At 71.7% G+C, this 54,608-nt stretch carries 56 protein-coding genes and 1 pseudogene; 31 read left to right on the top strand and 26 right to left on the bottom strand.

Features of this window, described 5'->3' with window-relative positions; translation table 11 throughout:
• Nucleotides 1-240 precede the first annotated feature (240 nt).
• The 5 genes from E1264_RS05110 to E1264_RS05090 all read left to right on the top strand — a co-directional run bounded on the left by E1264_RS05110 (nucleotide 241) and on the right by E1264_RS05090 (nucleotide 5,066).
• On the top strand, nucleotides 241-1,035 hold the full coding sequence (locus tag E1264_RS05110) for a trypsin-like peptidase domain-containing protein (RefSeq protein WP_243710754.1): 795 nt from the start codon (nucleotides 241-243) through the stop codon (nucleotides 1,033-1,035).
• Nucleotides 1,036-1,138: 103 nt separating this feature from the next.
• The gene (locus tag E1264_RS05105) at nucleotides 1,139-1,816 is read left to right on the top strand and encodes a TetR/AcrR family transcriptional regulator (RefSeq protein ID WP_132170051.1); all 678 of its coding nucleotides are present in this window, start codon (nucleotides 1,139-1,141) and stop codon (nucleotides 1,814-1,816) included.
• On the top strand, nucleotides 1,813-2,721 hold the full coding sequence (locus E1264_RS05100; RefSeq protein WP_132170049.1) for an ABC transporter ATP-binding protein: 909 nt from the start codon (nucleotides 1,813-1,815) through the stop codon (nucleotides 2,719-2,721). Before E1264_RS05105 ends, E1264_RS05100 begins: the two co-directional genes overlap by 4 nt.
• Entirely contained in the window at nucleotides 2,718-4,373 is a 1,656-nt protein-coding gene (locus E1264_RS05095) for an ABC transporter permease (protein WP_132170047.1), read from the top strand. The genes E1264_RS05100 and E1264_RS05095 overlap by 4 nt, the downstream gene beginning before the upstream one ends.
• Before the next feature lie 90 nt (nucleotides 4,374-4,463).
• A complete protein-coding gene (locus E1264_RS05090; RefSeq protein WP_243710753.1) occupies nucleotides 4,464-5,066 on the top strand; it encodes a TIGR00730 family Rossman fold protein in 603 nt (200 codons plus the stop codon).
• Nucleotides 5,067-5,084: 18 nt separating this feature from the next.
• Here the strand turns inward: E1264_RS05090 and E1264_RS05085 are convergent, their stop codons facing one another.
• Nucleotides 5,085-6,884, bottom strand: coding sequence for a thiamine pyrophosphate-requiring protein (locus tag E1264_RS05085; protein WP_132170043.1), 1,800 nt, complete (start codon nucleotides 6,882-6,884; stop codon nucleotides 5,085-5,087).
• A gap of 310 nt (nucleotides 6,885-7,194) precedes the next feature.
• Between E1264_RS05085 and E1264_RS05080 the strand changes: the two genes are divergently transcribed.
• Nucleotides 7,195-8,049 (top strand): inositol monophosphatase family protein, encoded by an 855-nt coding sequence (locus E1264_RS05080; protein WP_243710752.1) that lies wholly within the window; start codon nucleotides 7,195-7,197, stop codon nucleotides 8,047-8,049.
• Between the two features lie 123 nt (nucleotides 8,050-8,172).
• Nucleotides 8,173-9,555: an alkaline phosphatase PhoX gene (locus E1264_RS05075; RefSeq protein ID WP_132170041.1), complete on the top strand. Its 1,383-nt coding sequence runs from the start codon at nucleotides 8,173-8,175 to the stop codon at nucleotides 9,553-9,555.
• 20 nt (nucleotides 9,556-9,575) lie between these two features.
• On the opposite strand, the gene E1264_RS05070 is transcribed toward E1264_RS05075, so the two are convergent.
• Entirely contained in the window at nucleotides 9,576-9,893 is a 318-nt protein-coding gene (locus E1264_RS05070) for a hypothetical protein (protein ID WP_132170039.1), read from the bottom strand.
• A gap of 71 nt (nucleotides 9,894-9,964) precedes the next feature.
• Here E1264_RS05070 and E1264_RS45135 point away from each other — a divergent pair, with 71 nt between their 5' ends.
• The 3 genes from E1264_RS45135 to E1264_RS05055 are packed head-to-tail and all read left to right on the top strand — an operon-like array spanning nucleotide 9,965 to nucleotide 11,435.
• Complete coding sequence (locus tag E1264_RS45135) at nucleotides 9,965-10,408, top strand: hypothetical protein (protein WP_132170037.1); 444 nt, start codon at nucleotides 9,965-9,967, stop codon at nucleotides 10,406-10,408.
• Complete coding sequence (locus tag E1264_RS45130; RefSeq protein ID WP_132170035.1) at nucleotides 10,405-10,833, top strand: SRPBCC family protein; 429 nt, start codon at nucleotides 10,405-10,407, stop codon at nucleotides 10,831-10,833. Before E1264_RS45135 ends, E1264_RS45130 begins: the two co-directional genes overlap by 4 nt.
• Before the next feature lie 14 nt (nucleotides 10,834-10,847).
• Nucleotides 10,848-11,435 carry a DNA-3-methyladenine glycosylase I gene (locus tag E1264_RS05055; RefSeq protein WP_132170033.1) on the top strand — a complete coding sequence of 196 codons (588 nt, stop codon included), beginning with the start codon at nucleotides 10,848-10,850 and terminating at the stop codon, nucleotides 11,433-11,435.
• A gap of 168 nt (nucleotides 11,436-11,603) precedes the next feature.
• Here the strand turns inward: E1264_RS05055 and E1264_RS05050 are convergent, their stop codons facing one another.
• From E1264_RS05050 to E1264_RS05040, 3 genes are all read right to left on the bottom strand, one after another.
• Entirely contained in the window at nucleotides 11,604-14,192 is a 2,589-nt protein-coding gene (locus E1264_RS05050) for an FtsX family ABC transporter permease (RefSeq protein WP_132170031.1), read from the bottom strand.
• 7 nt (nucleotides 14,193-14,199) lie between these two features.
• On the bottom strand, nucleotides 14,200-14,964 hold the full coding sequence (locus tag E1264_RS05045; RefSeq protein ID WP_207935720.1) for an ABC transporter ATP-binding protein: 765 nt from the start codon (nucleotides 14,962-14,964) through the stop codon (nucleotides 14,200-14,202).
• 105 nt (nucleotides 14,965-15,069) lie between these two features.
• Nucleotides 15,070-15,855 carry an enoyl-CoA hydratase-related protein gene (locus E1264_RS05040; RefSeq protein ID WP_132170029.1) on the bottom strand — a complete coding sequence of 262 codons (786 nt, stop codon included), beginning with the start codon at nucleotides 15,853-15,855 and terminating at the stop codon, nucleotides 15,070-15,072.
• A gap of 179 nt (nucleotides 15,856-16,034) precedes the next feature.
• On the opposite strand from E1264_RS05040, the gene E1264_RS05035 reads away from it, so the two are divergent.
• Together E1264_RS05035 and E1264_RS05030 are read left to right on the top strand one after the other, a co-directional pair.
• Complete coding sequence (locus E1264_RS05035) at nucleotides 16,035-16,202, top strand: DUF3117 domain-containing protein (RefSeq protein ID WP_089314488.1); 168 nt, start codon at nucleotides 16,035-16,037, stop codon at nucleotides 16,200-16,202.
• Between the two features lie 112 nt (nucleotides 16,203-16,314).
• On the top strand, nucleotides 16,315-17,781 hold the full coding sequence (locus E1264_RS05030; protein WP_132170027.1) for a leucyl aminopeptidase: 1,467 nt from the start codon (nucleotides 16,315-16,317) through the stop codon (nucleotides 17,779-17,781).
• Nucleotides 17,782-17,790: 9 nt separating this feature from the next.
• Here E1264_RS05030 and E1264_RS05025 read toward each other — a convergent pair whose 3' ends face one another.
• Both E1264_RS05025 and E1264_RS05020 read right to left on the bottom strand, forming a co-directional pair.
• Complete coding sequence (locus E1264_RS05025) at nucleotides 17,791-18,402, bottom strand: hypothetical protein (RefSeq protein ID WP_243710751.1); 612 nt, start codon at nucleotides 18,400-18,402, stop codon at nucleotides 17,791-17,793.
• Nucleotides 18,403-18,405: 3 nt separating this feature from the next.
• The gene (locus E1264_RS05020) at nucleotides 18,406-19,008 is read right to left on the bottom strand and encodes an O-methyltransferase (RefSeq protein WP_132170025.1); all 603 of its coding nucleotides are present in this window, start codon (nucleotides 19,006-19,008) and stop codon (nucleotides 18,406-18,408) included.
• Between the two features lie 251 nt (nucleotides 19,009-19,259).
• Here E1264_RS05020 and sigE point away from each other — a divergent pair.
• From sigE to E1264_RS04995, 5 genes and pseudogenes are all read left to right on the top strand, one after another.
• A pseudogene (sigE, locus tag E1264_RS05015) lies at nucleotides 19,260-19,865 on the top strand (RNA polymerase sigma factor SigE); the annotation flags it as partial.
• A gap of 230 nt (nucleotides 19,866-20,095) precedes the next feature.
• Nucleotides 20,096-20,734, top strand: a complete 639-nt coding sequence (locus tag E1264_RS43100) for a zf-HC2 domain-containing protein (RefSeq protein WP_165964011.1) — start codon at nucleotides 20,096-20,098, stop codon at nucleotides 20,732-20,734.
• Nucleotides 20,731-21,837, top strand: coding sequence for a sigma-E factor regulatory protein RseB domain-containing protein (locus E1264_RS05005; RefSeq protein WP_132170023.1), 1,107 nt, complete (start codon nucleotides 20,731-20,733; stop codon nucleotides 21,835-21,837). Before E1264_RS43100 ends, E1264_RS05005 begins: the two co-directional genes overlap by 4 nt.
• A 110-nt stretch (nucleotides 21,838-21,947) precedes the next feature.
• Nucleotides 21,948-23,723: a trypsin-like peptidase domain-containing protein gene (locus tag E1264_RS05000; protein ID WP_132170021.1), complete on the top strand. Its 1,776-nt coding sequence runs from the start codon at nucleotides 21,948-21,950 to the stop codon at nucleotides 23,721-23,723.
• 102 nt (nucleotides 23,724-23,825) lie between these two features.
• On the top strand, nucleotides 23,826-24,176 hold the full coding sequence (locus E1264_RS04995) for a sec-independent translocase (protein WP_132170019.1): 351 nt from the start codon (nucleotides 23,826-23,828) through the stop codon (nucleotides 24,174-24,176).
• 193 nt (nucleotides 24,177-24,369) lie between these two features.
• Here E1264_RS04995 and E1264_RS04990 read toward each other — a convergent pair whose 3' ends face one another.
• A complete protein-coding gene (locus E1264_RS04990) occupies nucleotides 24,370-25,506 on the bottom strand; it encodes an Mrp/NBP35 family ATP-binding protein (protein ID WP_132170017.1) in 1,137 nt (378 codons plus the stop codon).
• An 87-nt stretch (nucleotides 25,507-25,593) separates the two neighbouring features.
• Between E1264_RS04990 and E1264_RS04985 the strand changes: the two genes are divergently transcribed.
• Nucleotides 25,594-26,049 carry a MarR family winged helix-turn-helix transcriptional regulator gene (locus E1264_RS04985; RefSeq protein ID WP_243710750.1) on the top strand — a complete coding sequence of 152 codons (456 nt, stop codon included), beginning with the start codon at nucleotides 25,594-25,596 and terminating at the stop codon, nucleotides 26,047-26,049.
• Between the two features lie 3 nt (nucleotides 26,050-26,052).
• Here E1264_RS04985 and E1264_RS04980 read toward each other — a convergent pair whose 3' ends face one another.
• Together E1264_RS04980 and E1264_RS04975 are read right to left on the bottom strand one after the other, a co-directional pair.
• On the bottom strand, nucleotides 26,053-26,547 hold the full coding sequence (locus tag E1264_RS04980; protein ID WP_207935719.1) for a DUF1003 domain-containing protein: 495 nt from the start codon (nucleotides 26,545-26,547) through the stop codon (nucleotides 26,053-26,055).
• Nucleotides 26,544-27,851, bottom strand: a complete 1,308-nt coding sequence (locus E1264_RS04975) for a CBS domain-containing protein (RefSeq protein WP_132170013.1) — start codon at nucleotides 27,849-27,851, stop codon at nucleotides 26,544-26,546. The genes E1264_RS04980 and E1264_RS04975 overlap by 4 nt, the downstream gene beginning before the upstream one ends.
• Nucleotides 27,852-27,938: 87 nt before the next feature.
• Here E1264_RS04975 and E1264_RS04970 point away from each other — a divergent pair, with 87 nt between their 5' ends.
• Nucleotides 27,939-28,844, top strand: coding sequence for an RNA polymerase sigma-70 factor (locus tag E1264_RS04970; protein ID WP_347813362.1), 906 nt, complete (start codon nucleotides 27,939-27,941; stop codon nucleotides 28,842-28,844).
• Nucleotides 28,845-28,856: 12 nt separating this feature from the next.
• Here E1264_RS04970 and E1264_RS04965 read toward each other — a convergent pair whose 3' ends face one another.
• Nucleotides 28,857-29,372 carry a hypothetical protein gene (locus E1264_RS04965; protein ID WP_132170011.1) on the bottom strand — a complete coding sequence of 172 codons (516 nt, stop codon included), beginning with the start codon at nucleotides 29,370-29,372 and terminating at the stop codon, nucleotides 28,857-28,859.
• 39 nt (nucleotides 29,373-29,411) lie between these two features.
• Here E1264_RS04965 and E1264_RS04960 point away from each other — a divergent pair, with 39 nt between their 5' ends.
• Together E1264_RS04960 and E1264_RS04955 are read left to right on the top strand one after the other, a co-directional pair.
• Nucleotides 29,412-30,389 carry a CoA ester lyase gene (locus E1264_RS04960; protein ID WP_132170009.1) on the top strand — a complete coding sequence of 326 codons (978 nt, stop codon included), beginning with the start codon at nucleotides 29,412-29,414 and terminating at the stop codon, nucleotides 30,387-30,389.
• A gap of 51 nt (nucleotides 30,390-30,440) precedes the next feature.
• Nucleotides 30,441-31,712: a type II CAAX endopeptidase family protein gene (locus E1264_RS04955; RefSeq protein ID WP_132170007.1), complete on the top strand. Its 1,272-nt coding sequence runs from the start codon at nucleotides 30,441-30,443 to the stop codon at nucleotides 31,710-31,712.
• On the opposite strand, the gene E1264_RS04950 is transcribed toward E1264_RS04955, so the two are convergent.
• A complete protein-coding gene (locus E1264_RS04950) occupies nucleotides 31,707-32,096 on the bottom strand; it encodes an NUDIX domain-containing protein (protein WP_165964010.1) in 390 nt (129 codons plus the stop codon). The genes E1264_RS04955 and E1264_RS04950 overlap by 6 nt on opposite strands.
• An 84-nt stretch (nucleotides 32,097-32,180) precedes the next feature.
• On the opposite strand from E1264_RS04950, the gene E1264_RS04945 reads away from it, so the two are divergent.
• The 4 genes from E1264_RS04945 to E1264_RS04930 are packed head-to-tail and all read left to right on the top strand — an operon-like array spanning nucleotide 32,181 to nucleotide 35,317.
• Nucleotides 32,181-32,828, top strand: coding sequence for a DUF6758 family protein (locus E1264_RS04945; RefSeq protein WP_132170003.1), 648 nt, complete (start codon nucleotides 32,181-32,183; stop codon nucleotides 32,826-32,828).
• A gap of 17 nt (nucleotides 32,829-32,845) precedes the next feature.
• Nucleotides 32,846-33,712, top strand: a complete 867-nt coding sequence (locus E1264_RS04940; RefSeq protein ID WP_132170001.1) for a PHP domain-containing protein — start codon at nucleotides 32,846-32,848, stop codon at nucleotides 33,710-33,712.
• A gap of 10 nt (nucleotides 33,713-33,722) precedes the next feature.
• Nucleotides 33,723-34,430: an MBL fold metallo-hydrolase gene (locus E1264_RS04935; RefSeq protein WP_132169999.1), complete on the top strand. Its 708-nt coding sequence runs from the start codon at nucleotides 33,723-33,725 to the stop codon at nucleotides 34,428-34,430.
• Between the two features lie 2 nt (nucleotides 34,431-34,432).
• Nucleotides 34,433-35,317, top strand: coding sequence for a PD-(D/E)XK nuclease family protein (locus E1264_RS04930; protein ID WP_132169997.1), 885 nt, complete (start codon nucleotides 34,433-34,435; stop codon nucleotides 35,315-35,317).
• On the opposite strand, the gene E1264_RS04925 is transcribed toward E1264_RS04930, so the two are convergent.
• The 3 genes from E1264_RS04925 to E1264_RS04915 form a co-directional block, all read right to left on the bottom strand.
• Nucleotides 35,314-36,231 carry an oxygenase MpaB family protein gene (locus E1264_RS04925; RefSeq protein WP_132169995.1) on the bottom strand — a complete coding sequence of 306 codons (918 nt, stop codon included), beginning with the start codon at nucleotides 36,229-36,231 and terminating at the stop codon, nucleotides 35,314-35,316. The two genes, E1264_RS04930 and E1264_RS04925, sit on opposite strands and share 4 nt — an antisense overlap.
• Before the next feature lie 78 nt (nucleotides 36,232-36,309).
• On the bottom strand, nucleotides 36,310-37,050 hold the full coding sequence (locus tag E1264_RS04920) for a sporulation protein (RefSeq protein ID WP_132169993.1): 741 nt from the start codon (nucleotides 37,048-37,050) through the stop codon (nucleotides 36,310-36,312).
• Nucleotides 37,051-37,231: 181 nt separating this feature from the next.
• Nucleotides 37,232-37,423 (bottom strand): DUF1059 domain-containing protein, encoded by a 192-nt coding sequence (locus E1264_RS04915; RefSeq protein WP_132169991.1) that lies wholly within the window; start codon nucleotides 37,421-37,423, stop codon nucleotides 37,232-37,234.
• A gap of 168 nt (nucleotides 37,424-37,591) precedes the next feature.
• On the opposite strand from E1264_RS04915, the gene E1264_RS04910 reads away from it, so the two are divergent.
• Complete coding sequence (locus E1264_RS04910) at nucleotides 37,592-38,089, top strand: Imm21 family immunity protein (RefSeq protein ID WP_132169989.1); 498 nt, start codon at nucleotides 37,592-37,594, stop codon at nucleotides 38,087-38,089.
• 43 nt (nucleotides 38,090-38,132) lie between these two features.
• Here E1264_RS04910 and E1264_RS04905 read toward each other — a convergent pair whose 3' ends face one another.
• The 8 genes from E1264_RS04905 to E1264_RS04865 all read right to left on the bottom strand — a co-directional run bounded on the left by E1264_RS04905 (nucleotide 38,133) and on the right by E1264_RS04865 (nucleotide 46,825).
• Entirely contained in the window at nucleotides 38,133-39,371 is a 1,239-nt protein-coding gene (locus E1264_RS04905; RefSeq protein ID WP_132169987.1) for an SGNH/GDSL hydrolase family protein, read from the bottom strand.
• A 126-nt stretch (nucleotides 39,372-39,497) separates the two neighbouring features.
• The gene (locus E1264_RS04900; protein ID WP_207935718.1) at nucleotides 39,498-40,991 is read right to left on the bottom strand and encodes an MFS transporter; all 1,494 of its coding nucleotides are present in this window, start codon (nucleotides 40,989-40,991) and stop codon (nucleotides 39,498-39,500) included.
• Nucleotides 40,992-41,228: 237 nt separating this feature from the next.
• Nucleotides 41,229-41,726, bottom strand: a complete 498-nt coding sequence (locus E1264_RS04895) for a carboxymuconolactone decarboxylase family protein (RefSeq protein ID WP_243710749.1) — start codon at nucleotides 41,724-41,726, stop codon at nucleotides 41,229-41,231.
• A 196-nt stretch (nucleotides 41,727-41,922) separates the two neighbouring features.
• Nucleotides 41,923-42,810 carry an RNA polymerase sigma factor SigJ gene (gene sigJ, locus E1264_RS04890; RefSeq protein WP_132169981.1) on the bottom strand — a complete coding sequence of 296 codons (888 nt, stop codon included), beginning with the start codon at nucleotides 42,808-42,810 and terminating at the stop codon, nucleotides 41,923-41,925.
• Between the two features lie 104 nt (nucleotides 42,811-42,914).
• Nucleotides 42,915-43,985 (bottom strand): Lsr2 family protein, encoded by a 1,071-nt coding sequence (locus E1264_RS43095; protein ID WP_165964009.1) that lies wholly within the window; start codon nucleotides 43,983-43,985, stop codon nucleotides 42,915-42,917.
• On the bottom strand, nucleotides 43,982-44,650 hold the full coding sequence (locus E1264_RS04875; protein WP_132169975.1) for a class I SAM-dependent methyltransferase: 669 nt from the start codon (nucleotides 44,648-44,650) through the stop codon (nucleotides 43,982-43,984). Before E1264_RS04875 ends, E1264_RS43095 begins: the two co-directional genes overlap by 4 nt.
• A gap of 156 nt (nucleotides 44,651-44,806) precedes the next feature.
• Entirely contained in the window at nucleotides 44,807-45,637 is an 831-nt protein-coding gene (locus E1264_RS04870; protein WP_132169973.1) for an SAM-dependent methyltransferase, read from the bottom strand.
• A gap of 93 nt (nucleotides 45,638-45,730) precedes the next feature.
• Entirely contained in the window at nucleotides 45,731-46,825 is a 1,095-nt protein-coding gene (locus E1264_RS04865) for a DUF5753 domain-containing protein (RefSeq protein ID WP_132169971.1), read from the bottom strand.
• Between the two features lie 424 nt (nucleotides 46,826-47,249).
• On the opposite strand from E1264_RS04865, the gene E1264_RS04860 reads away from it, so the two are divergent.
• A complete protein-coding gene (locus tag E1264_RS04860) occupies nucleotides 47,250-47,837 on the top strand; it encodes a hypothetical protein (protein ID WP_132169969.1) in 588 nt (195 codons plus the stop codon).
• Nucleotides 47,838-48,000: 163 nt separating this feature from the next.
• Here the strand turns inward: E1264_RS04860 and E1264_RS04855 are convergent, their stop codons facing one another.
• Nucleotides 48,001-48,654, bottom strand: a complete 654-nt coding sequence (locus E1264_RS04855) for a DUF4360 domain-containing protein (RefSeq protein WP_132169967.1) — start codon at nucleotides 48,652-48,654, stop codon at nucleotides 48,001-48,003.
• 736 nt (nucleotides 48,655-49,390) lie between these two features.
• Between E1264_RS04855 and E1264_RS04850 the strand changes: the two genes are divergently transcribed.
• On the top strand, nucleotides 49,391-49,810 hold the full coding sequence (locus E1264_RS04850; RefSeq protein ID WP_132169965.1) for a hypothetical protein: 420 nt from the start codon (nucleotides 49,391-49,393) through the stop codon (nucleotides 49,808-49,810).
• Nucleotides 49,811-49,899: 89 nt separating this feature from the next.
• Nucleotides 49,900-52,536 (top strand): tetratricopeptide repeat protein, encoded by a 2,637-nt coding sequence (locus tag E1264_RS04845; RefSeq protein ID WP_207935717.1) that lies wholly within the window; start codon nucleotides 49,900-49,902, stop codon nucleotides 52,534-52,536.
• Here the strand turns inward: E1264_RS04845 and E1264_RS04840 are convergent.
• Both E1264_RS04840 and E1264_RS04835 read right to left on the bottom strand, forming a co-directional pair.
• Nucleotides 52,478-52,735: a DUF397 domain-containing protein gene (locus E1264_RS04840; RefSeq protein ID WP_347813361.1), complete on the bottom strand. Its 258-nt coding sequence runs from the start codon at nucleotides 52,733-52,735 to the stop codon at nucleotides 52,478-52,480. The genes E1264_RS04845 and E1264_RS04840 overlap by 59 nt on opposite strands.
• A gap of 29 nt (nucleotides 52,736-52,764) precedes the next feature.
• Nucleotides 52,765-53,613 (bottom strand): helix-turn-helix transcriptional regulator, encoded by an 849-nt coding sequence (locus tag E1264_RS04835; protein ID WP_132169963.1) that lies wholly within the window; start codon nucleotides 53,611-53,613, stop codon nucleotides 52,765-52,767.
• 194 nt (nucleotides 53,614-53,807) lie between these two features.
• Between E1264_RS04835 and E1264_RS43090 the strand changes: the two genes are divergently transcribed.
• A complete protein-coding gene (locus E1264_RS43090) occupies nucleotides 53,808-53,978 on the top strand; it encodes a hypothetical protein (protein ID WP_165964008.1) in 171 nt (56 codons plus the stop codon).
• Complete coding sequence (locus tag E1264_RS04830) at nucleotides 53,975-54,499, top strand: ATP-binding protein (protein WP_165964007.1); 525 nt, start codon at nucleotides 53,975-53,977, stop codon at nucleotides 54,497-54,499. Before E1264_RS43090 ends, E1264_RS04830 begins: the two co-directional genes overlap by 4 nt.
• Nucleotides 54,500-54,608 lie beyond the last annotated feature (109 nt).

Here is a 54,608-nt window from a genome sequence, read left to right as displayed (position 1 = left end):
TGGCGGCGGTGGCGGGGACGCTGGCGCTCGCCGGATGCAGCGGCGACGAGGGCGAGGGGGCGACGGCCGCGCGGACGTCCGCCCCGGTCAGCGCCGGTCCGGCGGCGGATCTCCAGCGGCAGTACGAGAAGGTCGTGGACGCCGTGCTGCCGTCCGTCGTGAAGATCCAGACCGACAAGGGCGAGGGGTCGGGGGGTCGTCTACGACGGCCAGGGCCACATCGTCACGAACGCGCACGTCGTGGCCGGGGCGGACAGGATCGAGGTGACGGCGGCCAGCGGCGGCTCGCCGCTGGCCGCCGAACCCGTGGGCGCGTTCGCGGCCGATGACCTCGCCGTGGTCAAGGTGTCGGGCGGGTCGCTGCGCCCGGCGTCGTGGGGCGAGTCGAGGAGGGCGGAGGTCGGGCAGATCGTCCTGGCGATGGGCAACCCGCTCGGCCTCGCCGGGAGCGTCACGAACGGGATCGTGTCCGCGCTGCACCGGACGGTCTCGACCCGGGGCGAGGGCGCCTTCCAGGGCTCGACGATCGCCGACGCCATCCAGACCAGCGCCGCGATCAACCCGGGCAACAGCGGCGGCGCCCTGGTCACGCTGGACGGCCAGGTGATCGGCGTGCCGACCGCCGCCGCGTCGGACCCGTCCATCGGCGCCCCGGCGGCCGGGATCGGGTTCGCGACGCCGAGCGACACCGTGAAGCGGATCGTCCCGCAGCTCATCCGGTCCGGGAAGGTGTCCGACTCGGGGCGGGCGGCGCTCGGTGTGACGGTCCGGACGATCCTCGACCCGCAGAGCGGCCAGAGGTCGGCCGTCGCGGTCGTGGAGGTCCAGCGGGGCGGCGGCGCCGCGAAGGCGGGGATCGAGCCGGGCGACCTGATCCTGTCGGTGAACGGCACCGCCACGCCCGACCAGACGGCGCTGTCGTCGGTGCTCGCCACGCTCAAGCCGGGCGGCATCGCGGACGTCGAGATCCAGAAGCCGGACGGGACGAAGAAGCGCGTCCAGGTGACCCTCAGCGAACTCCCCGGAGGCGGCTGACCAGCTTCGACAACGGCCTCGGAACCGGCCTCGACAACCGCGCCTGTACAGAGGTACAGTGTACATCGGTACAGCCTACTGAACGTACGTACAGGCGGTGAGGATGGCAGCCGGCGACCGGGCCGAGGACCTGACCGGGCGGGCCCGCATCAGGGACGCCGCGCTCCTGGAGTTCGCGGAGCGCGGCGTGAAGGGCGCGACCATCCGCGGCATCGCCAAGGCCGCCGGCGTCTCGCCCGCCCTCGTCCAGCACCACTACGGGACCAAGGAAGCGCTGCGCGAGGCGTGCGACGAGTACGTCTCGAAGGCCATCCGCGAGGTCAAGGAGGAGTCGCTCCAGGGCGGGATGGCGAGCCCCGGGTTCATGGAGATCGCCATGCGGACGGCGCTGCCCATCCAGCGCTACATCGCCCGTGCGATGACCGACAGGTCGCCGGCCGCGGCGGCGCTGTTCGACGACCTGGTCCTCTACAGCAAGGAGGTCCTGGAGACCGGCAGGCCCGGGGTGGCCACGCCCAGCACCGACGACCTGCACGCCTACGCGGTCCTCATGACCGGGATGAGCCTGGGCGCGTTCGTCCTGCACGACCACCTGTCGAGGGCCCTGGGCGCCGACGTCCTGACGCAGGAGGGCTACCCCCGGATGGCGCTCGCGATGATCGACATCTACGACGACCGGCTCCTGTCGCCGGAGCTGGTCGCCCAGGCGCGCGCCGGCCTGAAGCACATGCTCGCCTCCGGCGGGCAGTCACCCCACGAGGTTCACGAGGAGAACCGGTGACCGAGAACACGCCCCCCGTCGAGATCCACGGCCTGGTCAAGACCTTCGGCCAGACCCGCGCGCTGGACGGCCTGGACCTGACCGTCCGGCCGGGAGAGGTGCACGGCTTCCTGGGCCCGAACGGCGCGGGCAAGTCGACCACGATCAGGGTCCTGCTCGGCCTGCTGCGCGCGGACGCGGGCACGGCCCGGCTGCTCGGCGGCGACCCCTGGCGGGACGCGACCGAGCTGCACCGCCGCCTCGCCTACGTCCCCGGCGACGTCACGCTGTGGCCGAACCTGTCCGGCGGCGAGGTGATCGACCTGCTCGGCCGGATGCGCGGCGGCATGAACCCGCGCCGCCGGGACGAGCTGCTGGACCGCTTCGAGCTCGACCCGCGCAAGAAGGGCCGCGCCTACTCCAAGGGCAACCGGCAGAAGGTCGGGCTGGTCGCGGCGCTGGCGTCCGACGCCGAGCTGCTGCTGCTTGACGAGCCCACCTCCGGCCTGGACCCGCTCATGGAGGAGGTCTTCCAGGAGTGCATCCGCGAGGAGCGGGGCGACGGGCGGACCGTCCTGCTGTCCAGCCACATCCTGTCCGAGGTCGAGGCGCTGTGCGACCGGGTGACGATCATCCGCAACGGCGCCGCCGTGGAGTCCGGCACCCTGGACGAGCTGCGGCACCTGACCCGCACCTCGATCCACGCCGAGCTGGCGGCGCCCCCGGACGGCCTCCCCCTGCCCGGCGCCCACGACGTCCACATCGACGGCACCACCATCAAGTTCGAGGTCGACACGCCCCGGCTCGACGAGGCGCTGCGCCAGCTCACCGAGATCGGCGTGCGGAGCCTCACCAGCCGCCCGCCGACGCTGGAGGAGCTGTTCCTGCGCCACTACAAGGACGAACTCGAAGAGGTCTCCAAATGAGCGGTGTGAACCGGGGGGCGCGGGGGGTCGTCCCCCCGCAAAGAGCACGGAGCGCGCTCGTCGGGACCGGCGGGCTGGTCCGGCTGATCCTGCGCCGCGACCGGTTCCTGCTCCCCGCCTGGGTGATCGTGCTCGCCCTCCTCCCGATGGGCTTCGTCGGCGCGACCGACAGCCTCTACCCGGAGGCCGCCGACCGGCTCCAGTACGCGCGGACGACCGGCACCAACCCGACGTTCCTCGCCCTCTACGGGCCGATGTACGACACGAGCCTCGGCAGCATCATCGCGCAGCGCTCCGGGTTCATCCCGGTCGTGGTCGCGATCATCAGCGCGCTGACGGTCGTCCGGCACACCCGCACCGAGGAGGAGGCCGGGCGCCGCGAGCTGCTCGGCGCCACCGTGACCGGGCGCGGCTCCGGCCTGGCCGCCGCGCTGATCGTGACGATGGCGGCGAACCTCGTCCTCGCCGTGCTGCTCGCCGCGGGACTCACGTCCCAGGGCCTCCCGTTCGCCGGGTCGCTGGCCCTCGGGCTGCAGCTCGCCGCGGCGGGCTGCCTGTTCGCGGCCGTCGCGGGCGTCACGGCGCAGCTCAGCGAGGGCGCGAGCGCCGCCCGTGGGATCGCGCTCGCCGCGCTCGGCGTCGCGTTCGCCGTCCGGATGGCCGCCGACGTCGGCGGCGCGGGCAACGGCCTGTCGTGGCTCGGCTGGGTGTCGCCGTTCGGCTGGATCAACCGGCTGCGCGCCTTCGGCGGGGAGCGCTGGTGGACGCTCGCGCTGGTCGCGGCGCTCATCGCCGTCCTGGTCGCCGCCGCTGCCGCGCTCCAGGCCCGCCGCGACGTGGGCGCCGGGATCCTGCCCCCGAGCCTCGGGCCCGCCGCCGCCTCGGAGCGGCTGTCCGGGCCGTTCGGGCTCGGGTGGCGGCTGCAGAGCCGTCCCCTGTACGGGTGGCTCGCCGGGTTCGCCGCGCTCGGCGTCGTCTACGGCGCGCTCGCCAAGGGCATCAGGGACATGGTCGAGGACAACCCCCAGCTGGAGGAGATCTTCACCAAGATCGGCGGCCAGTCCGGCATCACGGACGCCTACTTCGCCTCGGTGATGAGCATGCTCGGCCTCATCGTCGCCGCCTACGCGGTGTCCGCCGCGCTGCGGCTGCGGACCGAGGAGTCCGGGCAGCGCGCCGAGCCGCTGCTCGCCACCGCGACCGGGCGGCTGCGCTGGGCGTCGAGCCATCTGGTGTTCGCCCTGCTGGGGCCCGCCGTCGCGCTGGCCGTCGCGGGCGGCGCCGCCGGGCTGACGCACGGCCTGAACGCCGGCGACGTCGGCGGCGAGCTGCCCCGCGTGCTCGGCGCGGCGCTGGCGCAGCTCCCGGCCGTGTGGCTGGTGGCGGCGATCGCGCTCGCGCTGTTCGGCCTGGCGCCGCGGCTCGCCGCGGGCGGCGCCTGGGCGGCGGTCGGCCTGTTCGGGCTGCTCACCCTGTTCGGGGCGAGCCTCGACCTGGACCAGCGGGTGCTGGACGTCTCGCCCTTCGCCCACATCCCGAAGATCGGGCAGGACTTCGCCGTGATGCCGCTGGTCTGGCTGGCCGCCCTCGCCGCCGTCCTGGCCGTCCTCGGCCTGGCCGGCTTCCGCCGCAGGGACCTCGCCATGCACTGATCCCACCCCGTGCCGGGCCCGCCGCTCCGGGCCCGGCGCCGGGCGGGGCACACCCGGCCCGTCCCGAGGCGGGCCCGTAGGATGGGGCCGGTGAAGTCCCCGAAGCCCCTTGCCATCTGCGTGTTCTGCTCGTCCAGCGGGACGATCGACCGCGGCTACATCGACCTCGCGGCGCAGGCCGGAACCGAGCTCGCCCGGCGCGGGCACAGCCTCGTCAGCGGCGGCGCCAAGGTCTCGTGCATGGGCGCCGTCGCCCGCGCCGCGCGGGCGGGCGGCGCCCGCACCGTCGGGGTGATCCCCGAGGGCCTGGTCAGCGTCGAGATCGCCGACGAGGACAACGACGAGCTGATCGTCACCCCCGACATGCGCACCCGCAAGGGCGAGATGGACCGCCGCAGCGACGCGTTCCTCATCCTCCCCGGCGGCATCGGGACGCTGGAGGAGCTGTTCGAGGTGTGGACGGCCCGCGTCCTCGCCATGCACGCCAAGCCCGTCGTGATCCTCGACCCGACCGGCGTCTACGAACCGCTCCGCGAGCTGATGCGCGGCCTCACCGAGCAGGGCTTCGCCCGCGCGCGGATCTGGGACGCCATCGGCTGGACCGACTCCGTCCCCAAGGCGTTCGACCTGCTGGAACGCTCCCAGCCCCGGATCGAGTTCTCCCCCGAGGACTACGCCGAAGCGGAGCTGTGACCCGCGGTGGGATCCCGGTCAGTGCTTGCGGCCGGGCATGTTCTCGTACATCTCGGTGAGCTTCTGGCGGAAGCCGCGGGCCGCGATGCCGATCTTCTGCGGGTCCTTCAGGCCCGCCTTGACGGTCTTCTTGGCCTGGTCGGACATGATGTGCGGCGGGATCGGGGCGATCTGGTCGTCCACGACGAACTCCAGCACCACCGGACGGTCGGCGGCGAGCGCGTCCTGCCAGGCGTCCGTGACGCGCTCGGGTTCGTCGCAGTAGACGCCCTTGAGGCCGCACATCTCCGCGTACTGGGCGTAGGGGAAGTCGGGGATCGACTGCGAGCCCTCGTACTTGGGGTCGCCGCCCAGCGCGCGCTGCTCCCAGGTGACCTGGTTGAGGTCCTGGTTGTTGAACACGCAGAAGATCAGCGGGGCGCCGGCCATGCGCCCGGCGTACCGCTTGACCGTGAGCATCTCGTTCATGCCGTTCATCTGGAACGCGCCGTCCCCGACGAAGCAGATCACCGGACGGTCCGGGTAGGCGAACCGCGCGGCGATCGCGTACGGGACGCCGGGGCCCATCGTGGCGAGCGTCCCGGACAGGGAAGCCCGCATCCCCTCGCGGAGCTTGAGGTGGCGTGCCCACCAGTTCGTCGCCGACCCGGAGTCGGCGGTGAGGATCACGCCGTCCGGGAGCAGCGGGGACAGCTCCTGCGCCACGGCCTGCGGGTTGATCTTGCCGTCGAAGCTCTGCCCGGCCCGCTTCTCCATGACCGCGTTCCAGGCGCGGACGTTCTCCTCGATCCCCTCCCGCCAGGACCTGTCCTCCTTGCGGCGCAGGAGCGGGATCAGCTCCCTGAGCGTCTCCTTGGCGTCGCCGACGACATGGGCGTCCATCGGGTACCGGATGCCGATCATGCGGCCGTCGATGTCGATCTCCACGCCGCGGCAGCTGCCCTCGTCCGGCAGCCACTCGGCGTACGGGAAGCTGGTGCCGATCATGAACAGGGTGTCGCAGTTCATGATCATCTCATCGCTGGCCTTGGAGCCGAGCAGCCCGATCGGCCCGGTCACGAACGGCAGCGTGTCGGGCACGACCTCCCGGCCGAGCAGGGCCTTCGCGATGCCCGCGCCGAGCAGTTCCGCCGCCTCGACCACCTCCGCCTGCGCGCCCGCCGCGCCCTGCCCGACGAGCATCGCGACCTTCTCGCCCTCGTTGAGGATGTCCGCCGCCTTCCGCAGCTCCTCCGGGTTGGGCAGGACGCGCGGCCGGCTCCACCCGACGCTGGAGAACACCGAGCCGTGCTCCTTCGGCGGCGACGGCATCTCCGCCGCCTCCTGGACGTCCTCCGGGATGATGATCGTCGCCACGCCGCGGGCGGTCAGCGCCGTCTTGAACGCCCGGTCGATGACATGCCGCACCTGGCCGGGATGCATGACGAGCTGGCAGAACTCGGACACGTCGGAGAACAGGTTCTCCAGCGCCACCTCCTGCTGGTAGCAGGTGCCCTGCGCCAGCCGCGCCTGCTGCCCGATGATCGCCACGACCGGCTGGTGGTCCAGCTTGGCGTCGTACAGGCCGTTCAGCAGATGGATCGCGCCCGGCCCGGACGTCGCCGCGCAGCAGCCGACCTCGCCGGTGAACTTGGCGTGCCCGACCGCCATGAACGCGGCCATCTCCTCGTGCCGCGCCTGGATGAACTCCGGCCGCCCCTCGGCCCGGTCGAAGGCGCCGAGCATGCCGTTGATGCCGTCGCCCGGATATCCGAAGACCCGCTCCACGCCCCACTCGGTCAGCCGCCGGAGGACGTGGTCGGCCACTTGCTGCGCCATCGCTCTCTCCCTCGTCGTGATCCCGGTACCGCCCCGCCCCCTGTCCGGCGCCGGATCCGGCCCAGAGACCCACTGCCCGCGTCACGGGGCCCGTAACGTGGCCCGTGACGTGGGCGCCCCGGGTCCCGGCTCGCGCGCCCGCGAGGGGCCTCGGATACCGTCGAACGCGTGCGCGCCCGTGAACTCGCCGTCGAGTACCCCACCGTGACGCCGTCCGGCAGCGCGATGGACGCCGCGCGCCTCCTGGAGCGCCTCCTGCCCACCTGACCAGCGCCCTGCCCGAACCACCCGCGTCACCCGAAGGAGCCGAATGACCATCGACGTGCCCGCCTCGCGAGAGCTCGCCGCGATCGCCGAACTCGCCGCCCGCACGGCAGGCGGCCCGCTGCGGGCCGCGTTCCGCTCGCGCCCGGAGGTCGACGTCAAGCGCGACTTCCACGACCCGGTCACCGAGCACGACCGCGCGTCGGAGGAGACGATCCGGGAGGTGCTCGCCGAGCACACGCCGGGCAGCGTCGTCGTCGGGGAGGAGGGCGGCGCGCGCGGCGACTCCGCGGGCCCCGGCGGTCCCGCCGCCGGGATCCGCTGGTACGTCGACCCCATCGACGGGACGGCCAACTTCGCGGTCGGCCTGCCGTTCTGGTGCGTGTCGATCGCCGCCGTCGCGGAGGGCGAGCTGGTCGCGGGCGCCGTGTACGACCCGATGCGCGACGACATGTTCACCGCGACCCTGGACGGCGCCACCTGCAACGGCGAGCCGCTCCGCAGCCGCGGCGCGACCCGTGACGCCATCGCCGTGGCCGCGACGTCCTTCCCCAGCCCGCACGACCTGAGCATCGGCGACCGGGACGAGACGCTGCGCCGCTTCGGCCTGATGGTGGACGCGTTCGCCACCGTCCGCAGGCCCGGCAGCGCCGCGCTCACCCTCGCGCACATCGCCGCAGGCTGGACGGACATCGCCTACGACTCCTCCATCAACGCGTGGGACATCGCGGCGGCGATGCTCCTGGTCAGGCAGGCGGGCGGGACGTACCTGCCGCTCGGCGGGCGGCCCGGGGACCCCGACTGGGACGCCCCCGGATACCTCGCCTGCGTCGGCGGCTTCGACCTCGCCGGGTCGGTCATGACCGAGATCGCCGGGCTCGCGAGCGCGGGCGCGCGCTAGCGGCCCGATGCCCGGAAACTGAAGATTGTCCTGGGGGTTTGCCACCCGTCCGGTGCTCGTTCATCACCGGTTCAGGGGCGGCGACCAGGCTCCCGCGTGATCCCCTCACGTGAAGGAGTGCCCATGTCCGTGACCCGTCGCGGAGTCGTCAAGGGCGGCGCGGCCGGTGCGCTGTCCATCGCGCTCGCCGGAAGCCTGGACGGAATCTTCCAGACCTCCGCGGGCGCCGACGCCGGAGAGGCGTTCGGCTACGGCCCGCTCGTCCCCGACCCCAAGGGCGTCCTCGACCTGCCCAAGGGTTTCTCGTACAAGACGCTGTCGGTGGAGGGCGAGCCCATCTCCGACGGCGTCGTCGTCCCCGGCCACCACGACGGGACGGCCACGTTCCCCGCGCGCGGCGGCCACGGCCACGACCACGGCCTGGACTGGCCCGGCTGGGACGTTCGCGAGCGCGGGAACGCCCGCCGGGGCCACACGATCCTCGTGCGCAACCACGAGCAGAGCAACAACGGCACCCGCGCCGTCGCGCCGCCCGAGCTGACCTACGACCCGGCCGCCAACGGCGGCACCACCAACCTGCTCGTCGACCGGGACGGCGACCTGGTATCGCAGTACGTCAGCCTCGCCGGGACGGCCGTGAACTGCGCGGGCGGCCGCACCCCGTGGGGGACGTGGCTGACCTGCGAGGAGACCGAGGGCTTCAAGGGCGAGACCAAGAGCCACGGCTGGGTCTTCGAGGTCGACCCGTACGGCCGGCGCACCAAGCCGGTCCCGCTGACCGGTCTCGGCCGGTTCGCGCACGAGGCCGTCGCCGTCGACCCGCACACCCTCACCGCCTACCTGACCGAGGACGCGTCCAAGCCGTTCGGCCTGTTCTACCGGTTCCGTCCCAGGGCCCACCGCGGCGGCTACCACGCCTACCTGAAGGGCGGGGAGCTGGAGGCGCTGAACGTGCCGGGCCTCCCCGACCTGTCGCTCGTCACCGAGCCGGGGACGAAGTTCCGCGCCCAGTGGGTGGACGTGCCGGACCCGTCCGCGAAGCAGACCTCCGTCCGCAAGCAGTTCGAGACGATCACGCGGAGCCAGAAGCTCGAAGGCGCCTGGTGGGGGCACGGCAAGGCGTACTTCGTGGCCAGCTACTCCAAGAAGTCGGACGGCGCGGCGGGCGACCACGCGGGCCAGGTCTGGACCTACGACCCGCGCCGCAACGAGGTCGAGCTCCAGCTGATCTTCAAGCCGGGCGGCCGGTTCGACGGCCCGGACAACATCACCGTCTCCCCGTACGGCGGCGGCGTGATCCTGGCCGAGGACGGCGACGGCGAGCAGTACCTCGTCGGCACCACGCGCAAGAACAAGCCGTTCGCGTTCGCCCGCAACGCCCTCAACGACAGCGAGTTCGCCGGGGTCACGTTCTCCCCGGACGGCCGCATCCTGTTCGCCAGCCGCCAGTCCGACCCGGGCGCGACGTTCGCGATCACGGGCCCCTGGCACCGCCTGCGCGGCTAGGGCCCTGCCGCGACCCGCGGTCAGGCGAGCCCGCGGCGGGCGACGGCGGGGGGCCGCGTGCCCTGGATGGAGGCCACCATGTCCAGGACCTGGCGGACGCCGTCCGCCTGCGACTCGGGCACGCGGAACAGGGCCGCGCCCAGCCACGCGTAGACGGACACCGCGGCGAGCAGCGCCGGATCCGGCTCCCGTGCGTCCGTCTCCAATGTGACGAGCACCACGTCCCCCGCGGCCGCGTGCCGCTCCACGCGGTCCGCCGGGGGCGCCGTGCCCGCGTCGACGGCGCCGTCCGGTACCGGCGCGTCCGATGACAGCACCATCCGCTCTCGCACTTCCATGCCGCAAAGCGTGGCACGATCTGGGATCGGGAAACGTCCTTCAGAGAGGGACGCGTGCAGATCGGAGCGAGATGGTGGTCCTGGTTCTCGTCCTGGCCGGCGTGGCCGTGCTGGGCGCCGTCGTCGTCCTCGCCATGGGCAGGGGCGGGGAGCTGGCCGAGACCCATCCCGACTATCCGCGGCTCCCGCTCGGCGCCGACGGCCGTCCGATCACCGGCCCCGACGTCGCCCACATGCGGTTCCCGCGCACGTTCTGGGGCTACCAGCCGCAGGTGATGGACGAGGCGCTGCGCCGCGTCTCGCATGCGCTGTCCGAGCGCGACGCCCGCGTGGCCGTCCTCGAACAGCAGCTCCACGAGCTGCGCTACGGCGCGGGCTCGATCGGCGCCCTGCACGGCCTCGAAGACCCGCACGGCCTGGAGGAACCGCCCCCGAACGGCGGCCCGCCCTCGCTCCTCAAGGAGGAGGCCGAGGAGGACGAGCGCGTGGGCGGCGCGCCGGAGGACCGCCCGTGAGCAGTGTCGCCGTCCACGCGGAGGCGGTCTCGGCCGCGCCCGCCGACCGGGTCTTCGACGTCCTGACCGACTGGCCGCGGCACGCGGAGTGGATGCCGTTCACCAGCGCGGAGGGCGGCCGCAAGATCGGCGACGACCTGCGGGCCCGGACGGGCGTCGGCCCGATCGGGTTCCTCGACACGATGGTGATCACCGACTGGCGGCCGGGGCGCCGCGTCGCCGTCCGGCACACCGGCCGCGTGGTGCGCGGCGAGGCGTGGTTCAAGGTCGTCCCGGAAGGAGCGGGCAGCCGCATCATCTGGGCCGAACGCGTCGACCTGCCCCTAGGCCCGCTGGGCCGCGCTGGCTGGCTCGCCGTGGGCCCGGTCGTGAAGGCGTTCATGGGCCTGGGCCTCCGCCGCCTGGCCGCTCTGTCGGAGGCGTGAGGTAGAACGGGCGGGTGACCACCGCGATTCTGGGCGAGGACGGCCTGGCCCGCTGCCCGTGGGGCCTGTCGGCGCCCGACTACGTCGCCTACCACGACGAGGAGTGGGGCCGTCCCGTCCGCGACGACCAGGGCCTCTACGAGAAGCTGTGCCTGGAGGCGTTCCAGTCCGGGCTGTCGTGGCTGACGATCCTCCGCAAGCGCGAGGCGTTCCGGGCCGCGTTCCACGGGTTCGACCCCGAGAAGGTCGCCGCGTTCGGCCCCGCCGACGTCGAGCGGCTGATGGCGGACGCCTCGATCGTCCGCAACCGGGCGAAGATCGAGGCGTCCATCGCCAACGCCCGCGCCGCGCTCGACCTCCCCGGCGGCCTCGCCGCCACCGTCTGGCGCTACGCCGACCCGGACGCACCGGCCTACACCGACATGGACGACATGCCCGCGTCCACCGACGGCTCGAAGGCCCTGGCCAAGGAGCTGAAGAAGCACGGCTTCCGCTTCCTGGGCCCCACCACCGTCTACGCCCTCATGCAAGCCTGCGGCCTCGTAGACGACCACCTGACGGGCTGCGCTTTTCGTGGCGTTGCTCGTGGCCGGAAGGCGTGACCGCCTTCCGGCCGCGAGCAACGCGTGCGATCGCTGCATCGCTCCGACTCGCCTTGCGGCTCGCTGCGCGATCAGGTTCTCGCTTCGCTTGAACCTGCCTTCGGTCGCGATCGCGACGGCCAGGGATGTCACGTGGTGCGGCGCCGGCCGGTGTCGTCGCGGAGCCGGTCATTCGGCCTTGGCGGCCTCCAGGACGGGCACGGCCGCGGCGCGGCGGGCCGGGAGGGCGGACGTCGCCAGGGTGACGGCCGCCGCGCCCGCGATGACCGCGGCGAACAGCCACCACGGCGGGCTCGGGGCCAGGAACGAGCTGCCCGTCCCGACGTGCATCAGGTAGCCGGTACCGAGTGCCGTGCCGAGCCCGAGGAGCGTGCCGAGCAGGACGACCGTCGCGGCCTCCCACCGGACGACCGACCGGATCTGCGCCGCCGTCGCGCCGACGGCGCCGAGCAGCCCGAACTCGCGGGTGCGTTCGGCGACGCTCATCGACACGGTCGTGGCCATCCCGAACAGCGCCAGGACGAGCGCCATCCCGATGAACGCGTAGATGACCCTGACGCCGTTGGTCATCGCCTTCGCGGCCGTCTTGACGTAGCCGGACTCGTCGAGCACCTGGGCGCCCGGCACGCCCTCGACCGCGCGGGTCAGGCCGTCCGTGGTGCCGCCGCGGACGAGGACGACCCGCGTCCCCGCGCCCGGATCCAGCCGGTCCATGGTGGCCGGGGACACCAGCGCCTGGTCGGCGAACAGGTGGGACGGGTCGTGGTAGGCCCTGGCGACGGTCAGCGCGACCTTGCCGCGCACGCCCCGCACCACGATCCGCTGGCCCTTCTTCAGGTTGTTCGCCTTCATGACCGTGGAGGCGACCCCGATCTCGCCGGTACGGAGCGGCCGCAGGCTGCCGCCGAGGTCGAGGACGGACGGCAGCGCCGCCTGGTCGGCTCCGGTCACGTCCAGGAACACCGGCTCAGCGGGCTCCTCGGGAGCCTGCGGCTTCGGCGGCGGGTCCACGAGCCGTACCGCGGTGCCGGTCAGCGCCATCGCGCGGGACACGCCGGGCGCGGCGGCGGCCTTGGCGACCGTGTCGCCGGGCAGCGGGGCCTGGCCGGACGAGGTCTTCTCCGCCGCGGCGATCGCGTGCTCGGCCACCATCACCTCCTTCCCGGCGGCGTCGAAGCGGTCGTTCACCGACAGCACGAGCACCGCGGTCGAGGAGACGAGCGCGACGCCGAGCATCAGCGAGGACGCGGCCGACGACACCCGCCGCGGGCTGCGGGTGATGGTGGCGCGGGCGAGCCGCCCGGCCTCGCCGCTCACCGCGGTGCCGACGCGTCCGACCAGGCCGCCGAGCGGTCCGACGAAGAACGGGGCGAGGACGGCGAGCCCCGCCACCGCCGTCATGGACCCCATCAGGATCATGATGCAGACGCCGACCGTGCGCTCCATGCCCGGCGGCTCCTCGTACCTGATCGCGAACACCAGGCTGTAGAACCCGGCGGCGAGGCCGAGCACGGCGAGCGCGCCGAGGATCCGCGGCCAGCGCCGTCCGGCCGTGTCGGTGCTCGCGGCGCGCAGCGCCTGCATCGGCGCGATCCGGGACGCCCTGCGGGCGGCGCGCCAGGCGGCGAGCTGGGTGACGAGGATCCCGGCGAGGGCGGGCGCGGTGAGGGCGAGCCAGCCGAAGTCGGCGTCGGCGACGGAGATGTCGAAGCCGTCCCTGGCGAACAGGTCGGTGAGCAGCCCCGACACCGGGTAGCCGACCAGCACCCCGCCGATGGAAGCGACGATCCCGAGCGCGAGGGCCTCCAGCCGGATCAGCCGCTTGATCTGGCGGGGCGTGGCGCCGATCGCGCTGAGCAGCGCGAGCCGCCGGGTCCGCTGCCGGACCAGCGTGCCGAAGGTGTTGGCGACGACGAACAGCCCCACGAACACGGCGAGGGACGAGAGCATGCTCAGCGAGCCGCCGACCGAGACGCCCGCGGCGTCCAGGGTGGCCGACTGGGCGCCGCGCACCTCGGCGGCCGTCCGGACGGTGACGTCCTCGCCGCGCAGGTCGCGGGCCAGATCGGCGCGGAGGGCGGACGGTTTGACGCCGGGCGCGGCCTTGACCCATACGCCCTGCCACATCCCGGGCGGCAGCTCCGCCGCCCGGCGGACGGTCTCCGGCGGCGCCAGCAGCAGGTCGCCGCTCGCGACGGCGCTGCGGCCCTGCACGGTCACGATCCCGACGATCTTCAGTGCGCGGGTCTGCTCGGGGAGCGTCGTCCGCATCGAGTCGCCGACGCGGAGCTTCCCGGCGCGGGCAACGTGCCGCGTGACGGCGATCTCGCCGTCTGCGGCCGGGGCGCGCCCGTCCTCCAGGCGGTAGGGGTTGAGCCGGTTCTCCGGCGTCCACGGCCGGAGCAGCGTGGAGGCCCCGGCCGGCGGCAGGATGATCTTGCCGTCGGAGCCGGTGGCGGTGACGGGGACCATCGCGTCCCCGGCCGCCGCCGCCACGCCGGGCCGTCCGGCGACCCGGTCCAGCGGGACCTGCCCGTCAGGGACGGTGTAGACGTCGCCGGGATCGGCCGTCCCGCCCAGCACCAGCACGTCGGCGCGGGCGTACTCGCTGGCGTCGGTGCCCGACACCGCCTCCTGCGCCCGGAACGTGAACTGCAGCGACCCGGCGATCAGCCCGATCGCGAACATCGCCGCCAGCAGCGTGGCGGTCAGCTGCTTCCAGCCGCCGGTGAACGAGCGGCGCGCGATGAGCCACATGGCGGCCTCAGCCCTCCATCCGCCGCATGGCGGCGTGGACCTGGTCGATGGTGGGGGCGTGCAGCTCGTGGACGATCATCCCGTCGGCGAGGAACAGCACGCGGTCGGCGTGCGCGGCGGCCAGCGGGTCGTGCGTCACCATGATCACGGTCTGCCGGTAGGCGTCCACGGCGGTGCGCAGGAACCCGAGCACCTCGGCGCCCGACCGCGAGTCGAGGTTGCCGGTGGGCTCGTCGGCGAACAGCACCTCGGGACGGGTCAGCAGCGCCCGCGCCACCGCTACCCGCTGCTGCTGCCCGCCCGACAGCTCGCTCGGCCGGTGCCCGAGCCGCGCGCGCAGGCCGAGGGAGTCCACGATCGTGTCGAACCACTGCCGGTCCGCGCGCCGGTTCCCGAGCCGCCCGGTGAGCCGGATGTTCTCCTCCGCCGTCAGCATCGGCAGCAGGTTGAACGACTGGAACACGAACCCGAGCCGGTCGCGGCGCAGCTTGGTCAGCGCCGTCCGCGACAGGGTGGTGATGTCGACGTCGCCGATCAGCACGGAGCCGGACGTCACCGCGTCCAGCCCGGCCATGCAGTGCAGGAACGTCGACTTCCCCGAGCCGGACGGCCCCATGATCGCGGTGAACCGGCCGCGCGGGAACGCCGCCGAGACGCCGCGCAGCGCGGTCACGGCGCCGTCGCCCGTCCCGTACGACTTCACCACGTCGCGGGCCACCGCGACGTGGTCGTGGATCTGCCCGGCCGGGGGTACGGCGGTTGTCTGCATCATGCCCTCAAGGGAACCGCCGCGGACCCCTCGGGCGCAGTGCCGCACACTCCCGGATCCGTGGTGGGGCAGGCCCCACCACCGTCCCACGTGCGGGCTGGAAGGCGGCTAGCGGCCCTCGAAGGCGGGCTGCTCCTTCTTCAGGAACGCCCTGGTCGCGTTGTGGTGGTCATCGGTCTTCTCGCAGTCGTCCTGGAGCTCCGCCTCCCGTTCGAGCGCGGACGCCAGGTCGTGCGTCGCCGCGAAGTCGAGCGCCGCCTTGACCGCGCCGTAGGAGACCGTCGGGCCGGCGGCGAGGCGGCGGGCCAGCTCCACCGACGCGGGGGCCAGCTCGTCCGCCGGGACGACCCGGTGCACCAGCCCCAGCTCCAGCGCCGCCTCGGCCTTGACCGGCTCGCCGAGCAGCAGCAGCTCCGCGGCCTTCGCGCGGCCGACGAGGCGCTGCAGCGTCCACGACATGCCGCTGTCGGGCGCGAGGCCGATCCCGGTGAACGCGGTCGCGAACCGGGCCCTGTCGGACGCGACGATCAGGTCGCACGCGAACGCCAGCGACGCGCCCGCGCCCGCCGCGACGCCGTTCACCGCCGCGATCACGGGCTTCCGCATCCCCGCCAGCGCCAGCACGATCGGGTTGTAGTGCTTGCGGACGGTGTCGTCCAGCCCCTTCCCGGCGGCGAGGTTGTCACCGTGCTCGCGCAGATCCTGACCTGCGCAGAAGGCCCGGCCCGCACCCGTCAGGATCACCGCGCGGGCGGCCGGGTCGGCGGCGGCGCGCACCACCGTCGCGCGCAGCAGCTCCTTCATCTCGACCGTCAGCGAGTTCATCCCGTCCGGACGGTTCAGTGTGATCGTCCCTACGCCGTCCGTCAGGTCGTAAAGCACGGTCTCAGCCATGGTCGTCCCCTCTTTCAAGCCTCCACCCACCCTCCCATCTTCCGATCTGGAGGCTGATCGTTACCACTTCGCGCCCGGAAGACGAGATAATGGACCACTACTGATGACGCGGATGCGACACGCGGCCACGCGGCCAACGGTGTGCGAAGGCCGCGGCCCTACGCAGGAAGGGGATACGCATGGCGGCGATGAAGCCGCGGACGGGAGACGGTCCGCTCGAAGTGACCAAGGAGGGACGCGGAATCGTCATGCGGGTCCCACTCGAAGGCGGTGGACGTCTCGTGGTCGAGCTGTCCGCCGACGAGGCCAAGGAGCTCGGCGAGGCCATCAAGGGCGTCGTGGGCTGACGGCACGGCCGTTCCCGGCTTGTTGGTGACGGTCCCGGCGGGGTATCGCCGGGGCCCTTGCCATTCCCGCACCGAGACACCCGACCGAGAAGCACCTGGGGGAACCGCAGCCATGCCCATCGAGACCCGCATCCACGGCGCCGGCCGTACCGTGTCGCAGACCGCGGTCGACATCGATGCGGAGGTCGTGGCGGTGCCGGTCGGATCGGGGCCGGTGGCCCCGGCCGCCGAGGTGGCGCAGTCGCTGCCGTTCACGCTGGACGAGCTGCTGGAGCTCCACCGGGCCAAGGGCGAGCCCGGCGAGATCACGGCGACCCAGGTCCGGCTCGGCGACCGGATGCGGGAGCTGCTGCTGTACGGGGTGGGCGACGCGGCCCCGGCCGACCTGCGCAAGGCCGGCGCCGCACTGGCCCGCCGCGGCAGGGGCCGTACCGCGCTCGTCGCGGGCGTGCCCGCCGGCGACCTGGCCGCGTTCGTCGAGGGCGCGCTGCTCGCCTGCTACGAGTTCAAGATCGGCGCGCCGCCCCATCCCGCGAAGAAGGCGGTCGGCACGCTCGCCGTCCTCACCGAGGCGGGCCCCGAGTCGGACGCGCCCGCCATCGAGCTGGGCACCGCCCGCGCCCGCGCCACCGCGCTGGCCCGCGACCTCGCCAACACGCCGTCCCGCGAGAAGGACCCGTCGTGGCTCGCCGCCCAGGCCGAGCGGGTCGCCGCCGACGCGGGCCTCACCGTCCGCGTCCGCGGCGAGAAGGAGCTGGTGGAAGAGGGCTTCGGCGGCCTCATCGCGGTCGGCGCCGGGTCGTCGCGTCCGCCCCGCCTGATCGAGCTCTCCTACCTCCCCGATGAGCCTGCCGAGCGGCACGTCGTCCTCGTCGGCAAGGGCATCACGTTCGACAGCGGGGGCCTGTCCCTCAAGCCGAACGAGGGCATGAAGACGATGAAGACCGACATGGCGGGCGGCGCCGCCGTCATCGCCGTGATGAGCGCGCTGCGCGGCCTCGGCGTCCGCGCCCGCGTCACCGGGCTGGTCGCGGCGGCGGAGAACATGCCGTCCGGATCGTCGATGCGGCCCAGCGACGTGATCAGCCACTACGGCGGGACGACGTCGGAGGTGCTGAACACCGACGCCGAGGGACGGCTCGTCCTCGCCGACGCGCTCGCCTACGCCGACGCCGAACTGGCCCCCGACGTCGTCGTGGACGTCGCGACGCTGACCGGCGCGGCGAAGGTCGCCCTGGGCCTGCGGCACGCGGCGCTATTCGCCACCGACGACGCGCTCGCCGCCGCGCTCACCGAGGCGGGAACCGAGGCGGGGGAGCGGGTGTGGCGGATGCCGCTCGTCGAGGACTACCGCGCCGCGATCGACTCCGACGTCGCCGACATCAACAACATCGGGCGCGGCGGCTACGGCGGCGGCTCCATCACGGCGGCGCTGTTCCTGCGCGAGTTCGCCGGCGACCGCCCCTGGGCGCACCTCGACATCGCCGGTCCGGGCCGCAGCACGTCCGACGACGCCGAACTCACCCGCGGCGCGACGGGCTTCGGCACCCGCCTGCTCCTCACCTGGCTGACCGGCTGAGACGGCCGGTCACTTCGTCCGGCGGTCGATCACCGGGACGCGGCGGTAGCGCCTCGCCTGCTTGACGATCTGCGGGAGCGTCGCGTCCCACCCCGGCTCCACCGCGAACGACCACGGCACGGCGGCGGCCGTGGACGGCACGTCCCGCAGCGTCAGCGCCACCAGCCGAGGGCGCTCCGACGTCCGCGCCATCTCCGCAAGCTCGGGGGTCGGCAGGAACACCAGGTAGTCCTGCTCGCCCCGGCGGGTCCCGGCGGTGCCGCGCCGCAGCGCCGCGATCGCCGCCACCTCCGGCCAGGGCAGCGCGCGCCCGGCCCGGCGGGGCAGCGGCCAGCGCGCCGGGCGGTGCACCCCGCCGCCGTCGAACTCCAGCACCGGACGCCGCGCCAGCATCCCCCCGGCCGACGCGAGCAGCCCCGCGCCGAACATCCCGAGCCCCGCCACACCCAAGATCATGATCGTGATGCCGGCGGCCTCGGCGCCGCGCATCGCGCCGCCCGCGATGAACGCCACCGACGCGAGGAACATGATCAGGAATGCGATGACCCGCCACATCCCGCGCCACGTGACCCGCTGCCGGACGGCGAACACCTCATCGGCGGCGGTTTCGTCCTCGCCCACGCGCTAGTCGCGTTTGACCGCGCAGAGCAGGCCGTCGCCGACCGGGACGAGCAGCGGGACGAGCCGGTCGTCCTCGCGGATCATCCGGTGCACCTCGCGGATCGCCTCGGTCTCCGGGTCGCGGCGGTCGGGGTCGGCGACCCGGCCGCCCCACAGCGCGTTGTCGAACGCGACGACGCCGCCGGGCCGCAGCAGCCGCAGCGCGCCCGTCAGGTACTCGGGGTACTCGTGCTTCTGCGCGTCGCAGAACACCATGTCGTAGGCGCCGTCGGTGAGCCGCGGCAGCACCTCCAGCGCGGGCCCGGTGATCATCCGGGTGCGGAAGGAGGCGAGGCCCGCCTCCGCGTACGCCTGCTTGGCGAGGCGCTGGTGCTCGGGATCGATGTCCACGCTCGTCAGCACCGCGTCCTTGGCCATGCCGCGCATCAGCCAGATGCCGGACACGCCGCAGCCGGAGCCGATCTCCACGACCGTCCGCGCGCCGATCAGCGTCGTGAGGAAACGCAGCGCCGCCCCGCCCGCCGGGCCGATCGGCGTCGCGCCGATCTCCTCGCCGCGGCGCCTGGCGTCCGACAACGGCTCGTCTTCGGGGAGGAAACCCTCCACATAGGCAAGTGTGGCCTGGTCGGCGTCGATGGCTGCCTCCTCGCGGGACCCCCGCCTGGCTCATGCTGGGAAGACCATATCGTTGAGGGGGAACCAACTCGTGTTTCAGTGCGTTATGAACAGAGAAGGAACCCGTCATGCGCGGGTCGAACCCACGAGAACCCAGTCGGTCCAGCACCGCCCCAGCCCAGGCGAGACCGTGCCGTTCCAAGGCAAGACCTTGGCCCACGAGAGAGGAACAGCCCGGCACCATGGGAGTCGCAGCACTCAGTTTCAGAAGCGCTGTGGGGGTGGGCCCCGGGCAGGGGCTCGGTAGCGTCGCGGGCACTCGCGAGAACGCCCCCGAGGCCGATTGGGCGCCGCCGTCGTGGGACGAGGTCGTCCGCGAGCACGGCACCCGCGTGTACCGGCTCGCCTACCGGCTGACCGGCAACCAGCACGACGCGGAAGACCTTACGCAGGAGGTCTTCGTCCGCGTGTTCCGTTCCCTGTCGAACTACACGCCGGGGACGTTCGAGGGCTGGCTGCACCGGATCACCACGAACCTGTTCCTCGACATGGCCCGGCGCCGCCAGCGGATCCGCTTCGAGGGTCTCGCCGACGACGCCGCCGAACGCCTCCAGGGCCGCGAGCCGACCCCGGCGCAGGCGTTCGACGACAGCAACTTCGACGCCGACGTCCAGGCCGCGCTCGACGCGCTGGCCCCCGAGTACCGCGCCGCCGTCGTGCTGTGCGACATCGAGGGCCTTTCGTACGAGGAGATCTCGGCGACGCTCGGCGTCAAGCTCGGCACCGTCCGCAGCCGCATCCACCGTGGGCGGGCTCAGCTGCGCGCCGCGCTGGAGCACCGCGCGCCGACGCGGCGCCGCCCCGGCACGCGCAACGAGTTCCAGCCCGCCGACGCCATGCTGATGGAGGCGTCGGAGCTGGACGGCGGCGACCTGGACGACGAGCAGGACCTCAGGGGGACCGACGCCGGCGGCCTGCACGCGGCAGGCGGCCGGCCTCAGCCGGAGGGCGTGTAAAAGCTGTGCTCACCGCGCGGTGCGGGACCGCGCGGATGACTGACCGGAAAGACGGAGGCCGCGTGAGTTGTCTGGGGGAGCGTCTGACCGCTCTGGTCGACGGCGAGCTGGGACATGAGGAGCGCGACCGCGCCCTCGCCCACCTCGCGTGCTGCGACCGGTGCAGGGACGAGGTCGCCTCGCTGCGCAAGCTCAAGGGCCGGCTGCGCGGTCTGGACGAGACCGGCGAGCTCCCGTCCCCCGACTTCCTGACCCGGCTGCGCACCCTGCCCGCGGCCGCCGGTTCCCCCGCGCCCGGCGACGAGACTCCGCCGGAGCCCGCCGGCCCGCGCTCCGAACCGCTCGCGGGCCCCCTCGCCGCCGCCTCGGCGGTGCGGCACTCCGCGCGCCCGCTCCGCTCCGCGATCCGCCCGGCCCGGGTGCCCACCGCCCGCCCGCGCGACAACCGCCCCTCCGGACGCGGCGCGGCCGCCGCGCTGGGCGTCCAGCCGCGGCGCCGCTACCTGGTCATGGGCGCCGCGACCCTGTTCCTCGGCCTCGGCGGCGTGTCGTACGTCGTCGGCGGCGGCGGCGACGCGCCGACCGTCACCCCGGCGTTCGACCGCTACGCCGTCCAGCACGCGCTGACCTCCGGGGACGCGCCGATGACCGACCCCCTCACCGACCCGGCGAACCAGGTCCAGGTCTCCCCGGGGCCGTGATCGCCAAGACCGTGACCCGCCCGGGACGGCGCAGGACCGTCCTGGCTTGCGGGCTGGCGGGCGCGCTCGCCCTGGTCGCGGCGCTCGCCGGCGACCCGGCCACGGCCCGGCGCGTCCGCAGCGACCCGAACGCGGTGGGCCTGCTGCGCGCCGCCGCCGACGCCGCCCGCCGCGTCCCGTACGAGGGCAGGCGGTTCCTCACGACCTGGAACCGGAGCCGGTCCAGCACGTCCCGCATCACGGTGTCGCACACGCCGGGCGACGGCATCCGCTACCGGTCCGGGACCGGCGCCGTGGACGGCCACCAGCCCGACTCCGGCCCCGACGCCACCGACCCCACCGGCTTCACGCCCGTGACGCTCGACCTGCTGACCCGCAACTACTCCGTGGTCCGCGGCGCCGACTCGGCGGTCTGCGACCGGCCCGCCCGCGTCATCGAGGCCCGCCGCGCCGACGGCAGCCCCGCCGGCCGGTTCTGGATCGACGCCGAGACCGGGCTGATGCTGCACCGCGAGCTGATCGACGCCACCGGCCGCCGCGTCGTCGCCGCCGGATTCAGCGAGATCCGCTACACCGTCCCGGCGAAGCAGCCGGCGACCTACGCCATCGGCGCCGCCCCGCGCGGCGGGGCCGAGCGCTTCCCCGCCTCCGGCGGCCAGGGCGCGGCCGTGTGGAGCGACCGGCTGGATCGTGCCGATCTCGCCGCCCTCCGCGACCGCGGCTGGCCCGTCCCCAAGGACCTGCCCGGGCGCCTCACCCTCCACGACGCGCGCCGCGACGGGAACGGCGGCGCCGTCCACCTCAGCTACTCCGACGGCCTCGCCGCCGTCTCGGTGTTCGTGCAGCGCGGCACGATCGACGAGCGGACCCTGTCCGGCTGGCAGAAGACCGTCAAGCGCGGGCGGACGATCTTCCACCGGGAGTCGCTGCGCCGCTGGGCCGTGTCCGCGGGCGACGGCTTCGTGTACACGGTCCTGACCGACGCGCCGCTCAGCACCGCCGACGCGGTCGCCGCGAGCCTGCCCCGCGACACCACCTCGTTCTGGACGCGCGTCTCGCGCGGCGCGCACCGCCTCACCGCCGTCGCGAACCCCTTCGACTGATCGGCCGAACCGGGATGATCAGCGGGTCCGGAGGTCTTATGCTCGCCACATGCCGGGCCGGGCACGATGAGCACAGTTGACGAGAACCATGCTCGGTAGGAGAGATGGGGATGACGGAAGACAACCGCGGGCCGGTCAGGGCGCCGTCGGACGATGAGGACGTCGTCCACGGCCCGGAGCCTGAACGGCAGGAGGCGGCTCCTCCCGAGACGGTGACCGACCAGGAGATCCCCCTGGAGCCGCCGGCGGACACGCCACCGGAGCAGGAACCCGCGTCTCAGGCGGTCCCGTCCGACGCCTCTGACGACGACCCCGAGCCGAGCCGGGAGCCGGGCAACGGCGACCGGCTCGTCGCGGGCGGCTTCGCGCCGCCCGACTCGCTCGGGGAACCGCCCGACACCAGCGAGGACGTGCTCTCCCGCGGCAGCCCGTCCGACATGGGGCCGCAGGAGGTCCCGCTGCAGGACGCGCCGCCGCGCGACATGCCGCAGCCGCCGCCCGTCCCGCTCGACAAGCCCATCGCGGACGCCCCCGACGGGCGGCCCGGGTTCGTCCCCTACGACCAGGACCCGAGGGCCGCGCACGGCCGGCCCCCGTACGGCGGCGGCTGGCCGCAGCAGTCCCACCAGGGCCCGCCGCCCCCGGCCGGGGCGGGCAGGCCGCCGATGGGCCCGCCGCCCGCGCCGATGGGCCCGCCGCCCGGCGGCCCCCGCCCGATGGGCATGGGGATGCCGCCCGGAGGCGGCCCGAACTGGGCGCCCGTCCCGGCGCTCCCGCCGTCCGCGCGCGGCGGCCCGGGCCTCGGCCTCTTCGCGATCGTCGCGCTGATCGTCGCGCTGGTCGCGGGCGCGGTCGGCGCCGGGGTCGGCGTGATCGCGACCGACGGCGACGACGGCGGCTCCGTCAGCCTCGGCGGCAGCAACGACAGCGACACCCCGATCCAGGCCCGCCCGCCGGACTCCGTCGCGGGCGTGGCGCAGCGCGTGCTGCCCAGCGTCGTGATGATCCGCGCGCAGGCCTCGCAGGGCGAGGTCGGCGGCACCGGCTTCATCGTCAACGGCGGCTACGTCATCACCAACAACCACGTCGTGGCGGGCGCCGGCGGCCAGATCCAGATCGTCTTCAACGACAAGAAGGTGCTGCCCGCCACGGTCAAGGGCACCGACCCGAGCTCGGACGTCGCCGTCCTGAAGCCCGAGGGCCAGCATTCGCTGCCCGCGCTCACCGTCGGCGACTCCAGCAAGATCGCCGTCGGCGACCCGGTGATCGCGATCGGCTCGCCGCTCGGCCTGCAGGGCTCGGTGACCACCGGCATCGTCAGCTCGCTGAACCGCGCCGTGCCCACGCGCGGCGAGGGCGGCGGCGACGCGTCCTACCTCAACGCGATCCAGACCGACGCGGCGATCAACCCCGGCAACTCGGGCGGCCCGCTGGTGGACGCGAAGGGCCGCGTGATCGGTATCAACACCGCGATCGCGACGCTCGGCGGCGGGGGCCTCGGCGGCGAGCAGCAGAGCGGCAGCATCGGCCTCGGCTTCGCGATCCCGATCAACCAGGGCAAGCGGGTCGCCGAGGAGATCATCCGGACCGGCAGCGTCCGCCAGGCCAAGCTCGGCGTGCTTCCCGACCCGCGCTACCAGGAGGGCGGCGCGCTGATCATGCCGGAGCCCGTCAACGGTCAGCAGCCGGTGACCAAGGGCGGCCCGGCCGACAAGGCGGGCCTGAAGCCCGGCGACGTGATCACCAAGGTGGACGGCAAGCCGATCGAGGACGCCACCGACCTGATCGCGCAGATCCGCAGCCGGGCCCCCGGCGACCGGATCAAGGTGACCTACCGCCGGGGCAGTCAGGAGAACACCGTCGAGGTGACGCTCGGCTCCGACTGATCACGGCAGGGATGTTCAAACTCGGTTCATCCGGACTAGGGATACGCTGGGGGGACCGGCCCGCTGCGGGCCGGTCCCCCTGAGGCGGTTTGTGGAGGACGGGTGTTCGACGTCGGACTTGGTGAGATGGCGGTACTCGTCGTCCTCGCCCTCGTCATCTTCGGGGACCGGCTGCCCCAGGTCGCCGGGCAGGCGGGCCGGATGCTGCGGCAGTTCCGCCAGATGGCCAACTCCGCCAAGGCGGACCTTCAGGAGGGCCTCGGGCCGGAGTTCAAGGACTTCGACATCGCCGACCTCAACCCGAAGACGTTCGTCCGCAAGCACCTTCTCGAAGACGACGACGACTACCTGAACAGCAAGAACGGCCTCTTCGACGACGAACCGGCCATGGCCCCCGCAGGCGGCGAACTGGCCTTCGGCGAACGTCCACCCTTCGACCCAGAAGCGACCTGACTCCTGGACCGAACCTCAGCCGGGGTCACGGGTTGTGCGGCCGGAGGCGCCCAGCGCCGGAGGTCGCACGACCCGACGAGCCGGGCGACCGCAGCGACACGTCGGCGACCCGCACGGTCACGGCAAACCCGCACCGTGGCGTGAGGATCGACCGGCTCGTGACGGGGGTTCCAGGGGGTCGCCCCCCTGGGAGTCAACTGCGCTTGGGGGCGATTCCTAGGGACATTCCGGCCAAGCCGCGGCTGCGGCCTGCGAGGGTGTCGGCGATGGTGCGGAGTTCCTTGGCGGCGCCCGCGTCCGGGTCGGACAGGACCAGCGGGACGCCGTTGTCGCCGCCCTCGCGCAGGCGCGGGTCGATCTGGACCTGGCCGAGCAGCGGGACGCGGGTGCCGAGCGTCTTGGTCAGGGCGTCCGCGACCGTCTGGCCGCCGCCCTCGCCGAAGATGTGCTGCCGCTCGCCGCAGTGCGCGCACGCCAGGTACGACATGTTCTCGATCACACCGACGACCTGCTGGTGGGTCTGCGCGGAGATCGCCCCGGCCCGCTCGGCGACCTCGGCGGCCGCCTGCTGCGGGGTGGTGACCACGAGGATCTCCGCGGACGGCAGCAGCTGCGCGACGGAGATCGCGATGTCGCCGGTGCCGGGCGGCAGGTCCATGAGGAGGAAGTCGAGGTCGCCCCAGTAGACGTCGGCGAGGAACTGCTGGAGCGCGCGGTGCAGCATCGGCCCGCGCCACACGACCGGCTGGTTCCCGGCGGTGAACATCCCGACGGAGATCACCTTCACGCCGTGCGCGGACGGCGGCATGATCATGTCCTGGACCTTGGTGGGGGAGCCGTCCACGCCCAGCATCCGCGGCACCGAGTGGCCGTAGATGTCGGCGTCGACGACGCCGACCTTGCGGCCCTGCGCGGCGAGCGCGGCGGCCAGGTTCACCGTCACCGACGACTTGCCGACGCCGCCCTTGCCGCTCGCGACCGCGTACACCTTGGTCAGCGAGTTCGGCCTGGCGAACGGGATCTCCTTGGCGGGCTCGCCGCCGCGCAGCTTGGTCTGGAGGTCCTTGCGCTGCTCCTCGCTCATCACGTCGAGCTCGACCTCGACGGCGGTGACACCGTCGAGTTTCGACACGGCCTCGCGGACGTTCCTGGTGATGGTGTCCTTCATCGGACACCCCGCGACGGTCAGGTACACGCCGACACGGACGGTGCCGCCGGCGATGTCGACGCTCTTGACCATGTCGAGTTCGGTGATCGGCTTGCGGATCTCCGGATCGATCACCGTGGAGAGCGCCGCGGTCACCTGCTCGGTCGTCAGCTGGGAGGCCATGCCCCCCATCGTATGAACCGAACGCCGCTCTCTCCTAATCAGGGTGTCCCACCCCACAGTGCGGGGCGCCGCCGTACGATCGGGTCCGTGACCAACGGCGCCCTCTCGGCCACCGAGCTGACCGTCTGGCGGGCCATGCTCCGCGCCCAGGCGCGCATCTCCCGCCGCCTCCAGGCCGATCTGCTGGACCGCCACGACCTCGCGCTCGGCTCCTACGAGGTGCTCATGCACCTCGGTGAGGCCCCGGGCGGACGGCTTCGGATGAACGATCTCGCCGACCGAGTCCTGCTGTCGCGCAGCGGCCTGACCAGGCTCGTCGACCGGTTGCAGCGGGAGGGGCTCGTCGTGCGGCAGACGTGCGCGAGCGACGCGCGCGGCCTGTTTGCCGTGCTGACCGCGGCGGGGCGGGCGCGGCTGGCGGAGGCGACCCCGACCTACCGGCAGGGCGTCCGCGACTACGTGCTCAGCAGGCTGGACGAGCCCGACCTGCGCACCCTCGGCGCCATCCTCGACAAGCTCGCCGACGAGAGGATCCCCGCCTAGCCCTCAGCGGCGGCCGTCCTTGGCGTCCAGCTCCTTCATGATCTGCTGGAGCTCGGAGCGGACGAAGTCGCGGGTGGCGACCTCGCTCAGCGCGACCCGCAGCCCGGCGATCTCCCGGGTGAGGTACTCGGTGTCGGCGATGCTCCGATCGTTCCTGGAACGGTCCTGCTCGTACTGGACGCGGTCGCGGTCGTCCTGCCGGTTCTGCGCAAGCAGGATCAGCGGCGCCGCGTACGACGCCTGCAGCGACAGCATCAGCGTCAGGAAGATGAACGGGTACGGGTCGAACTTCAGGAACGGCGGCGCCAGCATGTTCCATCCGATCCACACGGCGACGAACGCCGTCATGTAGACGAGGAAGCGCGCCGTCCCGAGGAACCTCGCGATCCGCTCCGACAGGCGCCCGAAGGACTCGGGATCGTAGTGGACGCGCGGCACCAGCGTCCGGCGGATCTCCCTCGGCTGGTCCAGGCGAGCGGGCATCTGGCGTGTCGTCATTGCGTGTCCCCCCGGAGCGCCTCTTCCTCGGGATCCCGGTCCGCGGCCTCGTCCGCGCTCGCGTCCATCACGGTCTCGCGCCAGTCCTCGGGCAGCAGGTGGTCGAGGACGTCGTCGATGGTCACCGACCCCAGCAGGTGGCCGTTCTCGTCCACGACGGCGCCCGCGACGAGGTTGTAGGTGGCCAGGAACATCGCGACGGCCTCCAGCGACATCGTCGGCCGCAGCGTGTCGAGTTCGGCGTCCACGATGCCGCTGACCAGCGTCGGCGGCGGCTCGCGCAGCAGTTTCTGGAAGTGCACGGTGCCGAGGAACCTGCCGGTCGGCGTCGCGGTCGGCGGGCGGCACACGTACACCTGCGCGGCGAGGGCCGGGTTCAGGTCGGGGCGGCGGATCAGCGCGAGCGCCTCCGCGACGGTCGCGTCCGGCGCGACGACCACCGGCGCGGTCGTCATCAGCCCGCCCGCCGACTGGTCCGGGTAGGTCAGCAGCCGCCGCACCGGCGCCGCCTCGTGCGGCTCCATCAGCGTCAGCAGCTGCTCGCGCTGCTCGGTGGGCAGGTCGCCGAGCAGGTCGGCCGCGTCGTCGGGGCCCATCGCCTCCAGGACGTCGGCGGCCCGGTCCACGCCGAGCTTGCCGAGGATCTCGATCTGGTCGTCCTCCGGCAGCTCCTCCAGGATGTCGGCGAGCCGCTCGTCGTCGAGCGCGACCGCGACCTCCGCGCGCCGCTTCTCCGGCAGCTCGTGCATGATGTTGGCGAGGTCGGCGGGCTTCATCCGCTCGAACGCGGCGATCAGCCCGGCGGCGCCCTGCCCGTGCTCGACGGCGGAGAACCCCTCCACGTCGTCCCAGTTCACGACGAGGCTCTCCCCGCGTTTGCGGAGTCCACGCCCCGTCCTGCGGCGGACGGCGACCTTCCCGATGAGCCAGTCGCGGGTCCGGGTCGGCTCCATCGCGACGTCGACCACGGAGACTGATTCGCCGGTGTCGCGGAACCGGACCGTCCGGTCGAGCATCTGCCCGATGACGAGCGTCTCCGACTCGCGCTTCTGGAACCGGCGGACGTTCAGCCGCCCGTCGAAGATCACCGCGTCCGCCTCGAACACCGTCACCCGCGTGATCGGCAGGAACACGGTGCGGCGTGAGGCGACCTCCACCACCAGCCCCAGCACCCGCGGCGGCCGCGGCGCCAGGCGCAGCGCTGCCACCACGTCGCGGACGCGTCCGACCTGGTCACCGGCCGGGTCGAACACCGCGACGCCCGCGAGCCGGGCGATGAACACCCGTGTCGGAGCTCCGCTCATGGTCCGGACACTACCCATGATCGACCGGCTGATCCGGGACAAGGGGGGTGATACGGGGCGCGGGACCCCCATGAGAGGCTGTGGATCGTGAGCGACGTCATGACCGAGCCGTTCGAGGAACACCGCAGCCTGCTGTTCGCGGTCGCGTACCGGATGCTGGGCACGGCCGCCGACGCGGAGGACGCCGTCCAGGACGCCTGGCTGCGCTGGTCCGCGGCGGACCGGTCGGCCGTCGCCGACCCGAAGGCCTACCTCGTCCGGATCACCACCAACGTCGCGCTCGACCGGCTCCGGTCGGCGCGCGCGCAGCGCGAGACCTACGTCGGGCCGTGGCTGCCCGAGCCGATGCTGACCTCGCCGGACGTCGCCGCCGAGGGCGCGGAGCTGGCGGAGTCGGTGTCGATGGCGATGCTCGTCGTCCTGGAGACGCTGAGCCCTCTGGAGCGGGCGGTGTTCGTCCTCAAGGAGGTCTTCGGCTACCCGTACGCCGAGATCGCGGAGGCGCTGGACCGCTCCGAGGTGTCGGTGCGGCAGCTCGGCACCCGCGCCCGCAAGCACGTGGAGGCGCGGCGCCCCCGGTTCGAGACCGCCGGCTCGGAGCGGCGCGCCGCGACCGAGCGGTTCCTGGAGGCGGTGCTGGGCGGCGACATCAACCGGCTCATGGAGGTCCTCGCCCCGGACGTGACGCTCTGGACGGACGGCGGCGGCAAGGTCAAGGCGCCCCTGCGCGTCATCCACGGCGACCAGAAGGTGGCCCGCTGGCTCGGCGCCATCACCGGCCGGCCCTACGCGGGCGTCCAGCCCGAGGACATGCAGATCAGGGGCGTGCACCTCAACGGCGAGCCCGCCCTCATCGTGGAGGGCCCGGGCGGGCGGCCGATCGGCACGGTCAGCGTGGAGCTGGACGAGAACGACCGCATCCGGGCCGTGCACCTGGTCGCCAACCCCGACAAGCTGGCCTCGATCGCGGCGGGCCGCCACCTGCCGATGTGAGCCCCCGGGGGTTCAGCGGTCGACGTGGCGGCGCTTGCCGCCGAACAGCCGCGGCGGCGCGCCCGCCGTCGTCGCGGGCGTCGGGACGGGCCGGACGGTCGCGTACTCCTCCGCCGCCTCCGTGACCTCCTCGGCCGGGGTGAGCCGGACGATCCACGACTCGGCCGCCCACCGCTCCGCCTGGCCCTCGTGGGACGCGGCGTTCAGCCGGTCCTTGGCCAGCAGCGGCGCGACGGTGTCCCACAGCTCCGACCCCGGCTCGACCACTTCGGCGTCGGCGGCGAAGGACACCAGCCGCCCGCCCTTGTCCTTGCTGCGCAGGATCACGGTGACCCGCTCCCCGGCCTGCCCGGCCTCCGGCAGGCCGGGCAGCGGCTGCTCGCCCTCCCCGCCGGTCAGCACGTACGCCGAGCCCTCGTGCCACAGATGCCAGGCGGCCCTCGGCTGCGGGAGGCCGGGCAGATCCAGCCACAGCAGCCCCGACTTCTTGGCCGCCTCCTCCACCAGCGCCGCGTTCAGCTCACCCATGCTCCGAGGGTCTCACATCGCCCGGATAGCATCCGGGCCATGCGCGCCCGACGAACGACCCTTTCCGTCCCTGGCAGCAACCCCCGTTTCATCGAGAAGGCACAGGGCCTCCCGGCCGATCAGGTCCTCCTCGACCTGGAGGACGCCGTCGCCCCGTCCGCCAAAGATGACGCCCGCGCCCTCGTCGTCACCGCCCTCAACGAGGGCGACTGGACGGGCAAGACGCGCGTCGTGCGGATCAACGACCTCGACACCCACTGGGCGTACCGGGACGTGATCGAGGTCGTGGAGGGCGCCGGAGCCAACCTCGACGCGATCATGCTGCCCAAGGCGCAGGACGCCGGGCACGTCCAGTGGCTCGACCGGCTCCTCACCCAGATCGAGCTGGCGATGGGCCTGCCCCCGGGCCGCATCGGCATCGAGGCCCAGATCGAGGACGCCCGCGGCATGGTCAACGCCGACGCGATCGCCGCGTCCTCGCCCCGGCTGGAGTCGCTCGTGCTCGGGCCGGGCGACCTGATGGCGTCCCTCAACATGAAGACGCTCGTCGTCGGCGAGCAGCCGCCCGGCTACCCCGAGGGCGACGCCTACCACCACATCCTGATGCGGATCCTGATCGCCGCCCGCGCCCACGGCCTCCAGGCCATCGACGGCCCGTACTTTAACATCAAGGACGTGGACGCGTTCACGCGGGTCGCGCAGCGCGCCGCCGCGCTCGGCTACGACGGCAAATGGGTGCTGCACCCGACACAGATCGAGGCGGGGAACGCGGTGTTCTCCCCGTCCCAGGAGGACTACGACCGCGCCGAGCGGATCCTCGACGCCTACGACCACTCCGTGACCGTCGAGGGCCGCGGCGCCGCCCGGCTCGGCGACGAGATGATCGACGAGGCGTCCCGGAAGATGGCGCTCGTCGTCGCCGCGAAGGGCCGCGCCGCCGGAATGGCCCGCACGTGTCATCAGGTGACGCCGGGCGGGGACGACGCGACGCTTGGAGATGCGTCACCGGGGAACTGACACCCCGTACGATTCGTCCCACGTAGGCGAGGCATTACGGGAGGGTCGCACGTGTCAGAACGAGGGGACGCCGAGGGCTGGGCCCCGCTCGACCCCGACCTTCCCAACGGCCGTCCACCGGAACCGCACCCGCCGGAACGGCATCCGCAGCAGGCGCAACCGCCGCAGCCGCAGCCGGTCGGATTGAGCAAGGAGTACGGCCCGCCCCAATATCCGCAGGCGCCATATGGGCCCGGTCCCTACGAGCACGCGTACGGCGCCTACGGCGCCTACGGCCCGTATGGTGCGCCGCCCGTGAAGCGGGCCTGGACGGTGGACGCGCCGAAGGGTGCCCCGTTCCACCGGCTGGCGCGTACCGAGGCGCACCGGTGGTGGCGCCCGCTGGTGGGGACGCTGGCGATCGTGGCGGCCGGGATGGGCCTGGCCTTCGGGCTCATGATCATCGGAATGATCATCCGGGTGGTGGCGACCGGGGAGCTGCCCGACTCGTCCGGTTCGGAGAGCGGGCCGATCTTCGGGGACGAGACCGCCGACCTCGCGTTCAACCTGGCGGCGCTCGCGGTGTTCCTGCCGGTGGCGCTGTTGGCGGCGTGGGGGATCCAGCGGCGGCGCCCCGGCACGCTGTCGTCGGTCGCCGGACGGCTCCGCTGGCGCTGGATGCTGGCGTGCTCGGGCCTCGCGATCCTGTTCTGCGTCGTGTCCTACGGGACGTCGATCCTGGCGGGCGTCTCCCTGGAGGAGCAGTCGGGCGGCGACGAGCAATGGGTCGGCTGGGACGCCTTCATCATCCCGGCGATCGCCATCATCCTCCTGGTGCCGTTCCAGGCGGCGGCGGAGGAGTACGTTTTCCGCGGCTGGATGCTGCAGGCCGTGGGCGCCTGCACGCTGGAGAACGCCAAGCGGCGCGTCGGGCGCGCGCTGAGCGTCGTGTTCCGCACGCCCTGGCCCGCCATCGTCGTCGGTTCGGCGCTGTTCACGTCCGGGCACGGCTACACGAGCTGGGGCATCCTCGACATCTTCGCCTTCGGCGCGATCGCGGCGTGGCTGGCGGTGCGGACGGGCGGCCTGGAGGCGAGCATCGCGCTGCACGTGTTCAACAACCTGATGGCGTTCCTGTTCTCGGCGGCGGTCGGCGAGCTGGACATCGAGCAGGGCAGCGTGCCGTGGCAGGTCGTCGTGGCCGACGTCGTCCCGATGGCGCTGTACGCGGCGGGCGTCGTCTGGCTCGCCCGGCGGATGCGGATCCAGACCGTCACGACCGGCCCGGAGGACGAGGACGACGCCCCCGTCACCGGCACGCCCCAGCCGACCTCGGTCTCATAGCAGCCCCCACAGGACGAGCGCGTCCAGCAGCCCGTCCGTGACGGGAAGGCCCCGCAGTTCCTCCGGCGAGATCCACCGCACCTCGGACGCGTCGTCCCCGGCCTGGAGCGTCCCTCCGGCGACGTCCGCCGCGTAGTCGTGGATCTCGTAGACGACCCCGCCCGGCCCCGGCCGCTCCACCGACCCGATCTCCCCGCCTGCGACGACGTCCAGCCCGGTCTCCTCCTTCAGCTCCCGCGCGACCGCCGCCGGATCGTCCTCGCCGGGCTCGACGCGCCCGCCCGGGATGGACCACAGGCCCTCGCCCGGCGGCCGGCCCCGCCGCACCATGAGCAGCCGCCCGTCCTCGTCCCGGACGATCCCGCCGACGCAACGCACGCGCATGCCCTCCATATTGCCGCCCCTTGCCTGGCCGCCGACCCGGCCGAACTTGACGAACCGGGATGTCGCCGCGCAGGGTGGGTAATCATGAGGGCGGAGCCCACCTGCCCGCGGTGCGCGGGTCCCGTGCACCCGCCGGGACTCTGGTCGAGCGACTGGATCTGCGGGGTGCACGGCGCCGTCCTGCCGAGGCAGCCGTCCAAGCGACCCGGCCCGGACGCGCTGACCGCCGTCCTGCTCGACGCGAAGGTCCCCGTCTGGACGCCCTGGCCCCTTCCGCTGGGCTGGCTCGTCACGGGCTTCGCCACGGTCGGGGACGACCGCACGGGCGCGCGGGCGACGGCCGTCGCCGCGTCCGGGCCGGGGCTGGTCAGCGGCCCCGCCGACCTGGTGCTGATCGCCGAGGAGCCCGGCGTCGGCCTCGGCGCCCACTACGCGGGCCTGGACGGCGCCGACCCCGGCGAGGTCTTCGACGGCAGCCCCCCGCACGTGAAGATCGACATCAGCGGCCCGGCGGCCACCTGCGGCCACACGGTGCCGATGTGGTCGGTCGGCACGCGGCCCGACCGCGCCGTCTACGTCGGCGAGGCGATGGGCGACTGGCTGTGGGCGGCGCTCTGGCCCGCCGAGGCCGGCGTCCTGCTGCTGGAGCGCCAGAACCTCCTCGACCTGCGCGAGCCCGGCATGGACCTCGACCTCCCCTACGGCGCCCACAGCCCCCGCCTCGACGACTGACGCGAGACGATCACGCGATGCGCATCGATCTGCACAGTCACAGCACCGCGTCCGACGGGACCCGGCCGCCCGCCGAGGTCGTGCGGCGGGCGCGGGAGCGGGGGGTGGACGTCCTCGCGCTCACCGACCACGACACCGTCGCGGGCTGGGACGAGGCCGCCGCCGCGCTGCCGGACGGCCTGACCCTCGTCCCCGGCATCGAGCTCTCCTGCGACCAGGACGGCCGCAGCCTCCACCTGCTCGGCTACCTGTTCGACCCCGGCGAGCCCGTCCTGGCGGCCGAACTCGCCCGGATCCGCGACGACCGCGTGATCAGGGCCCAGGGCATGGTCGACAAGCTCCAGGGTCTCGGCGTGGACATCACCTGGGGCATGGTCCGCGCGCTCGCCAAGGGCGAGGCGGTCGGACGTCCGCACATCGCGCGGGCCATGGTCGACGCGGGCGCGATCGAGGACTACGAAGAGGCGTTCACCACGGAATGGATCGCGCAGGACGGCCGCGCCCACGTCGAGCGCTACGCGCTGGACCCGGTGCGGGCGGTCGGGCTCGTCCGCGCGGCCGGGGGAGTGTGCGTCCTCGCGCATCCGCGGGCGCGCCGCGGCGGATACGTCTTCTCCGACGCGGTGATCGAGCGGCTCGCCGCCGCCGGCCTCGCCGGGATCGAGATCGACCATCCCGGCCACGAGCCGGACGACCGCGCCCGGCTGCGCGATCTCGCCGCCGCGCTGGGCCTCGCCGCGACCGGTTCCAGCGACGACCACGGCGCGCCGACCGGCGACCGGCTCGGCGCCGAAACGACCGATCCGGAGGCGTTCGGGCAGCTTGTCGCGGGTGCGTCGGGCGGCCGCCCGCGTGTGCAAGATCAGGGTCGCGAATCGCGGTAGGGTGCCTTGCGTGGACGCGCGCATCGAACAGGTTGTGACGTCGGGGAAGCTGACCCTGGACGACACCGAGTACGACGTCGAGAACAACACCTACATCGTCGGTGACGACGACGAGGTCATCGTGATCGACCCGGCGTACGACGCCGAGGCCATCCTCAGCGAGGTCGGCGACCGCGAGGTCATGGCCGTCCTGCTCACCGACGGCAACGAGCACCACCTCAACGCGGTGCTGGAAGTCGCCGCCGCCGGAGAGGACGACGAAGAGAACTGGGCTCCCATCGCCCTGCACCGCGCCGACCGGCTGCTGTGGCGCGACTTCTTCTCCCGCCTCGCCAAAGAGGAGGAGGACGAGGACGACGCCAAGGCGCTCCGGTCCATCGAACCCGACATCTGGCTGGAGGACGGCGGCATCTTCGAGATCGCCGACGTGCAGCTGGAGATCGTGCACACCCCCGGCCACACGCCCGGCAGCGTCTGCGTGATCAGCGAGCAGCTCGGCTCGCTGTTCTCCGGTGACACGCTGCACCGCGGCCGCCCCGGCTCCATCGGCGGCGTCTACGAGGACCTGCGCAAGCAGCTCAACTCGATCGGCGCGCTGCTGACCCCGCTTCCGAAGGACCTGCAGATCCTGCCCGGCCAGGGCGAGGAGACCACGGTCGGCGAGGAGGACTCCCGCTGGGAGACGTGGGGCGCGCTGGCGCAGGAGTCCGACGACTGACGGTGGAGCAGCTCGGCTTAGAGGGCATGCCCCGGCGGCTGTACGCCTGCACGCCGTCCCGGTTGAACGCGTGGCTCGACTGCCCGCGCCGCTACCGGATGACGTACCTGGACCGGCCCATGCCGTCGAAGGGTCCGCGCTGGGCGCACAACAGCGTGGGCTCCAGCGTCCACAACGCGCTCGCGGCCTGGTGGCGGCTGCCCGTGCATGAACGCACCCCCGAGGCGGCCGGAACGCTGCTCGTCCGGGGCTGGCTGACGGACGGTTTCCGCGACGAGGCCCAGTCCGCCGAATGGCGTGACCGCGCCCGCGACATGACCGAACGCTACGTCGCGGGCCTCGACCCGCACGACGAGCCGCTCGGCGTGGAGCGCACCGTCGCGACCCGCACCGACCGCATCGCCGTGTCGGGCCGCATCGACCGCCTGGACGCCCGCGGCGGCGAGCTCGTCGTCGTCGACTACAAGACGGGACGGCACGTCCTCACCGCCGACGACGCCCGCGGCTCGCTGGCCCTGGCGATCTACGCGGTGGCCGCGTCCCGGGTGCTGCGCCGCCCCTGCCACCGCGTCGAGCTGCACCATCTGCCGTCCGGCGAGGTCGCGGCGTGGGACCACACCGACGAGTCGCTGGCCCGCCACATCCGCCGCGCCGAGTCGATCGCCGCGGAGGCCGCCGAGGCGGACGAGGCGTACCGCGCGAGAGTCCCGAAGCCGCGCCAGGGCGACGCCGCGGCCGATGTGGACCACGCTCCGCACGACGACCTGTTCCCGCCCCGTCCGAGCAACCTGTGCTCCTGGTGCGACTTCGCCCGCCACTGCCCGGAAGGCCTGGAGGCCGCTCCACGCAAGGAGCCCTGGGCCGCCCTCCAGGTAGACGTCCCCTAGGAGGCCGTGGCTATGGCCTTCTGGGTGCCGGACGGCCAGCGGCGCGGGTCGCGGAGCCCGTAGAGGCCCTTGCTGACGTCGTAGCCGTCCGCCGCGAGCCGCCGCCTGGCACGCTCCAGCATGTCGCGGGTGTCCTTGGCGAAGGCGTAGTCGTGCAGCCGCTCCGGCATCGAGTTCAACGCCAGCCGGAACGACCTGAGCGCCGCCGTCACCGCCGGCTGCGGCACCTCGGGCAGCGCCCCGTACATCCGGCGGGCCCAGTCCGGCAGCGTGTAGTAGCAGAGCGCGCCGAACGGGAAGTAGCCGGGCTTTCCGGGCGCGAGGAACCTCAGGTTCTCCGGCATCGTCGGCCACATCAGGAACCGGACGGTGGCCGCGGCCTCGTCCGTCACCCGCAGCCGGGACCGCATCTCCGCGAAGTACGCCTCCATCTCGGCGACGCTGCCGGGCACGTCCTCGGGGTGCAGCCCGACGAACGCCGCGGACCGGCGCTGCTCGTCGAGGTACCGGTCGGCCATGGCGCCGGTGAGCGGCAGCCCGGCGCGACGCGCGACCTCCAGGTAGGAGTACACCTCGGCGCAGTGCACCCACAGCAGCAGCTCGGGCTGGTCGAGCCGCTCCTTCCTGCCGGTGTCGTGGTTGAGGATGCGCAGGCTCCGGTGGATCTCCCGGACGCGGAACGCCGCCTTCTCGATCTCCTCGGGGCTGCCGAACGTGCCGATCCCGACGAAGTCGGCGGTGCGCTGGAGCCGTCCGAACGGGTCCTTCTGGAAGTCGGAGTTCTGCCAGACGCCCCACATGGCCATGGGGTGCAGCGCCTGCAGCATGAGGCTCCGGACTCCGCCGACCCACATGGACCGGTCGATGTGGACGCGCCAGGTGACGCTCTCGGGGGGCTGGACGGTCGCGGGCATTCACACCTCCATGAGACAAACTCAGGTAAGTGTGTCATTACTCCCGTCGTCCTGCGACAGCACCCCCGCCCTTGGCGGTCAGTTCCGCCAGAGCGACCGGCAGTGCTCGTCCAGCCAGGCGGCGCACGTGTCGAGCGTCAGGCCCGCGTAGTCGAACGGATAGGGCCCGTGCGGGCCGGTGATCAGGTCCAGGGAGTCGGGACGGGCGATGAACACCGTCTCCAACTGGGCGGCGGGGCCCCGCCCGTAGTCCGCCGGGAAGAAGAACTCCAACTCCTGCCAGAACTTCGACGTCTGATTCTGCCCGCCGTTGACCCGGCCCGTCTTGACCTCCGCCTCGTCGAACCGGAACCCGAGCGACTCGTAGGCGCCGAAGAATAGGTCCTGGGCGGGCAGCGCGTGCACGGCGATCTCATCGAAGTCGCCCCGGTCGACCGCGTTGTCGATCTCCAGGATGGTCCGGACGGCGGCCCTCGTCCCGCGCAGCCTGCGGCCCAGCGCGTGCGTGATCGGCATCTCCCACGGGACGTCGATCGCGATCCGGTGCTCCGCGACCTCGGCGGCCGCCAGCTCGAAGGCCGGGAGGGCCTGGGACGCGACCACCCCCGGGTTGTCCCAGCTCTTCTCGGTCGGCTCCGCCGCCTCGACCCGGGTGACGACCTGGACGGCGATCCGCTCCACCCTGACATCGGCTCCGCCGCCCTTGACGCTCACCCGGGCGTGCACGGTTCCACCGGGCCTGACCTCGTCCGATTCCAGGATCGTGGTGACTTCCGGCGCGTTGATGCCGAGCGAGCTGAGGAACGTGCGGAACGCCATGTGCGCCTACCTTCGGAACGGTCCCAAGCGGACGCCTCAGAGTAGGGTCTGAGACGTCCGGAGAGCCGCTTCCCACGGCGAAACCGCCACTTTCGGCCACGGCCGGAGAACAGCCGATCGCGGAGCTTCCCGCCCGACCCCATCGCCGGACGGCTGCCCGGTTGCCGCGATCGCCGGTCGGTCAGTGCATGGCGGGCTGCTCGTCCCTGAGCATGCCGCGGATCTCCTCCCGGAACTCCGGCGTGTCGTCGTGCCCGTGCACCGACGCCGCGTGCTCGGCGGCGGCGCGGACGACCTCGTCCTCCTCGCCGCTGATCGTGAGCGTGCAGTTCATCTCGCTGGGCGTCTCCCGGCAGTCGGCCACCTTCCGCATGGCGTTCTCCCCCTCCCGGCCGGCCCGCGGAAGAGAGCGGCTCCGCGGCGCCGACCGCTATCGCAACTCCCTTTCATCGTCGCATAAGCGCAGGTCAGAAGGAAGTTCGGTGGAACTGTCGGACAGGGGCCGTAGGGTGGCGCGGCGGAGTGAAAGGAGGCGGGATCGGTGGACTGGATCGAGTCCGGCGGTGGGCCGCTGCTCCTGGCACCGGCGTCCCAGCTCGCGCACTGGCGAGGCGTCGAGGACGACGACGGCCCTGTCGAGACATGGGGTGACTACGGCCGCGCCTGCGCGGTCGAGGGTTACCTAGGCCTCATCAAGGTCGGGGCCCTGGACGGCTTGGTCCTCGGCGACGAACCCGCCAGGACCACGTACCTTCCGGACGAACGGCTCCTCCTCCGCTGGTCGGCCGCCGACTCCGAAGGCGAACTGGTCGCCGCCGCCAAGAGGGCCGTCACCACGGCGCTCTGGGAGGAGCACCTGGTCTGGGACGTGGACGGCCCGGTCGTCCTGATCGACTCCGCCTGGCCCGGCTCGGCCCTCGAACCCGGCAACCATCTGGTGATCGAGCTGCCCCCGGCCCGCTACGACGTCCGCGCAGCCTATGTGGAGGAGGAAAGGAACTTCATGATCCTCGTTCAGCTCAACCCCGCAGCCGCCTGACCCGGGCGACCGGATCGAGGCGGCCGGCGCGGGAAGGGCGGCGTCATCGCTCCAGGGCGGCCGGGTTGATGGCGTCGGCCATGGCCCGGTATCCGGCCGGGCTGGGGTGGATGTGGTCGCCCATGTGCAGGCCGTCCGGGATGCGGCCGGTGCCGGCGGGGTCGAGGGCGCGGTCGAAGTCGGCGACGGCGTCGAAGGCGCCGCCGGAGCGGATCCACCGGTTGACCTCGTCGCGGATGCTCTCGCCCTCGTCGGTCCACCCGGCCGACCCCTGGAAGGGGGTGAGCGTGCCGCCAATGATCTTGACGTTGCGGGCGCGGGCGGCGCGGATCAGCGTCCGGTATCCGTCGATCAGGCGCCGCGCGGTGACGGGCGGGTCGTCGCGGTCGACGCCGCACATGCGGTCGTCGTGGAGCTGGATGTCGTTGACGCCGATCAGCACGACCGCCGTGCCGACGCCGGGCTGGTCGAGGGCGTCGCGGGTGAACCGGGAGACGCCGGCGTCACCGCCGCAGGCCGAGTCGGTCAGCAGCTTGTTGGAGCCGATGCCGGCGTTCAGCACCGGGTGGGGGCGGCCGGCGGCGAGCAGGCGCCGGGCGAGCGCGTCGGGGTAGCGGTCGTCGCCGTCGACGGTCGCGCCGAACCCGTCGGTGATCGAGTCGCCGAAGGCGACGACCGCCCTGTGGTGGGGACGGCCGCCGGAGGTCTCGACGCCCTCCAGGTAGTACCAGGAGCCGAAGCCGGGCTCGACCGCGTCGGTGTAGGCGGCGGCTGCCGGGTCGCGGTGGTGGTCGCCGGTGGCGCGATAGGTGGTGGTCATCGAGAGCTGGTGGTAGGTGGCCGGGCCGGTGGCCCCGGCGAAGTACAGCGTGATCGTGAGTTGGTCGCGGGGCTCGGCGGCCAGCGCGACCGGGTCGCTGACGGCCCGCCCCGCCGCGGGAATGGTGGTGGACGGTGAGCCCGCGAAGTGCAGTTGCCGGATCGTGCCCGGCCGCACGGCCGCGCCACCGGCCGCGCCACCGGCGGTGCGGCCGATGGTGGCGCCTGTGACGTGCAGGGGCGTGCGGCCGTAGGCGTTCGACAGCCGGATCCGGACGTCGGTGCCGCCGGTACTGACGCGGATGACCTGCCGGACCGACTCGTCGGCGAAGCCCCGCTCGGCCCAGGTGGCGAACCAGGGCGCCCCGGACGGCCGCATGACCGCAGCCGTCCAGGCACCATGCCAGGTGGTACCGGTCCCGGCGGTCGCGCGGCGAGAGCTGTGGATCTCGGGGGAAACCATGGTCGGACGCTCCTTCGATGTATGTCCGGGCTCAACGTGTTGGGCGCTGTTTGTTGAGGCTCTGCGTGGTTGGGCTCTGTGTTTCTGGGGTCTGCGCGGTCGGCCCCTTTGCGAGGTCCGGGGGGATCAGATGGTGGTGGTGTCACCGATCGGTTCGGGGACCGGCTTAGCGGCAGGCTCGATGACCGGCGCGGAGACCGGGGCGGGTTCGAGGTCGGGGGTCGCGTTTGCGCGGTGCCGCAGGAGGACGGCGGTGAGGAGGCTTGCGGCCAGGGCCACCGCGGCGGCGGCGAGCATCCCGGCGCGGTAGCCGTCGGTGAGCGCCACGGCTGCGACGCGTTCGCCGTCGGCCAGGGCTCCGGTGGTGCGGGCGGTGGAGATCGCGACGACGGCGGCCAGACCGAGCGATCCGCCGACCTGCTGGGCGGTGTTGAACAGCCCGGAGGCGAGGCCGGCCTGCTCGGGGCGGGCGGCGGACGTCGCGCCGACCGTGGTGGTGACGAACGCCAGTCCCGCGCCGACTCCGATCACCAGCGTCGGGCCGAGCACGTCGGTGAGGAAACCGCCGCTGGCGGACATGCGGGAGAACCAGGCGAGTCCGGCGGCGGTGACCGCCAGCCCGGTCGCCATCGTCGCGCGCAGTCCCAGGCGGGCGATGAGCGCGCCCGCGGCGCCTGCGGTGACGGCGATCGCCAGTGCCAGCGGCAGCTGCGCCATCCCGGCCCGGACGGGACCGAAGCCGAGGACCTGCTGCATGTAGAAGGTCAGGTAGAAGAACAGCGGGGCCATCGCCATCACGGTCAGCAGCGCCACCACGTTGGAGCCGCGCAGCACCGGCTGCCGGAAGATATTCAAGGGGACCAGCGGGTGCGCCGCCCGCGTCTCGATGAGGAAGAACAGCCCGATCAGCGCCACGGCCAGCGCGCCCAGGCCGAGCGTGCGCGGCGAGGTCCATCCGGAGCCGTCCGCTTCGACCAGGGTGTAGACGAGCAGTGCCAGCCCCGCGGTGGCGGTCAGCGCGCCGGGCAGGTCGAACCCCCGCGCGGTGCGGTCGGACGCCTCGGGCAGCAGCCGCGGCGCCAGCGCGAGCGCGGCCAGCCCGATCGGGACGTTCACCCACAGGGTGGCCTCCCAGCCCAGCCACTGGGTCAGCATGCCGCCGAGGATCGACCCGGCGGCGCCGCCCGCGCCGGCCACCGCCCCGAACACCCCCATCGCCCTGTTGCGTTCGGGACCGGCCGGGAAGACCGTCATGACCAGCGACAGCGCGGCCGGGGACACCAGGGCCGCGCCGATGCCCTGGGCGGCGCGGGCGGCCACCAGCATCCCGCCGGTCGTCGCCAGGCCGCCGGCCAGGGACGCGGCCGCGAACAGGGCCATGCCGAGCATGAACATGCGGCGGCGGCCGACCAGGTCGGCGGCGCGGCCGCCGAGCAGCAGCAGCCCGCCGAAGGTCAGGGTGTAGGCGTTGGCGACCCAGGACAGGTCGCCGGGGGCGAACTTCAGGTCCGTCCCGATCGACGGCATCGCCACGCCGACGATCGAGGCGTCCAGCACCAGGACGAACTGGGTGGCGGCGAGCAGCGCGAGCGCGAGCCCCCGCCTGGAGGCATACGTCATGATCATTTCTTTCGGTGAGGTCCCGCCGGAACCGGGATCGTGTCGGCGCGGCATGGTCACGCGCACCGATCCCGTGCGGGAGGCAAGGCGGAAGAAGGGCGACGGCGCAGAACCGTCGGCGGCCGTCAGGCTGGGCCGCGGCGAACAGGGGGAGGGGCGTATCTCAGAGGTGGGGTTCCGGGACGGACCACGGGGGACGTCCGCCCCGGAACCGGGTTTTCGGGAACCGTCGAGGGGCTATTCGGCCGTGGTCGGACGCCACTGCTCGGCCGGCGAAACCCCCGGCAGCGGCTTGCCGATCAGCGCGAGCGGGATGAAGAAGTTGACCTGCCCGATCGCCATGGCAAGCGTCGCCAGCGCAGCCTCGTCGTAGTGCTCGGCGGCCCGCGCGTACAGCTCGTCGGGGACGCGTTCCCCCTGCGCGGCGGGCGTGAGCACGGCCTCGACCAGCTCCAGCGCCACCCGCTCGGCGTCGGTGAAGTAGGGCGCGTCCTTCCAGGACGCCACAGCGGTGATCTTCTCCTCCGGCACGTCCGCACGGCGCAGGTTGCCGGTGTGCAACACCGTCAGATAGGTGTTGCCGACCAGCTGCCCGGCACGCAGGTGGACCAGGCCGATGGTGCTCCGCGCGACCGCCCCGTTCCCGACGATCTTGAAAAGGGCGGCGCTGGCGGCGCCGAGCTCGGGGACGAGCTGCTGCGGGTCGCCGAACCGGGAGGCGAGGGTCTCGTTCACGGGATGTCCTTTCAGTGGGGCGGGCCGTTCGCGCCCGCCTGATCTGCTCGTTCACCGCACTGACGACCCCGCATCGGCGGAGGTGACCGGCTGAGCCGGATTTCTTCAAAGACTTTTCGGCCCGTCGCGGCCCCGAACGCGCAGCGGCCCCCTTCCGATGATCCGGGTCATCGGAAGGGGGCCGCGGGCGGGACGGTCAGTCCGTGGTGGAGGCCAGATCGAGCGTGGCCAGCCGTTCGGGGTCGGCCAGGATGTCGATGCCGGCGATCCTGCCCCCGGCGACGGTGAAGCTCATGACCGAGATCGGCGTCCCGTCGACGGTGTTGACCAGCCCGGCCAGGCCGTTGATCAGGGCGGGGTGCGTGGTGGCGGTCGTGGCCATCCGCTGGAAGGTGGCGGCCTGCCCGGCCACCGCGTCCGCGCCGCGCAGGACCCGCAGCCCGCCGGCGAGGACACCGCCGTCCGCGCGCAGCACCACGTCCGGGTCCAGCAGGCTCAGCAGGGCGTCGAAGTCGCCGCCGCGCGCGGCGGTCAGGAAGGCGTCCACCACCCGGCGCTGCCCGGCCGGATCCGGGTCCGGCGGCGGGGTCGCGCCGCGAACCCGCTGCCGTGCGCGGCTGGCGAGCTTCTTGGCCGTCGCGGGCGTCCGGTCGACGATCGGCGCGATCTCCTCGAACGGCAGCCCGAACATGTCGTGCAGCACGAACGCCAGCCGCTCAGCGGGACTGAGCGACTCCAGCACCACCAGCAGCGCCAACCCGACCGAATCGGCCATCAGCGCCTGCTGCTCGGGGTCGCTGCCGTCCTCCCGTCCGACGACCGGATCGGGCAGCCGAGCCTCCAGCGACTCCTCGCCCCGCCGCTTGCGCGCACGGAGGATGTCCAGGCACACCCGGCCGACCACGGTGGTCAGCCAGCCGCCCAGATTGTCGATCTCGCGGTCGTCGGACCGGGCCAGCCGCAGCCACGCCTCCTGGATCGCGTCATCGGCCTCGGCCAGCGAACCGAGCATCCGGTACGCGACCGCCTTCAGGTGCGGACGGTGCTCCTCGAACCGCATGGCCAGAAACTCGGACGAATTCACGGTCACACTCCCCCTTCCGCAGACGTTATCGCCCCCATGACGCCGCAACCTCCACGAAGGTGACCGGGAGCGGCTGGGGACGGTCGGGAGAAGACCGCCGAGACCTAGTGACTGGCGTCGTACATGGCGACGATCGCGGCGGGGAGCGGCCCCGAGTCGTTGACCGCCAATCCCCGGCCCTTGGCCCAGGCGCGGATGGCTTCGAGACGCTCGTCGCGTTCGGGCGGCCGTTCCTCCGCGGCATGGCGCCGTTCGGCCTCCTGATCCGGCCAGAACCTCGCGACGTACCGTTCGATGCCCTCGGCGCGTTCCCACTCCTCATCGCCGGGAGCGACGTTCCGGGCGTAGAGGTCCTTCTCGATGCCGGGCATGACGCTGCGGCGGTAGCCGAGCAGGTGGAGGTGATACCAGCCGGGCGGCAGCTCGAACACCCCCGGGTGGCTCCCGGTGGCGACGCCCTGCACCCCGATCGACCCGTGCGTCGCCCGGAAGCTCAGCCGCGTCTCCACCTCCGGCTCGTCCCCGGCGTCGGTGACGTCGGAAGGCGGAGCCTCGCTCCACAGCTCGAACCGGATGCCGGGCTCGGGCAGCTCGCACATGGGCCGGACGTGCACCGCGCCGCGCGTCGCGGAGAACCAGGTGTCGGAGACCTCGGGCTCGGGGACGTCGTCTCCGTCGTCGTAGAAGCCGAAGATGCCGTAACCGGTCATCGCCACCCGCTCAGCGGCCGCGACGAGCCCACTCGCGCTGTCCACGCTCTCCGGCCACAGCTGGACGGTGTAGGACTCCCGCCCGTCGAAGCCGCCTCGGGCGGCAAGCTCGCGGTTACGTCCGGCGACGCGTGCGTGATACCGGCCGGGACGCACGGTGAACCCGTTCCGGAGGAGCCCGTGCCGTCCGCTGAACGCCAGCCTCCCCGTGGGGACGTCGAGGGCGAAGGTCTCCTCGGTCTCGGGCAGGGGATCGCCGGGCGACGGGGCCGGCTCGCCGTCCCACAGCTCGAACGTGACGACCTTCTCCGTGACCTCCTGGGCGACCCGGATGAAGATCGCCTCACCGGTCGCCGCCGCCCAGCCGGACACCGGCGGCGGCGCCTCTGCGTTCCCAGCCGTGATCTCGAGAACGGACTCACGTGACCAGGCCCAGTGCCAGGTCGACGAGATGCGCGTGCTCATAGGCCCGGTCCCGTCCGGGGTTTGGCGACCCCTGCGATGAAGTTGGGGCCGACCGGCTGCACGTCGCTCGTCCAGCCCCATCCGTCCAGGTCCCGGGCGAGCTGGTCGGCCTCATGGAACACCTTGACGACGCGGTGTTCGCTGCCGTCGTCCAGCCGGCGCCGCACGGCGGGAACGTCGTCCCCGGCCAGCACTTCCTCGATCGCGGCCTCGCCCGGCCCGTTGTCGATGAAGACGGCCTTGCCGCCGGGGGCGAGGGCGTCCGCCACGATCTGCCAGAAGCGGGACGAGAGGCTCGGCGGGACGTGCGAGAGCCAGAAAGCGAAGAAGACCGTGTCGTACGTCCGCTCCGGGCGCCAGTCGAACAGATCGGCGCAGACGAACTCGACCTGCGCGGGAGCGACCCGCTCCCGGGCGATGGCGATCGTCTCGGGAGCCGCATCGACGGCGGTCAGGGAGCGAGCCCGAGGAGCCAGGAGCGTCGTCCACTGCCCGGTGCCGCAGGCCAGCTCCAGGACGTTCCCGACGATCGGGAACTCGTTGAACACCGGCAGCAGGAGCCGCATGTCATCGCTCCGCTCGGCGTACTCCCGGTCATACTCCGGCGCACGAGCCCGGTAGTAGGCGATCTGTTCCCTTAACGCTCTCTCGACGTCCAGTCCCATGCCCGCCACCGTAACGCAACCCCTCCTTGCTGGGGACCTACTCAAGCGCCACACGGACCATTAAGAGTTGAGATATCTGCGCCAGGATAGTCGTCGTATTCCTGCACACTCCATATGGCCGGAGTCAGTGGCTTGGGAGGCGCGTTCGGGTGCGGATTACCCGCGCTTGCGTGCGATTCCCGCGAGGGGCTGGATGGCGGGAGGGGGTTCGACGGAGGTGACTTCAGGACGCCAATCGAGGCAGGGAACGATTCCGGGGGGAAGGAGTTCCAGACCGTCGAAGAGCCGGCGGATCTGGTCGCCCGAGCGGATTTTGTAAGGAACCGATCCGCCCTCATCGTAGGTGCGTTGTGCCTCGGCGAGTTCGGCGGAGATGGTGTTGGCGCCGTCCGCGATGGCCAGGTGGCTGCCCGGCGCCAGGCCGTCCATCAGGTGTGCCACGGTGGCGGCGGCCTGCTCGTCGTCCTCGACGTGGCCCAGGACGCCCATGAAGGTCAGGCCGACGGGCTTGGACAGGTCCAGCGTCCGTGCGGCGCCCTCCAGAATCGCCTGCGGGTCGTGCATGTCGGCTTCGACGTATTCGGTGCTGCCTTCGGGAGTGCTGGTGAGGAGCACGTGCGCGTGCAGGAGCACGAGGGGGTCGTTGTCGACGTAGACGACGCGGGCGTTCGGCGCGATGCGCTGGGCGACCTCGTGGGTGTTGTCGACGGTGGGCAGGCCGGTGCCCACGTCCAGGAACTGGCGAATGCCCACGTCCTCGGCCAGGAATCGGATGGACCGCTTGAGGAAGTGGCGGGTGAGACGCGCGATGGCGATGATGCCCGGGAAGGTCTCCACATATTGATCGCCCGCCGCGCGGTCGACCGGGAAATTATCCTTGCCCCCGAGCCAATAGTTCCAGATTCGCGCCGAATGCGGTATGGATCTGTCTATACCGGCGGCGTGCTCCTGCTCGGCGATGTTGAAGAAATCGTCGTCGCTGCTCATCCTGGTCTCCACCGGGGCGTTGGACGGGTACCCACCCATCCTGTGTATCGGGGAAGGTGCAGGCAACCCCTGCCGCCCCGGCAGGCCAGAATGTTACTGAATTTCGGTTTCGATACTGCGCATGAACGTCTTGGACGGCTCGGGCTTCAGTGCGGCGAGACCGAGTTTGTGGAACGCGTGCAGGTAGTGCCCGACGTCCTTCTCGTCCGACGGGTAGAGGGGCCCATCGGCATGGTCCAGATACACGAGATCCTGGAGTTGGAGCGACTCGAACCGCAAGATCGTAATGGGCCCGTCAGCCGAATCGTGAGCCGGATCGGACGCGGGAATGATCTGGATGCACACGTGCCGCTCCAGCTCCAGAAGGTGACGGACCTGTGCCCGCATCGTCGCCGTGCTCACCACATCGGACCGCAGCGCGCCCTCGTTGAGAACCGCCCACATGTGCGGCCGCCCCTTGCGGCGGTTGAGGTGCCGCTGCCGGTGCATCCTCAACTGGACGCGGCGCGCGAGCCGCTCCCGTGGTTCGTGCCCGTACCGCAGCCGGAAGAACTCGGCCGCGTACTCGGGCGTCTGGAGCAGGCCCGGGATATCGAGATGCCCGTAGCAGAAGATGAGGTCGGACAGCGGTTCATGGTTGAGATACCGCTCAAGCCGTGCGGGGACGATGTCGGAATAGCTGCTCCACCAGACCTGGGCGCCACCCGCGGAACCGGCGGCATCGCACGCGTCGGCAGCCGTTTTCGCCGGAATCCGGGACGCCGGTGATTTCGCCGCCGCGCGAAAGGCGGCGGTCGCCGTCTCGTGCTTGAGCTTCCATTCGTCGAGCGTTCCGACTCGCGAAGGGTCGATGTTCCGCTCCGCGGCCGCCGCGCGGAAGACACGGAGGAGCAGGGCGACCTGATCCCACGCGGGAAGCTGCTTTCGCTTGCCCTTGAGGGTCGTCCACGCGGCCGTCCTGCTCAGATTGGTGATCCCGGGCCCTCCCGGACCCGCCTTTTTCGTGGGTGCGTCCAAACGCCTTTTGAGCTCACTGAAGCTGGCGATCCCCGATCTGCCGTAGGCGTCGTGCAAATCTCGTGAGAACTCGTCGACGATGCGCTTCTGTTCGTCTGTCACGGTGACTCCTTGCCGCGAGTTCGGGCGAAGGTTGCGCGCAACGATACAGCGTAGCCACGCACGGGGCACCGACTGTGTATTAGGACACACAACGGATGTGCCGCGCGGGGCCACGGCCCCGCGCGCCCGAATGACCCCGGTAGCCGAGCGGTCCGGGATCGGAGTATGGACCGTTCAAGATCGCGTTCGTATTCGTCCGGACTTGTGAGTCCCGGGCGCGAGGACGGCAATGCGCCGCAAGAATCTCCACCGACCCGCCGGCCACCCGTAAGGGGATGTCTCCGCCGATGCTGCGCTCGTTACCGATCCCGTTGTTCGACGAAGCCGACGCATTCTGGCGCGACGTCGCCTGCGCGCTGTTCGTGGTCTGGGCGGCCCGGACCGGCAGAGGGCTGCGCCCGGTCCCCGTCGCGCAACTCAGTGCTCACGAACTCGAAGAGTTCTGGGCCGACGACCAACTCGACCCGTCTCCTGGAACCGGAAGTCAGCAACCATGCACAAACCTCTCGTCGCCGTCGACATCATTGCTTTCGGCGACCTGCGCCGCGACCTGGACCTTCAAATCAGGCTGCGGACGAGCATGTATCGAGGAGTGGCGCAGGCCCTCACGATCACGGGCCTCTCCCTGGCGGACTGCCACTATGAGGATCGCGGAGACGGGGCCCTCATCGTCGCTCCCGGCGAGGTGGATCCCTGCCGGTTCCTGGATCCCTTCGGCCACCACCTGGCCGCCGTCCTGCGGCGCGAGAACCGCTATCTCGACTCGGCCCACCGCCTCCGCCTCCGCGCCGCCGTGCACTACGGACACGCCGAGCACGACGAGCACGGCATCGTCGGCCGCGCCCCGGTAGAGCTGTTCCGGCACCTGGAGGCCCCCGCCTTCAAGCGCGTCATGGCCGACACACCAGACGCCGACCTGGGCCTCATCGTCAGCGGCTCGCTCTTCGACGACGCCACCCATCGCGGCGGCCTCATCGACCGGGACGCCTACCGCCCCATCCGCGTCTTAGTGAAGGAAACCCGCACCAACGCCTGGATATGGCTTCCCCCACGCTCGCCTCACCACCCCACCACGCCATGACCAGGCCACCGGCCCCCGAGGGCGGCGGGGCGTTTGACGCCGCCGCCGCCGACACCGCGGGGGCAATGCCCGCGGTCAACGCGAGAGCGGAGAGGCGAACCACTCCCTCACGCATGGACCCTTGTTCTTTCCGTAGGAGGTTGATCGGAGACGGACGGCCCGATTACGAGCACTTCTTCCAGCTGTAGTGGTAGGTCGTCTTGATGGTGTTGTCGATGGAGTCCACACCGATGTAGCTGACCTTCGCCGGGTCGGTCCCTACGTCCACCCGTACTTCGGTCTTGATGTTGAAGTACCGCTGCTCGCCGCATGGCGACCATACGAGCTGCGCGAAGGGCACGGTGTCGTTGAACTGCCAGTCGTCCTTGAGAGGGCCGGCGAGGTGATGTGAGATCTGTTTGGTGTCCGTCTCGCCTTGGAAGTAGTAGCTGGCGACTTGTGTGGCTTTCGCCCCGGGTTGCAGGGAGGCGTAGCCCCGGTGTTCCGTCTTCGAGACGGCGTAGCTGAACCCGTGTGGGACGAAGACGTCCAGATTGAGCTGGCAGCTCTTGCGGGCGTCGATGGGCTTGGACGCGCCGCCCGTCTGGGCGATGTACGCGGAGTAGGTGACTGTGAACGACTTGAAGTCGCGTGCCAGGGCGACCGCGGCGGTGCCGGCCGGGCAGCCGCTGCCGTTGACGGTCACGAGCTTCATGGTGACTCCGGTCGGCGGCGGGTCTTGCGCCAGCGGATTCTCGGACGCGGCAGCGGGAGTGACCGACGCTGCGGTCATGGCCAGCGCCGCGGCAGCCACGGAAAATGCGATCCCTTTACGCATGCTATTCCTCTGCTCGGGGGGAGACGTTGGAGGCGGCGCCGGGTCTCCGGATTGACCGGACGCCGCCAATGAAGACAGACCCGGGATCTGATGTGAAGAGTAACTTTTATGGTCAAGTACTGTCAATCAGAGTTTTTCAACTTCCGATCTCGTTGCAATTGCCAGGTGGAGTCGCGTCTCAGCTCACCTTGATCATCGATTATCGAGTGTCAATGCCGACTCTTTGACAGAGAATCGTTCCAATCAATGTTCGAGATCGCTATAGGACGGTGAGCAGGAAGTTCGCACGTCCAGGAACGGCCGGAAGCGGCCGCTTCGCCTCTCATGGACCGCTCCATGCCACCCCTTTTATGGACGGTGGCCAATACGGCTGCCGACCACTCCAGCCAAGCTACGCTTGCCGCAATTGACATAGCGTGCCGGGGTTAAGATTTCTCTGCCGTCAATGTCGCCGACGCGGTCAGGGTCGGGTCACGCGGTACTCCCTGCCCCGTGGCGTCTCAAGGTGTATTCCGCGGTCGGGGGCTTCATTCCAGAATCTCAATACCGGGCCGAAGGATGTGAGGTTGACATCGCCGCAGGCGGAATACCGCACCCTCTGAACAGGACGTGGCTGCGGCTGCGCCGCCGAACGGTCACGGCCAGGTGCGGCAAAGCGTCGGTGGGTCAGCGGGAGACGCGTAACAATCGAAGTAACGCGGGCACGTCGCCCGGGCCGGTATTTGCGGGAGACGATGTGAGCGCTAGGCGGCATCAGGCGGCCGCGGCCGCAGTTGGTGTGGTGGTCGGCGCGGTGGTGAACGTGGCCACGGGCATGCTGACCCAGCAGTGGGACGTGGCATGGGTGGCGGCGACGGTGGCGTTCGTGGTGACCGGCGCGGCCCTGCTGGCCTGGCTGACGTACCGCGCGACGCCAGACCCGGACCCGGCACGTCCAGCCCGAGTGTCGGCGTCCGGCGACGGTGCGATCGCCGCAGGCGGCTCGGTGAAGGGATCCTCGACCAAGGTGACGCGACCGCCCGCAGGCGCAACGACCCCACCAGGCCCGGACACCGGTCAGGGAGTCAGCGCATCAGGGCTCGGCGCGATCGCCGCCGGGAACGACGTGGACGACTCCCACACCCAGGTCACAGGCGACGACCCGGCGACGCCATGAGGCGCGGGCGAGGCGGCCCCTCTCCAAGCGGGCCGGGACGGGACGACGAACGGCGCGACCAGCATGTCGAAGCCCCTGGCCCCGGGTCGATGGCTGCCGGCGGCGACATCGTCAACTCGTCCACGAACGTGTACCAGGCGGCGCCGCTGCCGCGCCCCGAAGAGGTAAAGCCGCCACCCTGGACGCCGCCGACGCTGCCACTCCGCACCACGATGTTCGTCGGACGAGGCGAGGAGCTGGCCGAACTGGACGCCGCGCTCGCGGACCCGGGCGGGGTGGTGGTGCAGGCAGTCCATGGGCTCGGCGGAGTGGGCAAGAGCACGCTCGCTGCCCAATGGGCACACCGTCACGCCGAGGCTCACGTCCTGACGTGGTGGATCACCGCCGACTCGGCGGCGAACGTCACTGCCGGGCTGGCCGACCTGGCAGGGCTGCTGGTGCCGGAGATGAGCCGCAGCGCACCGGCGGCGGTCGCGCCGAAGGAGCGGGCGGCCTGGGCGCGGCGGTGGCTGGCCGCCCACACCGGCTGGCTGGTGGTGCTCGACAACGTCACCGATCCCGCCCACGTGGGCGAGCTGTTGACCAGCGCACCCGGCGGCCGGTTCCTGATCACCACTCGACTTCGGGAAGGGTGGTATGACCTCGTCCCGGCGTTGATCGAGCTGGACGTGCTCAGCCCGTCCGAGGCGCAAGACCTGCTGGCCCGCATCGTCGCCAACGGCCGCCCGGCCGCCGATCTGGACGGTGCCGCAGAGCTGTGCGCCGAGCTGGGCCATCTGCCACTGGCCATCAGGCAGGCCGGTGCTTACATACGCCAGACGCGCTTGTCCCCGGCCGCCTACTTGCAGCTCCTGCACGCTGATCCGGCGGCGCTGTACGACCAGACCGCTCGTGGCACCGACCCGCAACGCACCATCGCCCGGATCTGGCGCCTCACCCTGGACCACCTGGCCACGACCACGCCACTCGCCGGAGAACTGCTGCGAATTCTGGCGTGGTGGGCACCCGACGACATCCCTCGCAACCTGCTCGAACCGCTCGACGCCCCGGTCCCGCTCGCCACCGCGCTCGGCGACCTGGCCGCCTACAGCATGATCACGTTGGACGCCGACACCATCGCCGTGCACCGCCTGCTGCAGGCCGTCGCCCGTACCCCCGACCCGCGCCCGGTTGAGGACGACGGCGACCCCCACCGCCGCGCCGACGACATCGACCACGCCCGCACCCAGGCCACCGCCTTGCTCAGCAAGGTCCGCCCCACCATGGTCAACGATCCGGCTCAATGGCCGGTCTGGTGGACTCTGCTTCCCCACATCACCGCACTGGCCGACCACGCCAACCCCGAGACCGACACGATCAACACTGCGCTTCTACTCCATTGGACTGCGTTTTTCCTGCAGGGCCAAGGAGCCGTTGAACGCGCCATCACTTACTACCAGCGCGCTTTGACCAGTCGGGAGCGGATGCTGGGTGAAGATGACCCCGCCACCCTGACTTCTCGTAACAACCTGGCGGTTGCTTATGAGACAGCTGGTGACTTCGGGCGTGCGATCCCGTTGTATGAGCGGACGCTGGCTGATCAGGTGCGGGTGTTGGGTGAAAATCATCCGTCCACGCTGATTTCTCGTAACAACCTGGCGGGTGTTTATGAGGCACTTGGGGATTTGGGACGCGCGATTCCGCTGTGCGAGCAGGCACTGATTGATTCTGAGCAGCTGTTGGGTGAGGATCATCCCGACACGCTGGCCTCTCGTAACAATCTGGCGGGTGCTTATGGGGCGGCTGGTGATGTGGGGCGTGCGATTCCGTTGTTTGAGCGGACGCTGGCTGATCGGGTGCGGGTGTTGGGTGAGGATCACCCGGACACGCTGATTTCTCGTAACAATCTGGCGGGTGCTTATGGGGCGGCTGGTGATGTGGGGCGTGCGATTCCGTTGTATGAGCGGACGCTGGCTGATCGGGTGCGGGTGTTGGGTGAGGATCATCCCCAAGCATTGGCCTCTCGTAACAACCTTGCTTATGCCTACAAGATGGCCGGTGAGGTGGGGCGTGCGATTCCGTTGTATGAGCGGACGCTGGCTGATCAGGTGCGGGTGTTGGGTGAGGATCACCCAGACACGCTGATCTCTCGTCACAACCTGGCGGCTGCACTTGAGGTGGCTGGTGAGGTGGGGCGTGCGATTCCGTTGTTAGAGCGGACGCTGGCTGATCGGGTGCGGGTGTTAGGTGGGGATCATCCGGACACGTTGGCCTCTCGTAACAACCTTGCTTATGCCTACCAGATGGCCGGTGATGTGGGGCGTGCGATTCCGCTGTACGAGGAGACGCTGGCTGATCGGGTGCGGGTGTTGGGCAGGGATCATCCCGATACGCTGGTCTCTCGTAACAACTTGGCGGGTGCCTTTGATGTGGCTGGTGATTTGCAACGCGCGATTCCGCTGTACGAGGAGACGCTGGCTGATCGGGTGCGGGTGTTGGGCAGGGATCATCCCGATACGCTGATCTCTTGCAACAACCTGGCGGGTGCTTTTGGGGCGGCTGGTGATCTGGGACGTGCGATCTCGTTGTTCGAGCAGACGCTGTCCGATTGTGAGCGGATACTGAGTGACGATCATCCGATCACCAGGTTGGTGCGGTCGAACGTGGACGCTGCGCGGCAGCGTGTGTCTAGCGGCGGTCGAGCTGGCCGGTTTTTACGGTGGCGACGAAGGCGGCCCAAGCCTTAGGCCCGAAGCCGAGCACCGGCCCGTCCGGATCCTTGGAGTCCCGCGCCAACACCACCGCCTCGTCCGCCGCCACCTCAACGCACTCGCCGCCGTTGCCGATGCTGCGGCTGCTCTTTCGCCACGCACCGACCTCGACACATGAACCGTTGTTGGCGCTGCTGCGGGCCTTGCGCCATGTGATCTGAGTGAGGTCCATCATGGAGACCTCCACTTCCTGTTGTGTCACGCCTACTGCCGAGCTAGCTGAGCGATCAATGCACGTGTCTCGTCGGGGCCGAGCGCCCTCGCTCGAAGCTGGTTGAAGAGCTGTACGTAGTCGTCGACCTCTTCTGCTTCCTCAAGGTAAATGCAGCCGTTTCGGTAATCAACGTACACGACGTCCGGATCACGGCGGTCTGGGAAGCTGAGGATCTCGAAAGCGCCGTGCATGGACGGGTGCGCGCCGCTGACCAGCGGAAGCACCTGGATGGTCATCCCGGGCATCCGCGACAGGGCCGTGAGATGGTCGAGCTGCTCCCGCATGACGGTCTGGCCGCCTACCTCCCTACGTAGAGCCGCTTCGTTCTGGATGATCCACAGCTTCGGGCGATCCGGGCCTTCGAGCACCTTCTGTCGCCGCATGCGGACTTCGAGCATGCGCTCGCCATCGTCGGGTGAGACGTCGTCGTCCGCAAGCAACACGGCACGGGCGTACGCTTCCGTCTGTAGGAGGCCGAAGACCGCCTCTGATTGGTAGGAGCGTAGCTCGGAGACTTCTTCTTCGAGACCGACGTAGACCTCGAACCAGGCTGGGATCGCGTCTCCATACTTTTGCCACCAGCCGCGTTGGCGGCTTTGGCGGGCGAGGGTGACCAGGACCTCCGTGCGTTCGTCGTCCAGGCCGTAGAACTTGCAGAGCGCCATGATGTCGGCGACCTTCGGCGCGTGGACGGCGGCCTCGATGCGGCTGACCGTGGCGGGCGCGATGTCCGCGAAGCGGGCCGCCTCTTCGCGGGTCCTTCCTGATTCCTTGCGCAGCCGTCGCATTTCGGACGCGAGGCGCCGTCTGCGGACCGTGGGGCTTGTCCGACTCGCCACGTTCGTACCTCCTGTTGGTATATGCCCACCGCGCGGACCATGATTCTTTGAGCGAGTTCACTTCTTTGGGTTTACAAACTCATCTCGTCCGCTGCATGCTCAGACCCTAGCGAGAGATTACGCACGGTGTATGGGTGATCACGGAAGAAAGTTGGGGATTCGTGGTGCCCGCGTGCAGCGAGAAGGGGCGTCCGATGTTGTCGACGGATCAGCGGCCGCACGAGGTGCGGTTCAGCCTCCTGGCTGATCTGTATCTCAAGCTGGGAGATCGCGAGCTGGGCACGTCCATGCTCGTCCACCCGACGGACGGGGAGTCCGTGCTGTGGGTGGCGGGGCGGGGGCTGCGGACGGTGGGTGTGCGGTGAAGCGGCATCACCTGGGGACGTGCGTCATCCCGTCCGCGCCGCAGAACGTGGTGAACGGGCGCCGGTGGCTGCTGGGCCGCCTTGAGCCCATTCTCGGCAAGCGGCACAGCGCGTGTGACGACAGCGTCCTGCTGCTTTCGGAGACGCTCACCAACGCGGTCGTGCACGGCAACGGCCGGATCGTGGAGGTGGACGCGTACGTGGACGCCGCCAACATCCGGATCGAGGTGACGGACGAGGGTGGCGGCGCCACCGTCCCGCAGCGGCGGCACGACCCGGACGGCGTTCACGGGCGCGGCCTGCCGATGCTGGCGATGCTCACCAAGTCGTGGGGGTTCGAGCAGCTCGACGACGGGCGCCTGCGGGTGTGGTTCGAGGTGCCGCACACCGCCGTCCCCGATCAGCGGAACGGCAGGCGGGTCAAGGAGCCGGGTGGCAGTCCGACCGCGCCTCGGGAGGACGGTACCCATGGCCCGTGTGCCTACCTGGTGAACGACGTCCGCCAGTTCACTGATCGGTGACCCGGCGGCCGTCCACGGGGAGAGCGGTTCTGCGACCGGGAGTGCCCTTAGGCGGGCTGAAGCCGGGGATGGGGGTCCATGGGGCGGACGCGGTGCTTCGGGGCTGGAC

Origin of the sequence: Actinomadura sp. KC216, assembly GCF_004348535.1 — a bacterium.
In the GTDB taxonomy this organism is placed as follows: domain Bacteria; phylum Actinomycetota; class Actinomycetes; order Streptosporangiales; family Streptosporangiaceae; genus Spirillospora.
This window is presented reverse-complemented; position numbering and strand designations above follow the sequence as displayed.

Coding starts and splice junctions, on each gene's coding strand:
- E1264_RS05105 (WP_132170051.1), top strand. CDS start 1,139: ATGGCAGCCGGCGACCGGGCCGAGGACCTGACCGGGCGGGCCCGCATC.
- E1264_RS05095 (WP_132170047.1), top strand. CDS start 2,718: ATGAGCGGTGTGAACCGGGGGGCGCGGGGGGTCGTCCCCCCGCAAAGA.
- E1264_RS05085 (WP_132170043.1), bottom strand. CDS start 6,884: ATGGCGCAGCAAGTGGCCGACCACGTCCTCCGGCGGCTGACCGAGTGG.
- E1264_RS05080 (WP_243710752.1), top strand. CDS start 7,195: ATGACCATCGACGTGCCCGCCTCGCGAGAGCTCGCCGCGATCGCCGAA.
- E1264_RS05075 (WP_132170041.1), top strand. CDS start 8,173: ATGTCCGTGACCCGTCGCGGAGTCGTCAAGGGCGGCGCGGCCGGTGCG.
- E1264_RS05070 (WP_132170039.1), bottom strand. CDS start 9,893: ATGGAAGTGCGAGAGCGGATGGTGCTGTCATCGGACGCGCCGGTACCG.
- E1264_RS45135 (WP_132170037.1), top strand. CDS start 9,965: ATGGTGGTCCTGGTTCTCGTCCTGGCCGGCGTGGCCGTGCTGGGCGCC.
- E1264_RS05050 (WP_132170031.1), bottom strand. CDS start 14,192: ATGTGGCTCATCGCGCGCCGCTCGTTCACCGGCGGCTGGAAGCAGCTG.
- E1264_RS05045 (WP_207935720.1), bottom strand. CDS start 14,964: ATGATGCAGACAACCGCCGTACCCCCGGCCGGGCAGATCCACGACCAC.
- E1264_RS05040 (WP_132170029.1), bottom strand. CDS start 15,855: ATGGCTGAGACCGTGCTTTACGACCTGACGGACGGCGTAGGGACGATC.
- E1264_RS05035 (WP_089314488.1), top strand. CDS start 16,035: ATGGCGGCGATGAAGCCGCGGACGGGAGACGGTCCGCTCGAAGTGACC.
- E1264_RS05030 (WP_132170027.1), top strand. CDS start 16,315: ATGCCCATCGAGACCCGCATCCACGGCGCCGGCCGTACCGTGTCGCAG.
- E1264_RS05000 (WP_132170021.1), top strand. CDS start 21,948: ATGACGGAAGACAACCGCGGGCCGGTCAGGGCGCCGTCGGACGATGAG.
- E1264_RS04990 (WP_132170017.1), bottom strand. CDS start 25,506: ATGGCCTCCCAGCTGACGACCGAGCAGGTGACCGCGGCGCTCTCCACG.
- E1264_RS04980 (WP_207935719.1), bottom strand. CDS start 26,547: ATGACGACACGCCAGATGCCCGCTCGCCTGGACCAGCCGAGGGAGATC.
- E1264_RS04975 (WP_132170013.1), bottom strand. CDS start 27,851: ATGAGCGGAGCTCCGACACGGGTGTTCATCGCCCGGCTCGCGGGCGTC.
- E1264_RS04965 (WP_132170011.1), bottom strand. CDS start 29,372: ATGGGTGAGCTGAACGCGGCGCTGGTGGAGGAGGCGGCCAAGAAGTCG.
- E1264_RS04960 (WP_132170009.1), top strand. CDS start 29,412: ATGCGCGCCCGACGAACGACCCTTTCCGTCCCTGGCAGCAACCCCCGT.
- E1264_RS04950 (WP_165964010.1), bottom strand. CDS start 32,096: ATGCGCGTGCGTTGCGTCGGCGGGATCGTCCGGGACGAGGACGGGCGG.
- E1264_RS04945 (WP_132170003.1), top strand. CDS start 32,181: ATGAGGGCGGAGCCCACCTGCCCGCGGTGCGCGGGTCCCGTGCACCCG.
- E1264_RS04940 (WP_132170001.1), top strand. CDS start 32,846: ATGCGCATCGATCTGCACAGTCACAGCACCGCGTCCGACGGGACCCGG.
- E1264_RS04925 (WP_132169995.1), bottom strand. CDS start 36,231: ATGCCCGCGACCGTCCAGCCCCCCGAGAGCGTCACCTGGCGCGTCCAC.
- E1264_RS04920 (WP_132169993.1), bottom strand. CDS start 37,050: ATGGCGTTCCGCACGTTCCTCAGCTCGCTCGGCATCAACGCGCCGGAA.
- E1264_RS04915 (WP_132169991.1), bottom strand. CDS start 37,423: ATGCGGAAGGTGGCCGACTGCCGGGAGACGCCCAGCGAGATGAACTGC.
- E1264_RS04905 (WP_132169987.1), bottom strand. CDS start 39,371: ATGGTTTCCCCCGAGATCCACAGCTCTCGCCGCGCGACCGCCGGGACC.
- E1264_RS04900 (WP_207935718.1), bottom strand. CDS start 40,991: ATGACGTATGCCTCCAGGCGGGGGCTCGCGCTCGCGCTGCTCGCCGCC.
- E1264_RS43095 (WP_165964009.1), bottom strand. CDS start 43,985: ATGAGCACGCGCATCTCGTCGACCTGGCACTGGGCCTGGTCACGTGAG.
- E1264_RS04875 (WP_132169975.1), bottom strand. CDS start 44,650: ATGGGACTGGACGTCGAGAGAGCGTTAAGGGAACAGATCGCCTACTAC.
- E1264_RS04870 (WP_132169973.1), bottom strand. CDS start 45,637: ATGAGCAGCGACGACGATTTCTTCAACATCGCCGAGCAGGAGCACGCC.
- E1264_RS04860 (WP_132169969.1), top strand. CDS start 47,250: ATGCACAAACCTCTCGTCGCCGTCGACATCATTGCTTTCGGCGACCTG.
- E1264_RS04855 (WP_132169967.1), bottom strand. CDS start 48,654: ATGCGTAAAGGGATCGCATTTTCCGTGGCTGCCGCGGCGCTGGCCATG.
- E1264_RS04845 (WP_207935717.1), top strand. CDS start 49,900: ATGGCTGCCGGCGGCGACATCGTCAACTCGTCCACGAACGTGTACCAG.
- E1264_RS04840 (WP_347813361.1), bottom strand. CDS start 52,735: ATGATGGACCTCACTCAGATCACATGGCGCAAGGCCCGCAGCAGCGCC.
- E1264_RS43090 (WP_165964008.1), top strand. CDS start 53,808: ATGTTGTCGACGGATCAGCGGCCGCACGAGGTGCGGTTCAGCCTCCTG.